Origin of the sequence: Janthinobacterium sp. UMAB-56 (assembly GCF_900095265.1) — a bacterium.
GTDB lineage: Bacteria > Pseudomonadota > Gammaproteobacteria > Burkholderiales > Burkholderiaceae_D > Janthinobacterium.
Genome location: NZ_LT607652.1, coordinates 495,762 through 553,432, shown reverse-complemented (window position 1 = coordinate 553,432; position 57,671 = coordinate 495,762). Strand labels below are relative to the sequence as shown.

The 57,671-nt window shown below is 62.3% G+C and carries 53 protein-coding genes (1 of these 53 only partly in view); 9 read left to right on the top strand and 44 right to left on the bottom strand.

What is annotated here, in order from left to right:
* From K0F85_RS05535 to K0F85_RS05520, 4 genes are all read right to left on the bottom strand, one after another.
* On the bottom strand, positions 1-2,948 hold the beginning of the coding sequence (locus tag K0F85_RS05535) for a YDG domain-containing protein (RefSeq protein WP_219114897.1). It extends 3,694 nt beyond the left edge of the window; 2,948 of the gene's 6,642 nt are visible here — the first part of the coding sequence; the start codon lies at positions 2,946-2,948; the stop codon falls past the left edge of the window.
* Between the two features lie 16 nt (positions 2,949-2,964).
* The gene (locus K0F85_RS05530) at positions 2,965-4,575 is read right to left on the bottom strand and encodes a ShlB/FhaC/HecB family hemolysin secretion/activation protein (RefSeq protein ID WP_219114896.1); all 1,611 of its coding nucleotides are present in this window, start codon (positions 4,573-4,575) and stop codon (positions 2,965-2,967) included.
* A gap of 209 nt (positions 4,576-4,784) precedes the next feature.
* On the bottom strand, positions 4,785-7,040 hold the full coding sequence (locus K0F85_RS05525) for a CHASE2 domain-containing protein (protein WP_257572543.1): 2,256 nt from the start codon (positions 7,038-7,040) through the stop codon (positions 4,785-4,787).
* Complete coding sequence (locus K0F85_RS05520; RefSeq protein ID WP_219114895.1) at positions 7,037-8,659, bottom strand: HD family phosphohydrolase; 1,623 nt, start codon at positions 8,657-8,659, stop codon at positions 7,037-7,039. Before K0F85_RS05520 ends, K0F85_RS05525 begins: the two co-directional genes overlap by 4 nt.
* Before the next feature lie 187 nt (positions 8,660-8,846).
* Here K0F85_RS05520 and K0F85_RS05515 point away from each other — a divergent pair, with 187 nt between their 5' ends.
* Positions 8,847-9,743 carry an MBL fold metallo-hydrolase gene (locus K0F85_RS05515; protein ID WP_219114894.1) on the top strand — a complete coding sequence of 299 codons (897 nt, stop codon included), beginning with the start codon at positions 8,847-8,849 and terminating at the stop codon, positions 9,741-9,743.
* A gap of 46 nt (positions 9,744-9,789) precedes the next feature.
* Here K0F85_RS05515 and K0F85_RS05510 read toward each other — a convergent pair whose 3' ends face one another.
* The 7 genes from K0F85_RS05510 to rpsF all read right to left on the bottom strand — a co-directional run bounded on the left by K0F85_RS05510 (position 9,790) and on the right by rpsF (position 14,598).
* Positions 9,790-10,800 carry an inorganic phosphate transporter gene (locus K0F85_RS05510; RefSeq protein WP_219114893.1) on the bottom strand — a complete coding sequence of 337 codons (1,011 nt, stop codon included), beginning with the start codon at positions 10,798-10,800 and terminating at the stop codon, positions 9,790-9,792.
* Between the two features lie 42 nt (positions 10,801-10,842).
* The gene (locus K0F85_RS05505) at positions 10,843-11,469 is read right to left on the bottom strand and encodes a DUF47 domain-containing protein (protein WP_010400015.1); all 627 of its coding nucleotides are present in this window, start codon (positions 11,467-11,469) and stop codon (positions 10,843-10,845) included.
* Between the two features lie 93 nt (positions 11,470-11,562).
* The gene (locus tag K0F85_RS05500; protein ID WP_034750488.1) at positions 11,563-12,948 is read right to left on the bottom strand and encodes a replicative DNA helicase; all 1,386 of its coding nucleotides are present in this window, start codon (positions 12,946-12,948) and stop codon (positions 11,563-11,565) included.
* 145 nt (positions 12,949-13,093) lie between these two features.
* Complete coding sequence (rplI, locus tag K0F85_RS05495) at positions 13,094-13,549, bottom strand: 50S ribosomal protein L9 (RefSeq protein ID WP_034783456.1); 456 nt, start codon at positions 13,547-13,549, stop codon at positions 13,094-13,096.
* Positions 13,550-13,576: 27 nt separating this feature from the next.
* Positions 13,577-13,867: a 30S ribosomal protein S18 gene (rpsR, locus tag K0F85_RS05490; RefSeq protein ID WP_010400024.1), complete on the bottom strand. Its 291-nt coding sequence runs from the start codon at positions 13,865-13,867 to the stop codon at positions 13,577-13,579.
* A gap of 15 nt (positions 13,868-13,882) precedes the next feature.
* Positions 13,883-14,191, bottom strand: a complete 309-nt coding sequence (priB, locus tag K0F85_RS05485; protein WP_102121956.1) for a primosomal replication protein N — start codon at positions 14,189-14,191, stop codon at positions 13,883-13,885.
* Positions 14,192-14,211: 20 nt separating this feature from the next.
* Positions 14,212-14,598 carry a 30S ribosomal protein S6 gene (gene rpsF / locus K0F85_RS05480; RefSeq protein ID WP_010400028.1) on the bottom strand — a complete coding sequence of 129 codons (387 nt, stop codon included), beginning with the start codon at positions 14,596-14,598 and terminating at the stop codon, positions 14,212-14,214.
* A 275-nt stretch (positions 14,599-14,873) separates the two neighbouring features.
* On the opposite strand from rpsF, the gene lexA reads away from it, so the two are divergent.
* Positions 14,874-15,521, top strand: coding sequence for a transcriptional repressor LexA (gene lexA, locus K0F85_RS05475; RefSeq protein WP_219115017.1), 648 nt, complete (start codon positions 14,874-14,876; stop codon positions 15,519-15,521).
* 66 nt (positions 15,522-15,587) lie between these two features.
* On the opposite strand, the gene K0F85_RS05470 is transcribed toward lexA, so the two are convergent.
* The 18 genes from K0F85_RS05470 to K0F85_RS05385 form a co-directional block, all read right to left on the bottom strand.
* The gene (locus tag K0F85_RS05470) at positions 15,588-16,829 is read right to left on the bottom strand and encodes a cystathionine gamma-synthase family protein (RefSeq protein ID WP_219114892.1); all 1,242 of its coding nucleotides are present in this window, start codon (positions 16,827-16,829) and stop codon (positions 15,588-15,590) included.
* Positions 16,830-16,872: 43 nt separating this feature from the next.
* Positions 16,873-18,396: an amidophosphoribosyltransferase gene (gene purF / locus K0F85_RS05465; RefSeq protein WP_152250138.1), complete on the bottom strand. Its 1,524-nt coding sequence runs from the start codon at positions 18,394-18,396 to the stop codon at positions 16,873-16,875.
* 38 nt (positions 18,397-18,434) lie between these two features.
* Positions 18,435-18,923 (bottom strand): CvpA family protein, encoded by a 489-nt coding sequence (locus K0F85_RS05460; protein WP_219114891.1) that lies wholly within the window; start codon positions 18,921-18,923, stop codon positions 18,435-18,437.
* 20 nt (positions 18,924-18,943) lie between these two features.
* Complete coding sequence (locus K0F85_RS05455; RefSeq protein ID WP_219114890.1) at positions 18,944-19,927, bottom strand: SPOR domain-containing protein; 984 nt, start codon at positions 19,925-19,927, stop codon at positions 18,944-18,946.
* A 24-nt stretch (positions 19,928-19,951) separates the two neighbouring features.
* The gene (gene folC, locus K0F85_RS05450; RefSeq protein WP_219114889.1) at positions 19,952-21,250 is read right to left on the bottom strand and encodes a bifunctional tetrahydrofolate synthase/dihydrofolate synthase; all 1,299 of its coding nucleotides are present in this window, start codon (positions 21,248-21,250) and stop codon (positions 19,952-19,954) included.
* A gap of 101 nt (positions 21,251-21,351) precedes the next feature.
* Entirely contained in the window at positions 21,352-22,224 is an 873-nt protein-coding gene (accD, locus tag K0F85_RS05445) for an acetyl-CoA carboxylase, carboxyltransferase subunit beta (RefSeq protein WP_219114888.1), read from the bottom strand.
* A gap of 197 nt (positions 22,225-22,421) precedes the next feature.
* Positions 22,422-23,219: a tryptophan synthase subunit alpha gene (gene trpA, locus K0F85_RS05440; RefSeq protein WP_219114887.1), complete on the bottom strand. Its 798-nt coding sequence runs from the start codon at positions 23,217-23,219 to the stop codon at positions 22,422-22,424.
* 85 nt (positions 23,220-23,304) lie between these two features.
* Entirely contained in the window at positions 23,305-24,555 is a 1,251-nt protein-coding gene (gene trpB / locus K0F85_RS05435) for a tryptophan synthase subunit beta (protein ID WP_219114886.1), read from the bottom strand.
* Positions 24,548-25,348 (bottom strand): phosphoribosylanthranilate isomerase, encoded by an 801-nt coding sequence (locus K0F85_RS05430; RefSeq protein ID WP_257572559.1) that lies wholly within the window; start codon positions 25,346-25,348, stop codon positions 24,548-24,550. Before K0F85_RS05430 ends, trpB begins: the two co-directional genes overlap by 8 nt.
* The gene (gene truA / locus K0F85_RS05425) at positions 25,266-26,096 is read right to left on the bottom strand and encodes a tRNA pseudouridine(38-40) synthase TruA (protein ID WP_219114884.1); all 831 of its coding nucleotides are present in this window, start codon (positions 26,094-26,096) and stop codon (positions 25,266-25,268) included. Before truA ends, K0F85_RS05430 begins: the two co-directional genes overlap by 83 nt.
* Before the next feature lie 146 nt (positions 26,097-26,242).
* A complete protein-coding gene (locus K0F85_RS05420) occupies positions 26,243-28,699 on the bottom strand; it encodes a FimV/HubP family polar landmark protein (RefSeq protein WP_257572541.1) in 2,457 nt (818 codons plus the stop codon).
* A gap of 244 nt (positions 28,700-28,943) precedes the next feature.
* Positions 28,944-30,071, bottom strand: a complete 1,128-nt coding sequence (gene asd / locus K0F85_RS05415) for an aspartate-semialdehyde dehydrogenase (protein WP_219114882.1) — start codon at positions 30,069-30,071, stop codon at positions 28,944-28,946.
* A gap of 45 nt (positions 30,072-30,116) precedes the next feature.
* Positions 30,117-31,187, bottom strand: a complete 1,071-nt coding sequence (gene leuB / locus K0F85_RS05410; protein WP_219114881.1) for a 3-isopropylmalate dehydrogenase — start codon at positions 31,185-31,187, stop codon at positions 30,117-30,119.
* A gap of 11 nt (positions 31,188-31,198) precedes the next feature.
* A complete protein-coding gene (leuD, locus tag K0F85_RS05405; protein WP_219114880.1) occupies positions 31,199-31,846 on the bottom strand; it encodes a 3-isopropylmalate dehydratase small subunit in 648 nt (215 codons plus the stop codon).
* A gap of 51 nt (positions 31,847-31,897) precedes the next feature.
* Positions 31,898-32,020: an entericidin A/B family lipoprotein gene (locus K0F85_RS05400; RefSeq protein ID WP_219114879.1), complete on the bottom strand. Its 123-nt coding sequence runs from the start codon at positions 32,018-32,020 to the stop codon at positions 31,898-31,900.
* Positions 32,021-32,088: 68 nt separating this feature from the next.
* Positions 32,089-33,492 carry a 3-isopropylmalate dehydratase large subunit gene (leuC, locus tag K0F85_RS05395; RefSeq protein WP_219114878.1) on the bottom strand — a complete coding sequence of 468 codons (1,404 nt, stop codon included), beginning with the start codon at positions 33,490-33,492 and terminating at the stop codon, positions 32,089-32,091.
* Between the two features lie 277 nt (positions 33,493-33,769).
* Positions 33,770-35,638, bottom strand: coding sequence for a chemotaxis protein CheA (locus K0F85_RS05390; protein ID WP_219114877.1), 1,869 nt, complete (start codon positions 35,636-35,638; stop codon positions 33,770-33,772).
* Entirely contained in the window at positions 35,638-36,501 is an 864-nt protein-coding gene (locus K0F85_RS05385; protein WP_219114876.1) for a protein phosphatase CheZ, read from the bottom strand. Before K0F85_RS05385 ends, K0F85_RS05390 begins: the two co-directional genes overlap by 1 nt.
* 467 nt (positions 36,502-36,968) lie before the next feature.
* On the opposite strand from K0F85_RS05385, the gene K0F85_RS05380 reads away from it, so the two are divergent.
* From K0F85_RS05380 to K0F85_RS05355, 6 genes are all read left to right on the top strand, one after another.
* A complete protein-coding gene (locus tag K0F85_RS05380) occupies positions 36,969-37,436 on the top strand; it encodes a universal stress protein (RefSeq protein ID WP_219114875.1) in 468 nt (155 codons plus the stop codon).
* Between the two features lie 152 nt (positions 37,437-37,588).
* The gene (locus K0F85_RS05375) at positions 37,589-38,233 is read left to right on the top strand and encodes a response regulator transcription factor (protein WP_219114874.1); all 645 of its coding nucleotides are present in this window, start codon (positions 37,589-37,591) and stop codon (positions 38,231-38,233) included.
* 336 nt (positions 38,234-38,569) lie between these two features.
* Complete coding sequence (locus K0F85_RS05370; RefSeq protein WP_219115016.1) at positions 38,570-39,376, top strand: Crp/Fnr family transcriptional regulator; 807 nt, start codon at positions 38,570-38,572, stop codon at positions 39,374-39,376.
* Positions 39,377-39,626: 250 nt separating this feature from the next.
* On the top strand, positions 39,627-39,824 hold the full coding sequence (gene hemP / locus K0F85_RS05365) for a hemin uptake protein HemP (protein ID WP_102298110.1): 198 nt from the start codon (positions 39,627-39,629) through the stop codon (positions 39,822-39,824).
* A gap of 85 nt (positions 39,825-39,909) precedes the next feature.
* The gene (locus tag K0F85_RS05360; RefSeq protein WP_219114873.1) at positions 39,910-40,236 is read left to right on the top strand and encodes a hypothetical protein; all 327 of its coding nucleotides are present in this window, start codon (positions 39,910-39,912) and stop codon (positions 40,234-40,236) included.
* Positions 40,237-40,271: 35 nt separating this feature from the next.
* Complete coding sequence (locus tag K0F85_RS05355; protein WP_219114872.1) at positions 40,272-41,498, top strand: DUF2325 domain-containing protein; 1,227 nt, start codon at positions 40,272-40,274, stop codon at positions 41,496-41,498.
* Between the two features lie 6 nt (positions 41,499-41,504).
* Here the strand turns inward: K0F85_RS05355 and K0F85_RS05350 are convergent, their stop codons facing one another.
* From K0F85_RS05350 to K0F85_RS05325, 6 genes are all read right to left on the bottom strand, one after another.
* A complete protein-coding gene (locus K0F85_RS05350) occupies positions 41,505-42,056 on the bottom strand; it encodes a glutathione peroxidase (RefSeq protein ID WP_219114871.1) in 552 nt (183 codons plus the stop codon).
* A gap of 69 nt (positions 42,057-42,125) precedes the next feature.
* Positions 42,126-43,490 (bottom strand): sulfite reductase subunit alpha, encoded by a 1,365-nt coding sequence (locus tag K0F85_RS05345; protein ID WP_219114870.1) that lies wholly within the window; start codon positions 43,488-43,490, stop codon positions 42,126-42,128.
* 12 nt (positions 43,491-43,502) lie between these two features.
* The gene (locus tag K0F85_RS05340) at positions 43,503-44,558 is read right to left on the bottom strand and encodes an FAD:protein FMN transferase (protein ID WP_219114869.1); all 1,056 of its coding nucleotides are present in this window, start codon (positions 44,556-44,558) and stop codon (positions 43,503-43,505) included.
* A 26-nt stretch (positions 44,559-44,584) separates the two neighbouring features.
* Positions 44,585-45,409, bottom strand: coding sequence for a DUF4198 domain-containing protein (locus K0F85_RS05335; protein ID WP_219114868.1), 825 nt, complete (start codon positions 45,407-45,409; stop codon positions 44,585-44,587).
* A 10-nt stretch (positions 45,410-45,419) separates the two neighbouring features.
* Positions 45,420-45,935, bottom strand: a complete 516-nt coding sequence (locus K0F85_RS05330) for a DUF2271 domain-containing protein (protein WP_219114867.1) — start codon at positions 45,933-45,935, stop codon at positions 45,420-45,422.
* 32 nt (positions 45,936-45,967) lie between these two features.
* Positions 45,968-46,621, bottom strand: coding sequence for a PepSY-associated TM helix domain-containing protein (locus tag K0F85_RS05325; protein WP_219114866.1), 654 nt, complete (start codon positions 46,619-46,621; stop codon positions 45,968-45,970).
* A gap of 268 nt (positions 46,622-46,889) precedes the next feature.
* On the opposite strand from K0F85_RS05325, the gene K0F85_RS05320 reads away from it, so the two are divergent.
* Positions 46,890-47,387: a pyridoxamine 5'-phosphate oxidase family protein gene (locus tag K0F85_RS05320; RefSeq protein ID WP_219114865.1), complete on the top strand. Its 498-nt coding sequence runs from the start codon at positions 46,890-46,892 to the stop codon at positions 47,385-47,387.
* Positions 47,388-47,487: 100 nt separating this feature from the next.
* Here K0F85_RS05320 and K0F85_RS05315 read toward each other — a convergent pair whose 3' ends face one another.
* The 9 genes from K0F85_RS05315 to K0F85_RS28610 all read right to left on the bottom strand — a co-directional run.
* A complete protein-coding gene (locus tag K0F85_RS05315; RefSeq protein ID WP_219114864.1) occupies positions 47,488-47,754 on the bottom strand; it encodes a hypothetical protein in 267 nt (88 codons plus the stop codon).
* 183 nt (positions 47,755-47,937) lie between these two features.
* Positions 47,938-48,309 carry a KGG domain-containing protein gene (locus K0F85_RS05310; protein ID WP_219114863.1) on the bottom strand — a complete coding sequence of 124 codons (372 nt, stop codon included), beginning with the start codon at positions 48,307-48,309 and terminating at the stop codon, positions 47,938-47,940.
* 298 nt (positions 48,310-48,607) lie between these two features.
* Positions 48,608-50,290, bottom strand: a complete 1,683-nt coding sequence (locus K0F85_RS05305) for an ATP-dependent DNA helicase RecQ (protein ID WP_257572540.1) — start codon at positions 50,288-50,290, stop codon at positions 48,608-48,610.
* 113 nt (positions 50,291-50,403) lie between these two features.
* Complete coding sequence (locus K0F85_RS05300) at positions 50,404-50,802, bottom strand: MAPEG family protein (RefSeq protein ID WP_219114862.1); 399 nt, start codon at positions 50,800-50,802, stop codon at positions 50,404-50,406.
* A 50-nt stretch (positions 50,803-50,852) separates the two neighbouring features.
* Complete coding sequence (locus K0F85_RS05295) at positions 50,853-54,236, bottom strand: PAS domain S-box protein (RefSeq protein WP_219114861.1); 3,384 nt, start codon at positions 54,234-54,236, stop codon at positions 50,853-50,855.
* The gene (locus tag K0F85_RS05290) at positions 54,233-55,357 is read right to left on the bottom strand and encodes a hybrid sensor histidine kinase/response regulator (RefSeq protein ID WP_219114860.1); all 1,125 of its coding nucleotides are present in this window, start codon (positions 55,355-55,357) and stop codon (positions 54,233-54,235) included. Before K0F85_RS05290 ends, K0F85_RS05295 begins: the two co-directional genes overlap by 4 nt.
* A gap of 116 nt (positions 55,358-55,473) precedes the next feature.
* Positions 55,474-56,082 carry a chemotaxis protein CheB gene (locus tag K0F85_RS05285; protein ID WP_219114859.1) on the bottom strand — a complete coding sequence of 203 codons (609 nt, stop codon included), beginning with the start codon at positions 56,080-56,082 and terminating at the stop codon, positions 55,474-55,476.
* A 1-nt stretch (position 56,083) separates the two neighbouring features.
* Positions 56,084-56,908: a protein-glutamate O-methyltransferase CheR gene (locus tag K0F85_RS05280; RefSeq protein ID WP_257572539.1), complete on the bottom strand. Its 825-nt coding sequence runs from the start codon at positions 56,906-56,908 to the stop codon at positions 56,084-56,086.
* A 139-nt stretch (positions 56,909-57,047) separates the two neighbouring features.
* Positions 57,048-57,671, bottom strand: a 624-nt coding sequence (locus K0F85_RS28610; protein WP_257572538.1) for an aldo/keto reductase, incomplete at its 5' end; no start/stop codon positions are given.

The following is a 57,671-nucleotide window of genomic DNA, read 5'->3' as shown; positions in this document are numbered from 1 at the left end:
AGGATAGCGTCGGCAGTGCCGGCACGGCCCACGGCGCCGGTGGCATAGGCATTATCGATGCTGCCGCCGTTCAGGCCGACCAGGCCGCCGATGCTGCGCGCGCCACTGACTTTGCCGGTGGCATAAGACTGGCTCAGCGTACCCTGGTTATGGCCGACCAGGCCGCCGATCATTTCGCGCGCGCCCGTCACCACGCCGGTGGCGTACGAAGTCGTGATGCTGGCGCCGGATGCATTCGATCCCGCCAGGCCGCCAATGGCGCCGCCGCCATCCGCATTCACGCCGGTCACGGTGCCGCTGCTGGCGGACAGCGTGATGGCGCCGCCGTTGCTGCCCACCAGGCCGCCGACATTGCGCTGGCCGCTGACGGCCATGGCGCTGTTCACGCCATCGATCGTGCCGCTGACGACATTGCCCGCCAGCGCGCCCACATTGGTCGTGCCCGTGACGCTGCCGCCGCTCAGGGTCAGCTTGCGCACGGTGCCGCCCTGCACCGTGCCAAACAGGCCTGCCGCCGAACCGGGCGCCAGGCTGCGGTCGATTTTCAGATTGCTGAGCGCAAAGCCGGCGCCATCGAAGACGCCGGAAAAACCGCTGCCGCTGCTGGCAATCGGTACAAAACCCTGACCATCGTTCCAGTTCACAGTGCCGCTGGCGTCGATATTGCCGGCCAGGCGATAGCTGTTGCCAAGGCCGAGGCTGGCGATGCCTTGCAAGCCATAGATATCGGCAAGCAGATACGGCGAAGTGACGCCGTCGCCGCCTGCCACGCGCAGGAAACTGGCGCCGCCGCCGATGGAAAAGCTTCTGGCGCTAAATCCTGGCAGGAGCGCCGCGTTTTGCACCCAGTTGCCGCCGTCCAGCACAAAGCTGCCATCGACCGTCACGGCGCCCGTGGCCGTGACGCTGGAACCGGAGTTAATGTGCAGGTCGCCCGCCGTGTTGAGCGCATCCGAGATATGGATGCCCCCCGTATTGCTGCCATCACCGATGGTCAGTTTCGATGCCGAGATGCCGGCCAGTTCTATCGCACTCAAACCCAGGGCCGTGCCCGGTTTGGTACCCAGGTCGATGCTGCGCGCGCTGCTCAGCGGCTTGATGATCACATTCGCGCCGCCCGCCGTGCCACCGACAGCGATGCCGCCGGCAAGAGTGATATTGTCGGCCTGCAGGGTCACCGTCTGGCCAGCGATGCCGCTGCCAGTGAGCTGATTGGCGCCGCCCGACAGGTTGATGCCGCCCTGCGTTTCATTTGCTCGCAGGGTCAGATTGCCGTTGCCGACATTGACGGCGGCGGCCCCCGCGACGCCGGCACCGGATAGCGAGATGTTGCCGCCGTTGCTGGTAATGGGCGCGTTCAGATTGACGTTAGATCCCGGGCCAACGTTGCTACCGCTGCTGGCATCGTTGGCCGACAGGGTCACATTGCCGCCCTTGGTGGTGATGGCAGCGTACACATTAATGGTTTCTCCCGCCGTCGCCGTCAAGCTGACGCCGGGTGTAACCATATTCACCGAACTGCTGAAATTGATACGATGCAGGGCCTGCAAGGTGACATCGCTGGTGGCACCGGAAATCGTATCGGCGCCTATGCTGGTGCTGCCCATCGTCGGCATGTCGCTGAACTGATCGACATTGGCCAGGTTGCCACTCGGCCCTTGTACCACGTCGATATCATAGGGATCGAGCAGCCAGTTGCCGCGCTTGCCATGCACCGCGCTGGTATTGACGCGGATACCGTCGACGGCCAGGGTATGCCCGGACGTTTCCACGAAACCGCCATCACCGCCCTGCGCGCCGCCGCGCGCGGAGAGGCTGCCGTACACCTGAGCCGATGCATCGCCCCAAACGATGATCTTGCCGCCATTGCCGCTGTCGATGGCATCGGCATTGACGCTGGCGTCCTTGCCAACCAGCACCTGGCGCGCGTTCTGCACGGCCGCGTTCTTGCCCTGGTAGTCGCCGCCCAGCAAGAGCGTGCCGCCACCGGTCGCGCCGCTGGCGTCGATCTTCGCATTGCCCAGCAAACCCACCTGCTGGCCCAGCACTTGAATCTCGCCGCCCTTGCCCGCGCCGCCCGTGGCGCTGGTGACGCTGCCCGCCTCGAGCAGCGCCTTGCCGCTGGCCTTGAGGACGATCTTGCCATGCTCGCCAACGACGGCGCTGTTCGCGTTGAGCACGCCGCGCTGGCTGACCAGTGCGCCGGCCATGCCGATGCTGCCGCCCTGGGCGATGATCTGGCCCAGGTTCAGGGCCTGGTCCGTTGGCGCCGAGACCAGCACGCGCAACTGCGGATTGCCGGGGTCGGCCAACTGCACGCTGCGCCCGGCCGCCAGGATCACTTCACCGTTCGGCGCCGCGATGATGCCCGTGTTTTCCACGTTCGGCGCGATCAAGAGCACTTGCCCACCCTTGCCAGCATGAATGGTGCCCGCATTGGCGACGCCGCCAGCCACGCTGCCTGCCGCAAACTGGCGCTTGCCGGCCAGGAAATCTGCATTCGACATGCCCAGGCTGGAAGCCACCAGCCCGTTCACGTCCACTTTTGCGCCCTGGCCGAAGACGATGCCGTTCGGGTTGATCAGGAAGACCTTGCCGTTTGATTCGAGCGCGCCGAGTATCTTGCTGGGGTCTTGTCCCGTGATGCGGTTGAGCACGGCGCTACTGCCGTTTTGCTGGATGAAGCGCGTGATTTCGCCCGCATGGATGGAAAAACTCTGCCAGTTGATGATGGTGTTGGGCGTGTTCGTGATCGAGAAGATGTTGCCCTGCTGATTGAACGTCGCCTGTCCATGGACCACCTGCGGCAAGGCGGGGTTGGCCTGCGCCGCGCCGAAGCAGCCTGCCAGCAGCAGTGCCAGCGCCGTGCGGCGCAGGGGCGGCGCAAGGGGGGACGAAAAGGCTGGCGTCAGGAGGAAAACGGCGGTGTGCTGGACGTGTTTGTGCATGGTGTTCATCCTGATACTAGTAGGCCAAGGCGAGGCGGAAATGCAGGCGCTTGGCGCCCCGCTGTCCCGTGTCGCCGCCATTGACGACATGGGCGTAATCGAGTTGCAGATTGGCGTAGCGGCTCAGCAGCAAACGCAGGCCGAGGCCGCCGCTGCTGATGCCTTGCGACGCGCTCTCGCCGGGCAGCCCGTGGTTGCGGCGCAGCCAGGCCGTGTCATAGAAAGCCAGCGCGCGACATTGGTAGCCGAGCGCCTGGCCGCACCCGTTCGGCGTGTACAGTTCCAGGTTCAGGTTGACGCCGCTATCATTGGCCACCTCGCGCTCGGCAAAGCCGCGCACGGACGCTGCGCCACCGGCGCCGAATTGCTCGCCCGGCACCAGCGCATCCGGTGTGGCTTGCGCATTGAGCAGCGCGCGCCATTGCCAGTCCCCGGCCAGCACGCGCCCCGTGCTGGCGCTCAGACGCAACACGTTGTAGGCCGCCTTGGCGTGCGCGCGCACGCGGTCGAAATCGACTTGCGCGCCGTGCTTGCCACCGGCTATGTTATGCGCAAAGGTGAGCGCCACGCTGGTCTCGCCGGTGGGCACAGTCCAGTTGCCGAGGTAGCTGACGCTGAGCGGATGCACGCTGACGTCGGCGCCCAGTTCCATGCCGAACAATTGCACGCTGTTGCGGTAAGCCTTGTAGTCGATGCCATACACGAGCTTGGGTTCGAAAGCGCCGCGGCGGCCAAAGTTCTGGTTGTAGCGGATGCCGGCCATGCTGCCCTGTCCACTCACGGCCAGGGCAAAAATGCCGGCCGAGACGCTGCCCGAATCGACGTTCGAATAGCTGGCGAAAAAATCCATCGAGTCGCCCAGCGCATACAGCGGCAAGTGGTAGCCGGCGCCATACACGCCCACCTTGTCCGGCTTTTCCAGGCTGCTCGTGTATTGCAGGCTGGCCACGTGGTCGCTGCCGAACAGGTTGGCATGCTGCAACACCACGCCCACATGCGTCTTGCCCGTTTGCGCATTGCCCGTATTGTCCACGTTGAGCATGGCTTTCCAGGGCTGTTCATCGGCCACCGTGACGATGGCGTCGATGGCGCCCCCCGGTTCGTCCGCTTGCAGGCGTACTTCGATCTTGCGCGCCGGGTTCTCATTGGCCAGCTTCAGGCTTTGCGACAGGGCCGGCAAGTTCGGCGTCTCGCCTTCGCGCAGCGACGGCAGTGTGCGCCGCACGTTGGCATCGTCAAAGTAGGCATTGCCGCTGATGACGACCTTGCCCAGTGGCGTTTGCAGCACGCTCAGGCGCACCACGCCATGCGCCAGTTCCTGCTCGGGCAATTGCACCTGCACGGCGCCGTAACCGCGCGCCCGGTAAGCCCCTTCCAGCGCCTCGACGGCGCGGGCAATGTCCGAAAAATCGCGCTGCGCTCCCGTATAAGGCGCCAGCAAGGCTTGCACCTGCGCATCCGTGAGCAGGCTATTGCCCTGGACGTCGAAACGGCGGATCTCGAAGCGCGGCACGCCGTCTTCCTGTGTGGCAGGAGCAGCTTCATCCATGGAAACGGCGGCGCCGGCGGCGCCGACAGCGAACAGCAGCGCGGAACCCGCAAGCAGGTGCACCAAACGATAGGTCATGTGAAGGATTTCTTATGTAACCGGACAAGCACGCGGCCCGCAGGCGCCAGCGTATCCGGCAATGGATAGAAGACAAATTTTAGACGGCTTTTACTTTCCAGTCAGAAATATCTAACATTTCTCCCTGATTTACATCGCGGCGCAGCAAACAGAGTGCCTGGCATACTGAAAATGGGCGCTTGCATGCATTTTCCGGCAGCATGGCAGACTCATTTACTCTGCAATACGGTCACGCCATCCCAGTCGTCGGGCGGCGGCAAGCTGCGATAGCGTTCCAGGCGTGCCGCGTACAGGCGGTACAGCCCATCGTCGGAAAAGTCCGCCTGCAAGCGGGCCAGCTGCGCGCCAGCCGCCGCCCAGTCGCGCGCGCGCAGCCGGGCCAGCACCGCGTGCCAGCGCTCCAGCTGCTCCAGTTCGGCGGCAGGGGCACCGGCCAGCAGGCAGCGCGGCTCGAAGACCGCCACCGCTTCCTGCTTGCCCACTACCCTGATCAGATCGAGTTCGCGGTATACAAAGTCCGGCGCGGCGGCGCGCGTGGCCTCGCCCACCACGATGTCCACGCCATATAGCTTGCTGGCCCCTTCCAGGCGCGCTGCCAGGTTGACGCTGTCGCCCATCACGGTATAGGCGCGGCGAATGCGCGAGCCCATGTCGCCCACATGCATGGCGCCCGTATTGATGCCAATGCCGATGCGCAGCGCCGGCCAGCCGCGCGCGCAAAACTGCTGGTTCAGCCGCGCCGCGCTTTGCTGCATCAGCAAGGCGCTGGCTACGGCGCGCCTGGCGTGGTCGGCAAAGGCGACGGGCGCGCCCCAGAACGCCATGACGGCGTCGCCAATGTATTTGTCCAGGGTGCCGCCATGGCTATCGCGGATATCTTCCGACATGGCCGTCAGGTATTCGTTGATGTATTCGCGCAGCGCGGCCGGCGCCAGTTGCTCGGAAATCGCCGTGAAACCGCGCACGTCGGCAAACAGCACCGTCAGTTCGCGGTTTTCGCCCTCCATGGTGTAGCGCTGCGGATCATCGGCCATCTCGGCCACCAGCTCCGGCGCCACGTATTCGCCGAAGCGGGCCACCAGCGCGCGTCCCTTGCGCACCTCGAAAAAATAACCCCATGCCAGGTTGACGATGAACAGCGCTGCGATCAACAGCAGCAGCACGGCGCCACCCAGCACCAGGTCGTGCACGGTGTACAGGTACAGATTGATGGCGATACTGGCCGCCAGCACCACCAGGGTGGTCAGCATCGCGCCGGCCGGCGGCAGCACGGCCAGGGCGCCCGCCAGCAGCAGGCCGGACAGCACGATCTGCAGCAGTTCGAACGCCAGCGCATAGTCGGGGCGTGCCTTGAAGCGCCCGTCGAGCATGGACTTGATCAGGTTGGCATGTACCTCCACCCCCGGATACTCGGCGCTCACGGGCGTGGCGCGGATATCGTTCAATCCGGGAGCCGTGGTACCCACCAGCACGATGACGCCCTTCAGCAGTGCCGGCGGCACCGTGCCGGCCAGCACGTCGGACGCCGACACGTAGCGGAAGGCGCCGCCATCGGGGCCGCCCGTGCCGCGGTACTGCACCGTGGTGCTCAAGGCTTCGCCGACAGGTATCGCCATCGCGCCGCGCGGCGTGAACAGCATGAGGTGTTCGAGGCCGCCGTTGGCCAGTTCGCGCGCCGACAGGGTATCGGCTGTGCCCGTGAAACGGGGGGCGATGGCGCGCGCCTGCAGGTAGACGGCAACGGTGGCCAGCGACAGCGACGGATAATAGCCGTCGCCGATGCGCGCAAGCAGGGTCGCGGAACGCACGACGCCATCGGCATCGGTCAGCGCCGTAAAGATGCCGGCGCCTTGCGCCGCCGCCTGCAGGGGCGCGATATTGGCTTCATAGCCGCGCGCCACGTAGGCCGTAACGCTGCGCCCGTTCAAATCGGCGACGCTGAAGGCGGGCTTGGGCAGCACACCCTTTTTTTGCCGCTCCGAGATGCTGTAACCCAGCACCACGGGCTGGCCGCGCATGGCGTCGGCAAACAGGCCGTCGTAGTCCATGGCCGGGCGCAGTTTTTCCAGCTGTGCCGGCAAGCCGGCCACGCCCGCCAGTTCGCCGCGCGCCAGGCCTTGCAGCACGGCGTAGCCGGAACTGGTGTCGGCTTCGGGAAACGAGATATCGAAGCCCAGCGCGGCGACGCCGTAATGGCTGGTGAGCTGGCGCACCAGGCGCGCCTGGACATCGCGGCTCCAGGGAAAGCGGCCCACGCGGGCCAGGCTTTGCTCATCGATGTCGACGATGACGATGCGACGGTCCAGCTGCGGCGCATCAAAGCGCATGCGCCAGTCGCCCAGCATGGCATCAAACCGCGCGATCGTGTCGCTGCCGGCCAGGCACAGCACGGCGGCTGCCACGCTCAGGAGTACACCCAGCAAAAAGCGCGCACCATGCTTGCGCAAGGCCAGCGACAGCTTCACGGGGTATAGCCCGGAATGGCCGCCTCGTCGACGGCATCGATCTGGCTCGGATGCAAATGCTTTTCAGCAAAGGTCATATAGACTTTGCTGCGGATGAAAACATCGAACAGCTCGGGGTCGATATGCCCGTTCAAGCTGAAATTGCCGAGGATGCGCAAGGATTCGGACAGCGATTTGCCCTTCTTGTAGGGGCGGTCGCGCGCCGTCAGTGCCTCGAAAATGTCGGCGATGGCCATCAGCCGCGCCGGCACCGACATCTGCTCTTTCGTCAGCCCGCGCGGATAGCCCTTGCCATCCATGCGCTCGTGGTGTCCGCCCGCATATTCGGGCACCTTCTGCAGGTGCTTGGGCCACGGCAGCGCTTCGAGCATGCGGATCGAGACACTGATATGGTTGTTGACGATGGCCCGCTCGGCTACCGTCAGGGTGCCGGCGCGGATGGTCAGGTTTTCCGTCTCGTCGGCGTCGAGAAAATCGCGTAATTCGCCATCAGCGGCGCGCCAGCGGCGCCCGGCAATCTGCTGCACGCGCTGCTGGTCGGCCTGCGCCATGCTTTCGCCGCCGATATTCACCTTGCGGATGAAGTCGCGCTCCTCGCGCAGGGCGGCCTGCTCCAGTTCCAGCGCGCGGGCAATGGCCTGCTTTTGCTGCGGCTGCGCCGCCTGCTGGCGCAGGGCCGCGATCTCGGCGTCGCGCAGCAGCACTTCATAGCGCGTGTCGATCAGGGCGATGCGATCAAAAATGGTTTCCAGCTTGGTGGCCTTGTCGACCACATGCACGGGCGTGGTGATCTTGCCGCAGTCGTGCAGCAGGCCGGCCAGCCACAGCTGCTTGCGCTCGTTGTCGCTAAGCCGGAAATCGGCCAGCGGCCCACTGTCCGTCGCATGCGCGGCGTCGGCCAGCAGCATTGTCAGCTCGGGCACGAACTGGCAATGCCGGCCCGTGTAGGGCGACTTTTCATCGATGCCGATATTGATCAGGGTAACGAGCGATTCGAGCAGCTCTTCCAGTTGCGCTATGAGTAATTGATTCGTCAGCGCCACGCCCGCCTGCGCGGCCAGCGCCTCGATAAAACGCTGGTCGGTGGAGGAAAAGGCGCGTACCTGGCCCGTCTCGCCATCCTTGGCATTGACCAGCTGCAGCACGCCGATCAACTCGCCCTCGTGGTCGCTCATGGGCACTGTCAGGATCGATTGCGTATGGTAGCCGTGGTGGCGGTCAAACTCGCGCATGCCGGAAAAATTGAAGCCCTCGTCGCGGTAGACGTCGGCGATATTCACGCTGCGCCGCATGTTCGCCGCATACGCCGCCACCGACGCCAGGTTCGGCTGGCCCGCGCCATCGAACAGGCTTACGCCAGGCAAGCCCATGTCCGCCCCCTGCGCAATGCCCAGGCTGTCATTGACGCTGATGTCGAACGCCAGTTGGCGGCCCTCGGCCACGGGCCGGTACAGGGTAGCGCCATCGGCGCCGCTCATGCTTTTTGCCAGCAGCACGATGCGCTGCAACAAGGCGCCGATATCGTGCCCTTCGCCCCCCAGACCATGGCCGAGCGCGACACTGAGTTCGGTCAATTGCTCCAGTCTGTGGGCGATTTTCTCAGGGTGCAACTGAGGCATGTTGGTGGCAATCAGGTAAGGAAAAGGAAGTCGGCAAGCGCCAGTGTAACGGTCACCCTGCGCACTGTACATTACTTAGTTACAACAAAATGAAATAACTTGCCGTATCGCAACATCCATAAATGTTGCCGCCAACCTCATTAATTAGAATAGAATCAACAATAATTACACCGTAACAAGGTACTGAATGAAATTCACGTTCAGGGGCGTGCGCGGCTCCATCCCCTCTCCCGGCCCGCGCACGGCGCGCTATGGCGGCAACACCACGTGCATCGAAGTGCGCACTGACGACGATAGCCTGATCATTCTCGATGCGGGCAGCGGCATCTTCTCGCTGGCGCAGCAATTGCCACCGGGAGAGCCTGTCGACGCGCACGTCTTCATCACGCACAGCCACTGGGACCACATCCACGGCCTGCCCATGTTTTCGCCTCTGTTCGTGGCCGGCAACCGCATGCGCCTGCACGGCGCCCACGATGCGGCCGCCGGACGCGGTATCGAGCACGTGATGGCGGTGCAGCTGCAAAACAGCTATTTCCCGGTCAGCGAAGCGGCCATGGCGGCCTGCATCGAGTACCGCACGCTGGCGCCCGGCGAAGCCGTCGAGGCGGGTGGCGCACACGTGCGCGGTGTAGAAATGAACCACCCTGTCGTCAACCTCGGCTACCGCATCGACTGCGGCGGCGCCGCACTGTTTTTCAGTGGCGACCATGAACCGTTCTACAACCTGCATCCGCCCGGCCATGCCGAGCATGCGGCTTGCGCGGCGCGCAATGCGCAGCGCCAGGCCACCATCGACGCATTGATCGCCGGCGTCGATGCGCTGATCATGGATTGCTCGTACACGCGCGAGGAATACCCGGGCAAGCAAGGCTGGGGCCACGGCACCTTCGACGCCGCCTTCGACCTGGCACTGCGCTGCGGCGCGCGGCGCCTGTACTGCACCCACCACGAACCGACCCGCAGCGACGCGCAGCTCGAAGCCGTGTTTGCCGACGTGATGGGCCGCTATGCGAGCCGCCTGGACGGCTTGCAGGTGTTCCTCGCCTACGAGGGACTCACGGTGGAACTGGCCGGCGCATAAAAAAAGGGAGCCGCAAGGCTCCCTTTTTACTGGCGTTGACTATCCATCACATTATATGGTGGCCTATCCACCAGGCGATTGCCGCCACGAAAGCGGATGCCGGAATCGTGAAGATCCAGGCCCAGACGATATTGCCCGCGACACCCCAGCGCACGGCCGACATTTTTTGTGCCGAGCCGACGCCGACGATGGCGCCAGTGATGGTATGCGTGGTCGACACAGGGATACCCAGCGCCGTCGAGACGAACAGGGTGATCGCGCCGCCCGTTTCGGCGCAGAAGCCGCCGACCGGTTTGAGCTTGGTGATCTTCTGCCCCATGGTCTTGACGATGCGCCAGCCGCCGAACAAGGTGCCGAAGCTGATGGCTGTGTAGCACGAGATGATGACCCACAGCGGCGGCATCTCGTCGGCCGCGCTCGAATAGCCGGCGGCGATGAGCAGCATCCAGATGATGCCGATGGTCTTTTGCGCATCATTGCCGCCATGGCCCAGACTGTAGGCGGCAGCCGATGCCAGTTGCAAACGGCGGAACCACTTGTCGACCTTGCGCGGCGTGGAACGCACAAAAATCCACGACACGAGCAGCATCATGATCGAGCCGAACACAAAGCCCAGCACGGGTGCGATCACGATGAAGGCCACGGTTTTCCACAGGCCGGCCGCGACCAGCGCACCCGTGCCCGACTTGGCCACGGCGGCGCCCACCAGGCCGCCGATCAGCGCGTGCGAGGAGGACGAAGGAATACCGTAATACCAGGTAAATAAATTCCAGAAGATGGCGCCCATCAGTGCGCCGAAGACCACGTACTGGTCGATCACTGTCGGGTCTATGGTGCCCTTGCCCACCGTGGCGGCCACGGTCAGTTGGTGGAACACGAAGATGGCGACGAAGTTGAACGTGGCGGCCATGGCAACCGCAGTCTGCGGTTTCAATACCCCCGTCGAGACCACTGTGGCGATCGCGTTGGCGGCATCATGGAAGCCGTTCATGAAGTCAAACAGCAGCGCGAGGACGATCAACAGGCCTAGCACGTAGATGCTGATTTGTATGGTCATTGTAGTTTCTTTTCTGATTCTGGTTCAGGACAGGCCCAACGCTTACGCGTTTTCGACGATGATGCCTTCGATAATATTGGACACATCTTCGCAACGGTCGGTCACGGTTTCCAGAATTTCGTAGATCGCTTTCAGCTTGATCAGGTTGCGCACATCCGGTTCGTCGCGGAACAGTTTGGACATGGCGGCGCGCATCACGTGGTCGGCATCCGATTCCAGGCGGTCGATTTCTTCGCAGATGGCGACGATCTTGCGCGAATTATCCATGTTGTGCAGCATGGCGACGGCGTCGCGCACTTTTTCGGTACAGGCCAGCACCAGTTCGGCCAGGCGCTTGGCTTCCGGCGTGACGGCTTTCAGGTCATACAGCGAGACGGTTTGCGCCGCATCTTCCAGCAGGTCGAGGATGTCGTCCTGGCGCGTGATCAGCTGATGGATGTCGTCACGGTCGATCGGCGTGATGAAGGTCTTGTGCAGCATTTCCACGGTGGCGTAAGTGACTTTGTCCGCCTGCTTCTCGATGCTTTCGATCGCATGCACGCGGTTTTCCAGGTCGTCGAAATTGGTCATCAGGCCGAGCATCTCTTTAGCGCCCTTGACGCACAGTTCCGCGTGCTGGTTAAACAATTCAAAAAACTTGCCCTCAGTGGGCATCAAGCGTCCAAACATGTCATTCTCCGTTAAGCATTGAGTCGTGTTATTTACTACAGAAAGCCGCCCCGTATGAGGGGGCGGCCATTGGAATATCAGTGCTGATGAGTCTTAGTCGCCCTGGTAAAGCGCCAGGCCACCACTGTAATTGCCAAATTTGGTGTACTGCCCCATGAAGGTGAGGCGGATGCTGCCGATTGGACCGTTACGTTGTTTGCCGATGATGATTTCCGCCGTGCCCTTGTCGGGCGAGTCGGGGTTATACACTTCGTCACGGTAAATGAACAGGATCACGTCGGCATCCTGCTCGATAGCGCCCGATTCGCGCAAGTCCGACATGACTGGACGCTTGTTCGGACGTTGTTCCAGCGAGCGGTTCAGCTGGGACAGGGCGATCACGGGACAACCGAGTTCTTTCGCCAGGCCTTTCAAGCCCCGTGAAATCTCGGAAATCTCGGTAGCGCGGTTGTCACCCGGCGTATTGGCCGACATCAGCTGCAAGTAATCGACGATGATCAGGCCCAGCTTGCCGCACTGACGCGACAAACGGCGCGAGCGGGCGCGCAATTCGATGGAATTCAGGGCCGGCGTTTCATCGATGTACAACTGCGCGTCGTTCATCTTTTGAATCGCATTCGTCAGACGCGGCCAGTCTTCGTCGTTCAGGCGGCCTGTGCGCAGGCGATGCTGGTCGAGCTGCCCGACGGAGCCGAGCATACGCATGGCCAGCTGGGCGCCGCCCATCTCCATCGAGAACACGGCCACGGGCAAGCCGCTGTCGATGGCCACGTTTTCACCGATGTTGACGGAAAACGCCGTCTTGCCCATCGAAGGACGTCCCGCCACGATCACCAGGTCGCCCGGCTGCAGACCGGAGGTCATGCGGTCGAGATCGATGAAACCGGTGGGCACGCCCGTGATTTCACTCTGGTTGTCGCGGCTGTACAGTTCGTCGATGCGCTCGACTACTTGCGTCAGCAGGGGCTGGATGGCGGTCCAGCCCTGGGCGCCGCGTGCGCCTTCTTCCGCGATGGCGAAAATCTTCGACTCGGCCTCGTCAAGCATCTGCTTGACTTCCTTGCCCTGCGGGCTGAAGGCCGTGCCAGAGATATCGTCGGCGACGGTGATGAGTTTACGCAGCACGCCGCGGTCGCGCACGATCTCGGCGTAGCGCCGGATGTTCGCGGCCGATGGCGTGTTCTGCGCCATGGCGTTCAGGTAAGCGAGTCCGCCCACATCATCGGCCTTGCCGAGCTGGGTCAGGGTTTCAAAAACAGTAATGACATCGGCTGGCTTGGAAGCGTTAACCATCTTGACGATTTGCTCGAAGATGATGCGATGGTCATAGCGATAGAAATCCTCCGCATGCATGAAGTCGGCGATGCGGTCATACGCTGCATTGTCGCGCAGCAGACCACCGATGACGGATTGTTCTGCTTCGATCGAATGCGGCGGAATACGGAGGGAATCCAGTTGCGGATCAGAGGGGGCGTTCATGGCGCGAATTATACCCGCTTCGGCGTGCTGGCAAAAATAAAGGGCTGAAATTGAGCGAAAAAAAGGCCACAAAAAAGCCGGGCGAACCCGGCTTTTCATCGTGCTTGACAGCACGGTAGCGCTTGCGGGCCAGGCCCGCAGACGATTACGCGTTCGCGTCTGGAACGACAGCGATAACGACTTCCACGACCACGTCGGTGTGCAGAGCAACCGAAACGTTGTGCTCGCCAACGATCTTCAGCGGGCCGGTAGGCATGCGGATTTGTGCTTTTTCAACAGCAAAACCTTGCTTGGTCAGCGCTTCAGCGATGTCGAAGTTGGTGACGGAACCGAACAGACGGCCATCAACACCAGCTTTTTGAGCAACTTGAACGGTCAGACCGCTCAGTTTTTCGCCCTGGGCTTGCGATGCGGCCAGTTTGGCGGCAGCAGCTTTTTCCAGTTCGGCGCGCTTGACTTCGAATTCAGCCACAGCGGTTGCCGTAGCACGACGTGCCAGGCGTTGCGGGATCAGGAAGTTACGTGCGTAACCGTCTTTGACTTTGACGACTTCGCCGAGGTTACCGACGTTAACAACTTTTTCTAACAGAATGATTTGCATAGTTCTTCTCCAGGAATATCTGACCGATTAAGCGTGGTGCAGATCGGTGTATGGCAGCAGCGCGAGGAAGCGAGCGCGCTTGATTGCGGTGTCGACTTGGCGCTGGTAGTGCGCTTTGGTACCGGTCAGGCGTGCTGGCATGATCTTGCCGTTTTCTTGGACGAAGTCTTTCAGCGTGTCGACGTCTTTGTAGTCGACTTGCTCAACGTGAGCTGCGGTGAAGCGGCAGAACTTCTTGCGTTTGAACAACGGATTTTGCTGTTTGCGTTTTTCTTTAAGCTTGAGCTTATTTTTGTCGAACTTTTTACCGAATGCCATGTCAGGCTCCTGTATCTAAAATGCGCTAGTCAAAGTGACTGCACTAAAATCAATGATGTGAAACACCAAACTCTTGCTGTTGCGGCTCTTTCTTGCCAGGAAACCCGTGAACTGATAGACCCCGCCCAAGCTTGCCTGACTGAACCGGCCTGAGATTTCGCCAGCGGCTAGCGCGGCAACATCAAACTCGGTCAAACGGGCAATCCCTGCTTCCATCTGCTGCGAACTGTGTTGCAATACTGCATTCACAATCGGCAGCCCTGCCGGGGTATAACGCAATATTTCGCGTTCGGCAATGATGGCGGTGACTTGTAACTGGTTCAGCGCACGATCCTGGTCAAGAATTAAGCTGCTGCGGCTGGAGCGGCTGCTGGTGCTTCGGTGCGGTGGCTTTTGGCCGCGTCTTCACGTTGTACCGATTTCATCATCGGCGAAGGAGCTGTTTCAGCTTTCTTCATTTTAACGGTCAGGTGACGCAACACGGCATCATTGAATTTGAATGCTGTTTCCAACTCGACCAGGGTCTCGTTGTCGCATTCGATGTTCAGGCAGATGTAGTGTGCTTTAGGCAGCTTTTGGATCGAGTAAGCCATTTGACGGCGGCCCCAATCTTCCACGCGGTGAACCGAACCGCCGCGGGTGGTTACGCTGGCTTTGTAGCGTTCGATCATCGCGGGCACTTGCTCGCTTTGGTCCGGATGGACGATAAAGACTATTTCATAATGACGCATGCAAACTCCTTCAGGTCGGATTGATAATCGCCCACCCCGGCGTCAAGACGGGTGTGGGAAGGTCAGCCGAAGATTATAACCGCCTTTTGCAAAGGTTTCAATCATTCCTTCCACCAGCAGCCGAAAAGCCCGTGCGCCACCGGGCTTTCCGGCCATGGACGACTATTTCTCGGGAAATTCGCCTAAAACATGGAAATCCCCTTGCATAGTGGGCGATACTGTACAAAAATACAGACTGTTCATATAGACAGCATTTTAGTATGCACCCACCGCTCATGATCAAGCTGACAGCACGACAAGAACAAATTCTGAACCTGATCAAGGACGCGATTGAAAACACGGGCTTTCCTCCCACCCGTGCCGAAATCGCCAATGAACTGGGTTTCAAATCGGCCAATGCGGCCGAAGAGCACTTGCAGGCCCTGGCGCGCAAGGGCGCGATCGAGATTTCACCTGGCACCTCGCGCGGCATCCGCCTGATCGGTGCGGCGGCGAGTGCGGCAGCCGAAGCCCTCGCATCGAAGGTACCGGCAGCGCTGCTGATGTCACTGCCCCTGATCGGCAGAGTGGCGGCCGGCTCGCCCATTCTGGCGCAGGAAAACCTGGAAGCGAGCTACAACGTCGACCCGGCCCTGTTTTCGGCCAAGCCGGACTTCCTGCTGAAGGTGCGCGGCTGGTCCATGCGCGACGCCGGCATCATGGATGGCGATTTATTGGCAGTCAAGAAAGTCGACAGCGCCAAGAATGGCCAGATCGTCGTGGCCCGCATCGGCGACGAAGTCACCGTCAAGCGCTACAAGAAAACGGGCTCCGTCATCGAACTGCTGCCGGAAAACCCCGACTTCAAGGTCATTACCGTGTCGCCGGAAGATGAGTTCGCACTGGAAGGCCTGGCAGTCGGACTGATGCGCAGCTGGCATTAAACCACTGTCCGTAAAAAAGGGCCGCAACAGCATGACTGTTGCGGCCCTTTTCATTTATCCGGCTACCTACGCATCGAGTGCCTGGCGGAAATCATCAAGCAGATCAAGCTCATCCTCGATGCCGACCGACACGCGAATCAGGGACTCGGCGATGCCCATGCTGGCGCGGCGTTCGGCACCCATCTCGTAAAAGATTGTGTGGGCGACGGGAATGACCAGGGTGCGCGTGTCGCCGAGGTTGCTCGCCGGAATGGCAAGGTCGAGACGATTCAGGAAATCGAAGCAGTCGATGCCGTCCTTCAACTCAAAGCTGAACAGCGAGCCATAGCTGCGGAACAGCTCCGTCGCCAGCGCGTGCTGCGGGTGCGACGCCAGGCCCGGATAATGCACGGCAGCGACGCGCGGGTCGGCGGCAAGCATGGTGGCCAGCGCCAGGGCATTCGAGCAGGTGCGGTCCATGCGCAAGGCCATGGTTTCCGCGCCGACGGCGATATGGTGCGCCGCTTCCGGGCCCAGCGAGGCGCCAAAGTCGCGCAAGGCCTTGGCGCGGATTTGCGCGATGCCCCACTGCGCCGGCGCCGCCTTTTTATAATTATCGAAAATGTTCGGGTACTGCGTCCAGTCGAACACGCCCGTATCCGTCAGGCTGCCGCCCAGGGCATTGCCGTGGCCGCCAATGGATTTCGTCAGTGCATTGACCACCAGGCCCGCGCCCACGGCTTTCGGGCGGAACAGGTAGGGCGTCGTCATCGTGTTGTCGACGATGTACAGGATGCCCTTCTCGCGGCACAAGTCACCAATTTTTTTCAGGTCGGCGATCTGCGTGCGCGGATTGGCGATGGTTTCCACGAAGACGATGCGCGTGGCCGGCGTGATGGCGGCCGCCACGTTGGCGACAAGCGTGGCGTCGACAAACGACACGGCGATGCCCTGCCCCGTCACCGTTTGCCACAGGCTGTTGGTGTTGCCAAACAAAAAGGCCGACGAAACCACATGATCGCCCGCGCGCAGCAAGGATTGCACGACGGCGCCGATGGCGCCCATGCCGGTGGCGAAACACAGGGTTGCCACGCCGTCTTCCATCTTGTTGACCTTGTCTTCCAGCGCGGACACGGTCGGATTGCCCTGGCGGCCATAGCGGAAACCCGCTTCCTTGCCCTGGAATACGGAAGCGAGCTGGCGCGCGTCAGCATAGCCAAAGGCAACGGAGGTGTGCACGGGCTTGTGCAGCGAGCCATGCTCGATGCCCTTGCGGCGGTCGTTATGCAGGATGGTGGTGGTAAAGCCGTAGTTTTTTTTATCGTTCATGATCGCGGAGAAAAAAAAGCCCGGCGCAGGCCGGGCAGGTTACTTATGCTTCCGTTGTCGCCAGGTTCAGGTTCAGCTGGGAACGCGGCGTATCTTCGGGCGCTGCCGCCTTCGGATGGTGGCGCGCATATTCCAGGCGGTCCAGGTATTCCTGCGACACGTCGCCCGTCACGTACACGCCATCGAAGCACGAGGCCTCGAAGTTCGTCAGGGCCGGGTTGACGTCGGCGATCGCCTGCTTCAGCGCGCCGATATCCTGGTACACCAGGTAGTCGGCCGTGATTTCGCGGCACACTTCTTCCGTCGTGCGGCCGTAGGCGATCAGCTCGTCGCGCGTCGGCATGTCGATGCCATACACGTTCGGGTAGATGACCGGCGGCGCGGCCGAGGCGAAGATGACTTTCGTCGCGCCCGCTTCGCGCGCCATCTGCACGATTTCACGGCTGGTGGTGCCGCGCACGATGGAATCGTCGACCAGCAAGACGACCTTGTCCTTGAATTCGGAGGGAATCGCGTTGAGCTTCTGGCGCACGGACTTCTTGCGCGCCGCCTGGCCCGGCATGATGAAGGTGCGGCCGATGTAGCGGTTCTTGATGAAGCCTTCGCGGTATTCGATGTTCAGCGCCATGGCCAGCTGGATGGCGGCAGGACGCGAGGAATCGGGAATCGGCATGACCACGTCGATATGTACGCCTGGCAACTCGGCGCGGATCTTCTCGGCCAGATACTCGCCCATTTTCAGGCGCGTGGCATACACGGAGGCGCCGTCGATGACGGAGTCGGGTCGGGCCAGGTAGACGAACTCGAACACGCACGGGTTCAGGCTGGCATTGTCGGCGCACTGGGCGCTGTGCAATTGCTTGTCTGCATCGATGAAGACGGCTTCGCCGGGACCGATGTCGCGCACGAAGCGGAAGCCCATGCCTTCCAGTGCCACGGATTCGGAGGCGATCAGGTATTCAGGCCCCTGCTCCGTTTCATTGATGCCCAGGCACAGCGGACGGATGCCGTGCGGGTCGCGGAAAGCCAGCAGACCCACGCCGGCGATTTGCGCCACGGCGGCATACCCGCCCTTGACGCGGCGGTTCAGCACGGTAACGGCCTTGAAGATGGCTTCCGGGTCGAGGTTCAGGCCCGTCGTCGCTTCCTGGATTTCATGCGCCAGCACGTTGAGCAGCACTTCCGAATCGGAATCGGTATTGATATGGCGGCGGTCGTTCTTGAACATTTCCTGTTTCAACTGTTCCCAGTTGGTCAGGTTGCCATTGTGCGCCAGGGTAATGCCGAACGGCGCATTCACATAGAACGGTTGTGCTTCCTCTTCGCTCGACGAACCGGCCGTAGGGTAACGGCAATGGCCGATGCCCGTCGTGCCTTGCAGCGAACGCATGTTGCGCGTACGGAAGACGTCACGCACGAGACCATTGGCCTTGTGCATGGAAAACATACTGCTGTGATTGGTCGCAATCCCTGCCGCGTCCTGACCGCGATGTTGCAGGAGCAACAATGCATCATAGAGCAATTGATTGACAGGTTGATGGGAAACGACGCCGACGATGCCACACATGGTGTGCTCCTAAACTGTGCTACTGATTTTAAAAAAATTCAAAATTTCACATGCTGCGCGTAAGCGGCAGGCAGATAAGGCTTGATGGCGCGCGCGCCTTGCTCCGCGAGCGGGCTGAGCAGCGCGTTTTTCCAGAACGGCTGCTGCGGTATGGAAGTCATGCCGCACAAGATGACGGCGGTCAGCACGATGACAAGGCCGCGCGCCACGCCGAACAGGCTGCCCAGCGTGCGATCGGCCAGGCTCAAGCCCGTCACCTTGACCAGGGCGTCGACCGTCATGGAGAGCAATCCCATCAAGATGCGCACGCCGATGAACACCACCACGAAGGCCAGCAACAAACGGACGGCTTCGCCCGGCACGACTTCCGGCAGGAATTTCGCCACGGTGGCGCCATAAGCGTTGGCAATGACGAAAGCCACGATCCAGCTGACCAGGGACAGTATTTCCTTGACCAGGCCGCGCATCATACTGATCAGCACGGAAGTCACCAGCACGAACAACACCAGGTAATCGAAGATTGTCACGCGCGTTCAGCCTTGCAACATCACGCCGGCACCAGGCTGCCGCCCAGACCCAGCTTTTGCAGCTTGGCGCGGGTCTTTTCGGCGTCTTCGCGGCTGCCAAACGGGCCAACCCGTACACGGATGCGCTCGCCCGCAGGGCTGGCGACTTTCTGCGTGTACGACTTGATGCCCGCTTCGCGCAACTTGTCCTGCAATTCATCGACCTTGTCCTGCGTCGCCAGCGCCGCCACCTGCACCACGAACTTGCCGCTGCCGGCATCGTGCGCTTTCTCTTGCGGCTTCACCATCGGCTTGCCTTCCAGGATAGCCAGCGCGCGCGCGGCATCGTCGGCCGCTTGCGCCGGTTTGGCAGGCTTGGCCTCAGGCTTGGTTTCCACTTTGACTTCATGCTTGGACTCAGGCTTAGACTCGGACTTGGGCTCGTGTTTCGGCTCGACCTTGGGCTCGGGCCTGGTTTCGTGCTTCGGCTCCGGCTTGGTCTCGACCTTGAGCGGCTTGGGTTCGGGCTTGGGCTCGGGCTTCGGTTCCACATAACTCGGCTTGAGCGGTGCAGGCTGAGCCGCAGCCAGCACCGGTGCCGGCGTGGGCTTGGCCGCGGGCGGCAGCGGAGCGTCGACGATTTCCTCGGACTGGTCCAGGCCATTCGATGCAGCCTGGGTCGGGACGGCCGGCACGGGCGCAGGCACGGCGGCCTTTTCCTTCGACGGAATGTCGATGGCGATATCGTTGAACGGTGCTTTCGGCTCGGAATCGAGCAGCATCGGCAAGCCGACAGCGACGCCCAGGGCCAGGGCGATGGCCCCGACCAGGCGACGGCGTGCGCGCTTTTTTTCAGGCAAGACCGGATCCGGCGCTTCCTTGCCGCCACGGCGCGATCCGCCGCCGCCGGCGGTATTGGCGGCGCGCTTGCGGGTCGGCGACTGTGCTTCGCCAGGGACATAAAAGCCGCTGTCTTCGCCAGAGGTTTCTTGCTTGTTTTTAAACAGTTTCGAGAACAAGCCCATGCGTGATTTTCAGTCGAGTGCGTTTCAGTGAAGTGAGGATTTTTTGGCCTTCATCACGCCGGCAACGGTGAGGAAAGAACCAAAGACCACAATTCTATCATTCTCACCGGCCCGGCTCATTGCATTTGCAAAAGCTTGTGCCGGATCATCGAAAATAGACACAGTATGCTCGCTGCTGTCGGGCTTATCTTCCAGCATGATCTGCACCTTGGCTGCCAGCTCGGAAGCCGTGGCCGCGCGCGGCGAAGGCAGGCCCGTCAGGCACCAGTGGTCGACATGTTCGCCCATCGCGGCCAGCACGCCATCGATATCCTTGTCCTGCATGGAACCGAACACGGCATAGGTGTAAGGGTGGTAGCCCATATTGCCCAGATTCTGGTTCAGCGCCGAAGCTGCATGGGGATTGTGCGCCACGTCGAGAATCACGCTGGGGCGCCCAGGCAAGACCTGGAAGCGGCCCGGCAGCTCTACCGTCACCAGCCCCGTGCGCACTTCCTGCGCGCCCACGGGCAGTGTCAATTTCAGTACTTCCAGCGCCGCCAGCACGGCCGTCGCATTGAGGATCTGGTTGGCGCCGCGCAAGCTTGGATACGCGAGCGAATTGCGGCGCTGCTCGCGCCCGCCATAGTTCCACTGCTGCTTGTCGCCCGAATAATTGAAGTCGCGGCCCATCAGCCACAGATCGGCGCCGATGGCTTCAGCATGCTCGATCAAGGACTGTGGCGGCACCGGGTCGCTGCAGATGGCGGCCTTGCCCGGACGGAAGATGCCCGCCTTTTCAAAGCCGATCGCTTCGCGCGTGTCGCCCAGGTAATCCGTGTGGTCGATGTCGACGCTGGTGACGATGGCCACGTCGGCATCGATCACGTTGACGGCGTCCAGACGCCCCCCCAGGCCCACTTCCAGGATGGCCACGTCCAGCTTGGCTTGCGACAGCAAATGCAGGATCGCCAGGGTGGTGAATTCGAAATACGTCAGCGGCGTGTCGCCACGCACGGCTTCGACGGCATGGAAGCTGGCGACGATTTGCGCGTCGCTGGCCATCTCGCCCAGCACGCGGGCGCGCTCATTGAAGTCGAGAAAGTGCGGCTTGATGTACAGCCCTACTTTGTAGCCGGCACGCAACAACACGGATTCCAGCATGGCGCAGGTGGAACCCTTGCCATTCGTGCCCGCCACCATGATCACGGGGCAAGTAAAAGCCAGTTGCATGCGCGCCTTGACGGCTTGCACGCGGTCCAGGCCCATGTTGATCTGGGTTTCCGAATGGCGGGTTTCCAGCATGGCGAGCCATTCCGGCAATGTGGTGGGGAGCTTGTGCATGGGAGACTTCTTGATGAGGAGACAGTGCGCGAGGCGCGCAAACGGTGTGGCGTGGCAACCGGGCGGGTCCGCTGGACACCGCCCGGCCTGTTACTTTGGCATTACGCCAAGACTTCGACGGCCTGGTTTTGCAACAAGGCCAGCAAACGGGCGATTTCTTCGCGCATCTTGCGGCGGTCGACGATCATGTCGACGGCGCCCTTGGTAACGAGGAACTCGGCGCGCTGGAAGCCTTCCGGCAGTTTTTCGCGCACGGTGTTTTCAATCACGCGCGGGCCGGCAAAACCGATCAGCGCTTTCGGCTCAGCGATCACCACATCGCCCATGAAGGCGAACGAGGCGGACACGCCGCCCATGGTCGGGTCGGTCAGCACGCTGATGAAGGGCAGTTTCTTTTCCGACAGCTTGGTCAGCATGGCAGTGGTCTTGGCCATCTGCATCAGCGACAGCAAGCCTTCCTGCATGCGCGCGCCACCGGTGGCGGTGATGCAAATGAACGGCACTTTCTGTTCCAGCGCGATCTGCGCGCCGCGCACGAAGCGCTCGCCCACGACGGAGCCCATGGAGCCGCCCATGAATTCGAATTCGAAGCACGCCACGACCACTGGCAGGCTCATGATGGCGCCGCCCATGACGACCATCGCATCCGTCTCGCCAGTCGCTTCCATGGCGGACTTCAGGCGGTCCGGGTATTTCTTGCTATCCTTGAATCTCAAGGTATCGACAGGCAGGATTTCCTGGCCGATTTCATAGCGACCACCCGCGTCGAGCAGGCTGTCGAGACGTTCACGCGCGCGGATGCGCATGTGGTGATCGCATTTCGGGCACACGTGCAGATTCGATTCCAGGTCCGTACGGTACAGCACGGCTTCGCACGACGGACACTTGACCCACAGGCCTTCCGGCATGGTCTTGCGCGCGGCAGCATCAGAACGCTGGATGCGCGGTGGCAGCAGTTTTTCCAACCAACTCATATTTTCTCCTTGGGCCCTTGTAGGGGTAACGTCGGTGGACGCCCCCGGCAGACGGTAAACGGCGACGCCCCGCAGGGCGCCATCAAAAATTTTATCTATTGCACAATAACAGGAAAATCAGTGGCCGAAGTGTAGCCGTTTATCGCCGGACTGTCGAACTTTGCTGCCAGCCGAGCTTGCGTAAACAATAAGCTTGCTCAGGCATCCAGTGCGGCGCGGATACCTGCCGTAAAGCTGCGCACGGCATCGACGGCACCACCTTCGGGGGCATTTTCTATCTCCTGGATGATACGGCTGCCGATCACGACGGCATCGGCCACCTCGGCAACGGCCTTGGCCGTGGCGCCATCGCGGATGCCGAAGCCCACGCCGATGGGTAATTTTACATGCTGACGGATGGCCGCGAGGCGCTCCGCCACCTGTTGCGTATCAATGTTGCCCGCGCCCGTGACGCCCTTCAGCGACACATAGTAGCTGAAGCCGCCGCCGACCTTGGCCACTTGCGCGATGCGCTCTTTGGTCGAGGTGGGCGACAGCAGGAAAATCAGGTCGAGGCCTGCGGCGCGCATGGCGGCGGCGAATTCCTCGCATTCTTCGGGCGGATAATCGACGACGATGGCGCCATCGACGCCGGCCGCTTGCGCTGCCTCAATAAACGCGGCGCTGCCGATGCGCTCGATGGGATTCGCATAGCCCATCAGCACGACGGGTGTCGTCTGGTTCCTGGCACGGAACTGGTGCACATAGCCAAACACATCGTGGATGCCGACATTGAATTTCAAGGCCCGCTCGCAAGCGCGCTGGATGACGGGGCCTTCGGCCATGGGGTCGGAAAACGGCACGCCCAGTTCCAGCACGTCGGCACCGCCTTCGACGAGCGCGTGCATCAGGGGCACGGTAGCGTCGGGGCCGGGGTCGCCAGCGGTGATAAAGGTGACCAGGCCGGTCTTGTTGTTGGATTTTAAATTGGCAAAGGTAGTGGCGATACGGGACATGGCATGCTTTCGTGTTATCGGTGAAAAATGTCGGGTTACGCGTTCGCGCCAACCCGACCTGCGCAACATGGGGATGGTCAGTGACTTAACTGAAATTCAATCCCATACGCTCCGCCACCGTATGCATGTCCTTGTCGCCACGGCCCGACAGGTTGGCCAGCACGATCTGGTCTTTCGGCAAGGTGGCCGCCAGCTTGGCCGCGTAGGCCAGCGCGTGCGACGATTCCAGGGCCGGAATGATGCCTTCGATATGGCAACAGTCGTGGAAGGCTTGCAAGGCCTCGTCATCCGTGATGGAGACGTATTGCGCGCGGCCCAAGTCTTTCAGCCACGCATGTTCCGGTCCCACGCCCGGATAGTCGAGGCCGGCCGAGACGGAATGCGTCTCGATGATCTGGCCATTCTCATCCTGCAGCAGATAGGTGCGGTTGCCATGCAGCACGCCCGGGAAGCCCGCCGCCAGCGAAGCCGAGTGCTTGCCCGTATCCAATCCTTCGCCGGCCGCTTCCACGCCGATCAGTTTGACATCCTTCTGGTCGATATACGGGTAAAAAATGCCCATAGCGTTCGAGCCGCCGCCGATGCAAGCCAGCACGTAGTCCGGCTGGCGGCCCGTCATTTCCGGCATCTGCACCAGGCATTCCTCGCCGATGACGGACTGGAAGTCGCGCACCATCATGGGGTAAGGATGGGGGCCGGCCACGGTGCCGATGATATAAAAGGTGTTTTCGATGTTGGTGACCCAGTCGCGCATGGCTTCGTTCAGCGCATCTTTCAAGGTCTTGGAGCCCGATTCCACGGGCACGACGGTGGCGCCCAGCAATTTCATGCGGTACACGTTCTGCGCCTGGCGCTTGACGTCTTCGCTGCCCATGTAGACCACGCATTCGAGGCCGAAGCGGGCGCAGATCGTGGCGGTGGCCACGCCGTGCTGGCCGGCACCCGTCTCGGCGATGATGCGCGGCTTGCCCATGCGCTTGGCCAGCAAGGCCTGGCCGATCACGTTATTGATCTTGTGCGCGCCCGTGTGGTTCAAGTCTTCGCGCTTGAAATAGATTTGCGCGCCGCCGGCCATTTCGGACCAGCGCTTGGCGTGGTAGATGGGCGATGGACGGCCGACGAAGTGTTTCAACTCGTAGCGGAATTCTTCCAGGAACTCCGGATCAACGCTGTAGCGGGCGTAGGCTTCCTTCAGTTCGGCCAGCGCATGCGTGAGCGTTTCGGCAACAAACGCGCCGCCATACGGGCCGAAGTGGCCGCGCGGGTCAGGGAATGGGTAATCGGTGGCGTGAAATAATGCGGCGGCTGCGCCGGGCGTGGTAGTGTGGTCATTCATGGTGGTTTCCTCTGGCAATGATGGCATCGGCATCCTGCACCGCGGCGATAAACGCGCGGACTCGGGATGCGTCCTTGATACCCTTGGACGCTTCGACACCACTGCTGATGTCGACGGCGTAAGGGCGCACGCGCACCACTGCGTCAGTCGCGTTTTGTACGCTCAAGCCACCACTTAAAACGACCCGAGGCGCGAGTTCTTCTGGAATGAGGGACCAATCGAATACCTTTCCTGCACCGCCGTAAGCATCCACATAGGTGTCCAACAAGAGGCTGGAGAACAAGGGACTGGCGGCGCGATAGCGCTGTTCGTATTCTAGCAAATCTTCCGAGGTGGTGTCGGGTTTGACGCGGAACACTTGCGTAAACGGCGTATGCACGGCACCGGCCAGCGCGGCGCTGTGTTCGGGCGTCTCGTCACCATGAAATTGCAGCAGCGACAAGGGCGCCACGGCCCGGGTCGCCCGCACCTCGTCCAGCGTGGCATTGACGAACAGGCCCACCGTTGTCACGTAGGGCGGCATGGTGGCGATCAGGGCAGCTGCCTGCTCGGGCGTCACGTAGCGGGGACTTTTCGGATAAAACACGAAGCCGATGGCGTCGGCGCCCGCCGCCACGACGGCCTGGATGTCTTCGGCGCGGGTCAGGCCGCAGATCTTGATGCGTGTGCGTGGCATGTTATTCCTTGAGGTTATTGCTTGATGCGAAACGTCAGAACCAGGGCAAGGCGCTGCTGCTGTCTTGCGGTAACGCCCATTTCGGATCGTAATCGATCTGCGCCAGATACAGGCCATCCGGCATGAAGGTGGGCGCCGCCGCGTGGCGATCTTTACTTTCAAGCAAGTGCCCCAGCCAGTCCGGCTTTTCACGCCCCGTGCCGATATACACTAGCGAGCCGACCAGGTTGCGCACCATGTGGTGCAGAAAAGCATTCGCCGTAATGGTGAAGATGACGCAATCGCCGCGCCGTTCGATGCGGATGTCGTGCATGAGTTTGACGGGCGACTTGGCCTGGCACTGCGCCGCGCGGAAGGCCGTGAAGTCATGCCAGCCCAGCAAGGGCTGCACGGCCTGGCGCATCAGCTCCACGTCCAGCGGACGGAAAAAGAAACCGGCGCGCCCTTCCACCAGCGGCGAACGGGTGGCGTTGTTGTACAACACATAATGATAGGTGCGCGCGCGGGCGCTGAAGCGGGCGTGGAAAAAATCGTTGACGGTGGGGTCGCCGGCCAGCTCTTTGGCCCAGCGCACGGCGATGGATTTCGGCAGGAAGGCGTTGACGCCGCGCACCCACGCGTGCACGTCGCGGTTCAATGCCGTATCGAAGTGCACGACTTGCTCGAGCGCATGCACACCCGTATCCGTGCGGCCGGCGCAGGTCGTGGCCAGGCGCACGCGGGCAAACTGCTCCAGCGCGTTTTCCAGCTGGTCCTGCACCGTCTGCCCATCTTCCTGTTTCTGGTATCCATGCCAGGCCGTGCCGTCGTACTGCAGGCCGAGGACGATACGCTTCAATGGCGTTGCTGTCGTAATATTTTGCATCGAAGCATTATACCGGCGCAAAGGCGGCCTCGCCTTCCGGCCACACAAGCGCCTGAGACGGCGTTCAGGGCAAGGCGCGCGGTCGAAGACAGTACGAATAGTACGGCGAGACCGTGCAACGCAGCCATGGACGTCGTATCAGGTGCTTAGCTCAGCAGCGCACGCATGGTATTCGCCTTGGCGACCTGTTCGGCACTACCGCCCTTGATGACCTCATCGATCAGCTCGCGCGCGCCTTCTTTGTCTCCGATTTCCTGGTAAGCGATCGCCAAGTCCAGCTTGGTATCCATTTCCATATGGATGGCCGACAACGGGTCGTCCACGCCCACGCTGGCCGTCTTGCCGTCGTTGAGGTCCAGATCGATGCCGGACAGGTCGAATTCTTGCGCCGGCGGAGTGGCTTCCGGCAAGGCGGCTGGCGTTTGCGCGTCGTCAAACAGGCTGTCGAGGGATGGCTCGGCCGCCGCGACGGGTGCGGCAGCTGGCGCCACGGGCTCGTCGAGGTCGAAATGGGCCAAGTCCACGTCTTTCAAGGGGTCAGGCAAGGGCGTTAAACCTGCGCCCACACCATTCACGGGACCGGCTGGCGGCTCCAGGTCCAGGCCGAAATCCATGCTGGCGTCGTAGTGCGCATCCTGCGTGGTGGCCTGCGGCTTGCTGTCCGGCCCCGGCATGACGATGGGATCGCTGGTGGATACGGGCTCGAAATCGAGGCTGTCGAGGTCAAAATCGAGGGGATCGCGCGCATCGCGGACGGGAACAGTGGCCGGCTCGGCCGGCGCCAGGTCGGCCAGCGGCGTCGCCGGTTCGTCAGGCAAATCCATGCTCTGGCCCTGCAAGTCGTCGCCGGCAGCCTTGCTCAGGCTGACAACGGCATCATCTTCCGTATCGCCATACAGGGGATTGGTGGGATCGAGCGCCAGGCCCAGCGCAGCGGCCTGCGGCCACTCTTCGCCCTGGCCCCGCGTCAGGCTGTACAGCTCGCTGGCCTGATCTTCAAACGCGCGCGCGTCGTTGCGGGCCGAATAGATTTCCAGCAGCTTCAGGCGCGCCGCATGGCGTTCAGGATGGATGCGCAAGGCTTCCTTGAGAATATCTTCGGCCTGGCCATCGCGGCCGTAGGCGATATACACGTCGGCTTCGGCGACCGGGTCCGTTTCATTCGCATCGAGCATGCTGGCGCCAGCAGCGGCCACGCCGGCAGCAGCGGCGCCCGTGCCGAACAGGTGGTTGCTCGCTTCGGATTGCTGGTCTTCCGGTGCCAGGCCGGCCGGCGGCGCCAGCGGCGCTTCCGGCTCGAACACGGGGGCGATGTCTGCTGCGGGCGGCGGCGTTTCCTTGCGCCGGCGCGCGATCACCAGTGCAGCCACGGCTGCCAGCAGCGCGGCCAGGCCGATGCCGATGGCTCCCAGGTGGTCGTTGATCTTGTCGGTAATGGTCGGTTCCAGCGGCGATGGCTTTCTCACCAGCGGCACCGGTTTCGCTTTCGGTGCCGCCGGCTGAAGTACGGGCGGCTGGGCGTCGGCCGGTGCGCTGGCAGCGGACTCGGCCGTTTTGGCGGGCGCAGGAGCACTCTTGTCGGCCATGGCCTTGTTCTTCACCGCCATCAACTTTTCCAGGTCGCTGACGTTCTTTTCCAGCTCTTTCACGCGGGCAGCCGCTTCATCGACCTGTTTTGCCTTGGCGATCTTGTCTTCCTCGCTGGCGACAGTGCTCTTGCCGGCCGACTTGGCCGTCGGCTCCGCCTTCGACAGTTTCAGCTTGTCTTGCGACTCACTCACGGCCGTCGGCTTTTCCTGCACGCGGGTAGGCCCGATCTTGCCGGCCGTGCTTTGCGTCGCTTGCGCGGCCTTGGTCGGCTTGCTTTGCGACACCTGGCCTGCCAGCTTGTTGCGGTAGGCTTCAAAATCGATGGCGTGCGCCGTCACGATGCCCTTCGCTTCAGCCGCGCCGATAGCGCGCACGGTGTCGGCACCCGGCACGGCCAGGATGCGCCCGGCCTGCATGCGGTTCATGTTCTCGCCCATGAAGGCATCGGGATTGGCGCGATACAGGGCCACAAGCATCATGTCGAGCGAGACGCCCGATGGTTTCAGTTCGCTGGCGATGCGGCTCAGGGTATCGCCTGTCCTGACCTTGTATTCGCCCGCCACCTTTTTCGGCGCGGGCGGCGTATCGGCAGCGGCGGCGGCCGGCTTGGCCTTGCCCGGCTCGACTGGCGCCGTCACTTGCGCGCCGCGCGTCTGGCGCGCTTCCGGCGTGTCGAGCACGAACGCATATTCGCGCACCTGGCGACCGCTCTTGCTGCTCAGTTCCAGCAGCAGGTCGACCATGGGTTCGGCCACCGCTTGCGCCGAGCTGATGCGGATGAAGGGCTTGCCGTTGCGGTTTTCCACGGCAAACGTCAGCGCGTTCAGGGCGGGATTGAATTCCACGTTGGCCTGGCGGTAGGCGTCAGGCGGCGCCAGCTTGGCCAGCAGGCTGGCTGCCTCGCCTGGCTTGACGGCCGATAATTCGACCTCGGCGCGCAGCGGCTGGCCGGCGGCGGACAGCACCGTGATCTTGCCCAGCTCGGCTGCGGATGCCGCCGGTGACAATAACACCGCGCAGGCGACAGCGCTGCTGAGTGTTTTAATGGCAAGGGAGGCGACCCGGGGACGAGTGTGTACAGGCATAGTTGGCGGCATCTTAGTTGACATGGGAAAACAGTTACTTTTCCAGAGGTATCAACATATCATCATGCCCAGAGCTATGCAAGCTCCGCATGGTTGCGCCTTGACGGGCTCAGGACGAAAAAAAAGCCGGGGAAACAGCCCCGGCTTGGTCTTGCTCAGCAATTTATTGCCATTACGCGTCCAGCAGGATGCGCAGCATGCGGCGCAGCGGCTCGGCCGCGCCCCACAGCAACTGGTCGCCCACGGTGAACGCGGACAGGTATTCGCCCCCCATGCTCATCTTGCGCACGCGGCCGACAGGGATCGTCAGGCTGCCCGTCACGGCTGCCGGCGACAGGTCACGCACGGACGCTTCGCGCGTGTTCGGGACCAGCTTGACCCACTGATTATTGCTGGCGATGATGTCGTTGATTTCATCGAGCGGCACGTCTTTTTTCAGCTTGATGGTCAGGGCTTGCGAATGGCAGCGCATGGCGCCGATGCGCACGCACAGGCCGTCGACAGGAATTTCCTGGGTGCCAAAGTCGATGCCGCGGCCCAGGATCTTGTTCGTTTCCGCGCCCGCCTTCCACTCTTCCTTCGACTGGCCGTTACCCAGGTCCTTGTCGATCCACGGGATCAGGTTGCCGGCCAGCGGCGCGCCGAATTGCTTGATTTCATCGGGGGAATAGCCGTGCTGGGTGGCCAGCACCTGACGGTCGATTTCCAGGATGGCGGAAGCGGGGTTGTCCAGCAGCGCCTTGACGGAGCCGTTGATGGTGCCAAATTGCGTCAGCAGTTCGCGCATGTGCTGCGCGCCGCCGCCCGATGCCGCCTGGTAGGTCATCGACGTCATCCAGTCGATCAGGTCGTGCTGGAACAGGCCGCCCAGGCCCATCATCATGCACGATACGGTGCAATTGCCGCCGATGTAATTCTTGACGCCTTTGCCCAGCGCATCCTTGATGACGTGCAGGTTGACCGGGTCGAGCACGATGACGGCGTCTTTTTCCATGCGCAAGGTCGAAGCCGCATCGATCCAGTAGCCGTTCCAGCCCGCCGCGCGCAATGGCGGGAAGACAGCGCTCGTGTAGTCGCCGCCCTGGCAGGAAATGATGATGTCGCACTTGGACAGTTCGGCGATATTGTTGGCATCCTTGAGGATGGTTTCATTCTTCGCCATGGCCGGCGCCGCGCCGCCCGTGTTCGAGGTCGTGAAAAATACCGGTTCGATGTGGGCGAAATCGCCCTCTTCCTGCATGCGTTGCATCAAGACCGAACCGACCATACCGCGCCAACCTACCAAGCCAACTAATTTCATTACCATTCCTCAAAATGAGACGGCGACTGCCGTCATTAGACTATTTTATCCCAGTGCTTTTACAACTGCATCACCCATGGCCTCGGTACCGACCAAAGTCGTGCCCGCTTCGTGGATGTCGGCCGTGCGCAAGCCCTGCGCCAGCACTTTCTTCACGGCTGCCTCGATGCGGTTTGCCTGCTCTTCGCGGTTGAGCGAATAACGCAACATCATGGCGGCCGACAAAATCGTCGCCAGCGGATTGGCGATACCCTTGCCGGCGATATCGGGCGCCGAACCGTGCGATGGCTCGTACAAGCCCTTGTTGTTGGCATCAAGCGAGGCGGACGGCAACATGCCGATCGAACCCGTCAGCATCGCGGCCGCGTCCGACAAGATGTCGCCAAACATGTTGCCGGTCACCATGACGTCGAATTTCTTCGGCGCCCGCACCAGTTGCATGGCCGCGTTGTCGACATACATATGGTCGAGCGCCACGTCCGGGTATTCCTTGTGCACGTCGATGACGATGTCTTTCCAGAACTGGAAGGTTTCCAGCACGTTCGCCTTGTCCACGCTGGTCAGGCGCTTGTCGCGCTTTTGCGCGGCCTGGAAAGCCACGTGGGCGATGCGGCGGATTTCGCCTTCCGCATAACGCATGGTGTCAAAACCTTCGCGCTGGCCCTTGAACGGACCGTCCGGGCACTCGCGCACGCCGCGCGGCTGGCCGAAATAAATGTCACCCGTCAATTCGCGGATGATCAGAATATCCAGGCCGGCCACCACTTCCGGCTTCAGGGTCGAGGCGCCCGCCAGTTCCGGGTACAGAATGGCCGGACGCAGGTTGGCGAACAGGCCCAGGTTCTTGCGCAAGCCCAAAATCGCCTGTTCCGGGCGGAACTGGCGCTCCAAGTTGTCGTACTGGTAGTCGCCGACGGCGCCGAACAGCACGGCATCGGCCGCCTTGGCCAGCGCCAAAGTGCCTTCCGGCAAAGGGTGGCCGTGGGCCGCATAGCCGGCGCCGCCCACGGGTGCCGTTTCCAGTTCGAACGATTCGCCCAGCACTTGCAAGACCTTGACGGCTTGCGCGACGATTTCAGGACCGATGCCGTCACCGGGTAAGATTGCAATTTTCATGGATTTAATCTTTAAATTACGTTCGCCAACCATGGCTGATTAGTCAAATGCCGTTCTTCGAAGGCGCGGATATCGTCGGCATGGCGCAGGGTCAGGCCGATATCGTCGAGGCCATTCATCAGGCAATATTTGCGGAAGGCGTCGATCTCGAACGGGTACGAGACGCTGCCATTGCTGGTGCGCACGCATTGCTGTTCCAGGTCCACCACCAGCTTGTAGCCGGGGAAGGCCTTGACTTCATTGAACAGGTGCTCGACCTGGGCCTCCGACAGCACGATGGGCAGCAAGCCGTTCTTGTAGCAATTGTTGAAGAAGATGTCGGCAAACGATGGCGCGATGATGGCACGGAAGCCATATTGATCGAGTGCCCATGGCGCGTGCTCGCGCGAGGAACCGCAGCCGAAGTTCTTGCGCGTCAGCAAGATTGAGGCGCCCTGGTAGCGCTGCTCGTTGAGCACGAAATCGGGGTTCAGCGGGCGGCGGCTATTGTCCTGGCCCGGTTCGCCATGGTCGAGGTAACGCCATTCGTCGAACAGGTTGGGGCCGAAACCGCTGCGGTGGATCGATTTCAGGAATTGCTTCGGGATAATCGCGTCGGTGTCGACGTTGGCGCGGTCCAGCGGTGCCACCAGGCCTTCATAAATCGTAAATTTATCCATGCTGTTTCTACTCGGTAGGACGCGCGGCGCAGGGCGCCGCCACGTCACGGTTTATTTTCCGCCGGCGCCAGTGACGACCTGGCCGACTTTCTGCACATCGCGGCCAATGCCGGAGACGGTGTTGCAGCCGGACAGGATGACGGAGGCGATGAGGAGGGCGAAGAGTTTTTTCATGATGCGTTCTCGATAAGAAATTTGGGACTGGAAGCGCTAGTGTACGCCAGCGGCGCCAGTGCCCGCCTTCATCGCAATCCCCGCACGTCGACAAAGTGGCCGGCGATGCCCGCCGCCGCCGCCATCGCAGGCGACACCAGGTGGGTACGTCCGCCCTGCCCCTGCCGACCTTCGAAGTTGCGGTTCGAGGTCGAGGCGCAGCGTTCTCCCGGTTCCAGGCGGTCAGCATTCATGGCCAGGCACATGGAGCAGCCCGGCTCGCGCCATTCAAAGCCCGCGTCCTTGAAGATGCGGTCCAGACCCTCGCGTTCGGCCTGGTCCTTGACGAGGCCGGAGCCGGGCACTACCAGCGCCAGGGTGACGTTGGAGGCACGGTACTTGCCGCGCACCACGGCGGCGGCCGCGCGCAAGTCTTCGATGCGCGAATTGGTGCAGGAACCGATGAAGACTTTGTCGATGCGGATGTCTTCGATGGCGGTATTGGGCTTGAGGTTCATGTAGACCAGCGCCTTTTCCATCGCGTCGCGCTTGACGCTGTCTTTTTCCTGGTCAGGGTCAGGCACGCGGCCATCGACGCCGGTCACCATCTCGGGCGAGGTGCCCCAGGTCACTTGCGGCACAATCTCTTGCGCGTTGAGAGTGACCACCAGGTCGAAGCGGGCGCCCGGGTCCGAATGCAGGGTGCGCCAATACGCCACGGCGCGCTCCCAGTGCGGACCGGCTGGCGAAAACGGACGGCCCTTGACGTAATTGATGGTGGTGTCGTCCACGCCGATGATGCCGGCGCGCGCGCCCGCCTCGATGGCCATGTTGCACACCGTCATGCGCCCTTCCATCGACAGGGCGCGGATGGCCGCGCCACCGAACTCGATACAGTAGCCGGTGCCGCCAGCCGTGCCGATCTTGCCGATGATGGCCAGCACGATATCCTTCGCCGTCACGCCGGCCGGCAAGGCGCCGTCGACTTGCACCAGCATGGATTTGGATTTCTTTTGCAGCAAGGTCTGCGTGGCCAGCACGTGTTCCACTTCGGACGTGCCGATGCCGTGCGCCAGCGCGCCGAAGGCGCCGTGCGTGGACGTGTGCGAATCGCCGCAGACGACCGTCATGCCGGGCAGGGTCGCGCCCTGTTCAGGGCCGATCACATGCACGATACCCTGGCGCTTGTCGTTCATGTTGAAGTAGGTCAAGCCGTAGTGCTTGGCGTTCTTGTCCAGGGTTTCCACCTGCAGGCGCGAAACCGGGTCGGCTATGCCGTCGACGCGGCTGGTGGTGGGCACGTTATGGTCGGCCACGGCCAGGTTGGCGGAAATGCGCCACGGCTGGCGGCCAGCCACGCTGAGACCGTCGAAGGCTTGCGGGCTGGTGACTTCGTGCAGCAAGTGCCGGTCGATATACAGAATTGTCGTGCCATCATCTTCGGCCCGAACAACGTGGGATTCCCAGAGTTTGTCGTAAAGCGTCTTCATCATGATTTATGCGGCGTTGCCACAGCCTGTTTAAGTGATCTGTCGTACTGATCGAAGGGATCGGCAATGATTATGCCATATATTGTGCAATGCAGAAGCAAAAGCCGCCCCAGCGTGGGATGGGCGATACAAAATTCGGCCCACCTTGCGGATATGGATAAAAAATTGCTGATACGAAAATCCGCCAAAATGCCGGCGGGGCGAATAAAAATCGAAAAAAGCCGAAAAAAAAGCCCGCTGCGCAAGGTCTGCAGCGGGCTTGGTGTGGGTGCCGGTGTTTCTAGGCAGCCATGCGCACGCTTCCCCTGCAACCATCCATCAGGAAAGATAGGCCCACAACTAGCACCAGCTCGCCTTCGGCCGAGCGGGCGGTACCGGTAATGCCTTCCACGGTGATGGCCGTCATCGGCTTGATCACCAGGTCGGCCGTGCCATCGACGGCTTCCACGGCGAGAATGTACGGCTGTGGCGCAGCGACAACAATGCCCACGCGCTCGCTGCACGATTCGTAGCCCAGGGCGCCGGCCAGCGAACGCACGGGCAATGGACGGCCCTGGTCTTTCAGCACGGGCGCGCCGCCCACTTCCATGAAGGTTTCCGGCAATTCGACGACGCGCTGCACCACCGCCATCGGCAGCGCCAGCGCGGCGCCCGAGGTCGATACCAGCATGGTCGGCACGATGGACAGTTCGATCGGCAGGCGGATGGCGAACTTGGTGCCCTTGCCCAGCATGGATTCGATGTGGATGGCGCCGCGGTTTTTCTCCACGGCCGTTTTCACCACGTCCATGCCCACGCCGCGCCCGGAGACGCTGGAGGCCACTTCCTTGGTCGAGAAGCCCGGTAGGAACACCAGCTGGAAGCATTCGTCGTTGCTCAACTGCGCGTTTTCGCTGATCAAGCCCTTTTGCTGGGCCTTGCTGCGCAGGAAGGCCGGGTCCATGCCCTTGCCGTCATCTTGCAGCACGATCATGACACTGTTGGCTTCCTGCCAGGCTTTCAGCGAAATAAACGATTTGGCGGGCTTGCCGGCTGCCAGGCGCGCTTCCGGCGATTCGACGCCATGGTCGAGCGAGTTGCGCAGCATGTGCACGAGCGGATCGTACAGACTGTCGACCACGACGCGGTCGACTTCCGTCTCCGCGCCTTCGATGGTCAGCTCGACATCCTTGCCCAGGTCTTTCGCCAGTTCGCGCACCAGGCGCGGGAATTTCTGGAACAAACGACCCACGGGCTGCATGCGCGTGGCCAGAGTAGCCCGCTGCAGTTCCGTCGAGTAGCGCGAAGCGCGTTCCAGGGTTTCCGCCAGGGTCGCCATCAAGGTGGCGGCCTGGCCTTCGAATTTGAATTGCAGCAAGCGCTCGAGCAGCACGGCAGCCTGGTTGGCGGCCTGCACGGATTCGCCGGCCACTTCCAGCAGCGCGTCGAGCTTGACGGCGTCGACGCGGATGCTGTCTTCCTTGACGGGCGCGGCATGACGCACTTCCGGACGCTCTTCGCGCCGTTCGGCGCCATCCCATGCCTTGGCGGCCGGTTTGGCGGCAGTAGCGGCAGTAGCGGCAGCGGCAGGCGCTGCGGCCACGGCGGCAGGGGCAGCGGCGACCACCGGAGCAGCAGCGAGCTGGCTGCCGGCCGGCACGACGGCGTTATACATGGCTTCCCAATCCAGGCCATCGGCACTGGAAGTGGAAACGGCAGCGGCTGGCGCCGCCACAACGACTTCGGCAACCACCACGGCGGCGGCTGGCGCAGGCGCGTCCATGCCCTTGCCTTCGATGGCGTTCGTCAGGATGTGTTCCAGCTCCTCCGGCATGGCCGGCAAGCTTTCCGGCGCGGCGCCATTGGCCAGTTCCGTCAGCTGGTCGGCCACGAATCCGGACGCTTGCAGCGCCGCCTCGATGGCGATCGGGGTCACGGGCGCGGCGCCCGTGCGCAAGGCATCGAACAGGTTTTCCGTCAGATGGCAGGCCGCCACCAGCGCAGGCAGGCCCATGAAGCCGGCGCCACCCTTGATGGTGTGGAAGGAACGAAACACGGCATTCAGTGTTTCCTTGTTGTCAGGATCACGCTCGAGGCGCAATAAGTGCTCTTCAACATTAACCGCAAGATCCATCGCCTCAACGACGAAATCCTTGAGCATATCGTCCATTAGAATCCCAAATCCGCAAGAAGGTCGTCTACATTATCCTGGTCCAGCGCCACCGACGGCACGGACGGGCCCTGCATCAGCGGCACCGGTTTTTGCGCCAGTTTCTCGCGCACTTCAGCCGGCGCGTTGTCGCGCAGCAGCTGCGCCAGCTCATGCTCCACCGTCTTGGTGATATTGACCACTTTCTTGATCAGCTGACCCGTGATGTCCTGGAAGTCCTGCGCCATCATGATTTCCAGCAAGCGCGCTTTTTCCGCTTCCGTTGCCTCGGCAACGGCTTGCGCGAACTGGCGCGAGTCGCCGGCCAGGGCCTTGAATTCTTCCAGGCTCAGCTTGCCGTCGAACAGGGCCGTCCAGCGGCTGTCCATGTCCTTGGCTTTCTTCGACAACACATCTTGCGCCGGCATGCCTTCGTCGAGCGTGTTCAAGACCTTGTTGGCGGCCTGCTCCGTCAAGGTGGCGACATATTCCAGGCGGTCCTGGGCATCGACGATCTGCGACGACGCTTCCGTCAGCGCCTTGTCGTAGCCCAGTTCGCGCAGCGAATCATGCAGCAGGCGCACGATGCCGCCCAGGCGCTCGAACATCGGCTTGTCGGACTGGTCGACCGGATCGGCCGCCTCACCCGGCGCGCCTGCGCTTGCCGTCGGTAACGCTTCCGGCGCGGCTGGCGCGTCGGCCACTGGCGGCGCAACAGCGGCCGGCACGGCGGCGCTAGCCGACACGGAGTCGAACAGCGCGTCAAAATCGTCATCCGCGATCACGGCTGCGGGCTCTGCTGCAGGTGCGGGCTTGGGAGCGGCCGCACTTTGCGCAGATACTTCATCGAATAATGCATCGAAATCATCAGCGGCGTTGGTCATATCCCTGCTTCTCCATAATTTGTCAAAATTCCGCCTGAACTGTGCGTTTTACAGACTGATACCCACAATTTCTCGATTAAGATGATTTGAGGCAATACCGCTGCGATGGTGCGAGTGTAGCAGGGCGCCGCCCTGTTGGTAAATCTCAAAACGCGCTTCCTGGTGCAAAGCAGGCCCACAAGAGCTTTTCCCCCAGGAAATAAGTGTTCCTGCCGTTGTATTTTGAAATACTACCATTGGCGTGGGTGCAAGACGACGCAACGCACAAGAAATACTGCTCGCGGGCGCCTGTGCAACAGCGCTCCACGGATATCGTTGCAACTAAAACACGATCTTTCTGCCAATGTTGTCTATACTGAAGGTGCAATAGTATTGATAATTATCAAGTCTTTACATGAATACAATACTGCCGCCACGTCTACAATATGAGGCGTTAGGCGCGCTGAGTCACCGCCAAAGGACCTGCCATGTATAAGAAAATTCTGATCGCCACGGACGGCTCCACCGTCTCCAACCTGACGGCCTGCGCCGGCGTTGCCTTTGCCGAACAGATGCACGCCGACATCCTTGCCGTGTACGTGGCACCCGAGTACCAGTACCCGGTGTATATCGAAATCATTCCACCAAGCTATCCCAGCGAAGAGGAATACCGCATCGCCATGCGCAAGGCGGGCGCCGACCACTGGCAACCCATCCTCGACGCGGCGGCCAAGCGAGGCTTGCAAGCGACGGGCCTGACGGCCTTTTCCGACAGCCCGGCCCTGAAAATCGTGGAGGTGGCGCAATTACAGCAATGCGACCTGATTTTCATGGGCTCGCATGGCCGCAGCGGCTGGGGACAGTTGCTGCTGGGCAGCGTGACCAACAAGGTACTCTCGCACTCGACATTGCCCGTGCTCGTGCATAGGCTGATCAAGGAACCCCCATCGAAATAAGGGCTCGCATGGCCACGGGGCCGCCGTGGCCGGCACGCCAAAAAAAGCCACTTTGCGGCCGCTTCAGTTAATATGGCAACGTTTCTCGTTTTTTAACATTTGAGTGTCCGGTGACGGACACCGCAGATTACACGCCGCCAGATTGCCCGCCTATGATACGTATTGTGATTGCCGACGACCACACCATCATGCGTGAAGGATTGAAGCGCATCCTTGACGGCGCGCCGGATATCGACATCGTGGGGGAAGCCATCGACGGCTTTGAAGTACTCAACCGCGTGCGCCAGGGCGGCTTCGACCTGCTGCTGCTCGACCTGTCTATGCCGGGCCGCAGCGGCGTCGACCTGATCCGGCAAATCCGCAGCGAGGCGCCCAAGCTGTCCATCCTGATCCTCACCATGCACGAGGAAGAGCAATATGCGGTGCGCGCCATCCGCGCCGGCGCGCAAGGCTATCTGACCAAGGAAAGCGCGGGCACCCAGCTCGTGGGCGCCATCCACAAGGTGGCGTCGGGACGTCCCTACATCAGTGCCGAGGTGGCAGAGCAGCTCGTGCTCAACATCATGATGCCGAATGAAAGCTTGCTGCACAAACAGTTGTCGGACCGCGAATTCGAAGTCTTTTCCCTGCTCGTGGCAGGCAAGTCGATCACGGAAATTGCCAACAATTTGCACCTGAGCGTGAAAACCGTGAGTACGCACAAGACGCGCATCATGCAAAAGATGGGCATGAGTTCGCTGTCGGAAATGGTCCAGTATGCCGTAGCGCACCGCCTGCTATCCCCCTTCAAGACCTGATTCCAGCGACGCGCGCCCGCACGCCAGCTGTAGGAACAATCCTACTTCGCCTACCACAGCTCCTACTCCCATATTCAGCCACTGCTGATATTAATTGCACACGATTGTTGGCATACTGAAACCAGTCATCAAGTTGCTGGGAAGTTATTTCATCACACAGCAAGTCTTCAGCGAATTGAGCATTGCTTGCCGGGACGCGTGCCGATTCTTACGTGCCCGCGCCCTGTGCACCCCGTCTGTCAACTCTGAACTACCTGTCACCAGGAGATGAACATGCTGTCCACGCAAACGCCTGAAACCCGCGCAGCCTCACCAGCGCTGGCCCCCTCCTCTCCGATGGAAGCGGGGCGCCAGCGCCAGGGGCGGCTATGGTCGAACCTGAAAGAGGTGTGCGATCTGCTGCATATCTCCAGCGCCTGCACCATTGCCGCCGACGAATTGCTGTTCCAGCACGTGCAATTCAAGACGGGCCAGCGCGTGCACACCATCGGCCAAGCCTTCGACACCCTGTACATCGTCAATTCGGGCTTCCTGAAAACCGTACTCATCGACGAATTCGGCAATGAGCAGGTGCTCAGCTTTCCCATGAAAGGCGACATGCTGGGCGTCGATGGCATCCACTCGCGCCACTATTCTTCGGAAGCGGTGGCCCTGTCCGACTGCGACCTGATCCTGCTGCCATTCAAGAAACTCACGGCGCTGGGCAGAGTCCACCTGGAACTGGAAAATGTCATGTATGGCGTGATGAGCCGCGAACTGGTGCGCGAGCAAGCCATGATCGGCATGCTGGGCGCCCTCAGCGCCGAAGCCCGCGTGGCGCGCTTCCTCGTCTCGCTGGCCGACCGCTTCGCGCAGATGGGTTACTCGAGCAAGCTGTTCAACCTGCGCATGACACGCCATGAAATCGGCAGCTACCTGGGCCTGACCCTGGAAACGGTCAGCCGCACCCTGTCCGCCTTCAATGAAATCGGTCTGATCACGGTCGACCAGCGCACCATCGGCATCAAGGATGCGGACGCCCTGAAAACCCTGCGCCGCCTGCCGCCCTCGCGCTCGCGCGCCAAGCAGCTGGCCGCCGCCAAGCTCAAGGCAGATACCACTGCGGCCGCCAACGCCTCGGCGCAATTGCTGGCCACCCTATAACGCCATCCCGATTTCTTCAAGCTTGGCACAGGCTTGACCCGGCCAAGGCGCACACCGCCTTGCCGGGTCTTTTTTGCTGCCGTCCCCTTACACGCCGCGCCAGTGGCCGCATTTGCGCAGCAAGCTCTTCCGCGTTGCCATCCCAGCGTAAAAAAGCGCCGATTGCGCACAAATAAGTCTTGCTTTTCGGGCCACCTTCAACAATAATGCAAATACGAATCATTCTCAACTGAGACAAAGAAAGCCCAACATGCAAAGCTCAAAACCAGCCTTGATCCAGGATGCCGCCAGCGCCCACGTCCGCCCTCCCGTCAGCATGGCCCAGCCGGCGCGCCGCATCACCAGCGAAGCGCTGCTGCAGCAGGGACGCGAAGTGGAGATTGAGCACAGCGGCAAGATCTATCGCCTGCGCGTCACCCAATTGAACAAGCTGATCCTGACTGCCTGAAGCAGCACGGCAGCCAGACACCACACTCGCCAGCCAGTCGCGCTCCGTGCGCGCAGCCAGCCAAACCACGGCTCAGGAGTGTTTGATGGCGAACGACCGACCTTCCCCGATGTTTCCTTCCCCGCAAGGCCAACAGCCAGAATTGCTGCTGTCAGCCGTGCTGCACCTGATGTCGCACTACCATGCTGGCAGTCCCTGCGAGAAACTGGCGGGTGTCATCGAACGCCATCTGCAAGTGCTATCGAACTCGCCCGGCCTGGGCCCCGTGCTGCAGGCGACCTGCCAGCAACTGTCGCAGCAATGGGCCGCCCTGGTAGCGCTGCACCGGCCCGCGCCGCCCAGGACTACCGTGTTTGAGCGCCTGTCAGGCATGCTGAGCGCCAAGCGCCCTGCCTCACCCCTGCCGCAATAATTTCTCTTCAACACCGCCCCCAACAGGATATCGCCATGTGTGACAAAGACCAGTCCCTGCCCGTCATCAGCAACTGTTCCAGCGGCGAGGCCGAAACGGCCGCGCTCGCTTCGCGCCGCCGGCGCCTGTGGGAACTGTCGCATACCTGCCATTGCCCCCTGGTCGGCGTCGGTTTGCCACTGGGATACCTGCGCAAGCTGGTGGGCAAGATGACGGGCGGGCGCGTGCTGGCCGACGACTACGAAGTGCACGTGGGCGCCGTGACGGAATGCGGTGCGCGCAACCGCCTGTCCGAAGCGCTGCAAAAGGAACTCGAACGCCGCTACGCCCCCGTGATCCTGCGCTTTCGCGGCGCCAAGAGCACCGAGCAGGTAGCGCAACTGTGGCGCACGGCCGTCGCCAACGGCGACGTGTCGGGCGCCTTCTGGGCCGGCCTGACGCACCCGCGCTGCGACGCCGAACTGGAAGAGCAAATGTGCCGCGACTTGCACATGATCCAGCACCAGGCCGGCGCCTGCGTGCGCGCCGACATGGGGAAATTTACAGCCTTGCAGGAAGAAAATGCGCGCCTGGCGCACGAACTGACCAAGCTGCAACAGCGCAGCCAGGCTGCATTGATGGAAAAAACGGGGGAACTGGAACGCCAGGAAGCCGTGCTGCTGCGCGCGCGTGCCGAGGCCATCGGCAAAAATAGCGTGATCGACGGCTTGCGCGCGGAACTGGCGCAATTGCAGGCGGCCATCCCGGCGCTGGACTCGCGCACGCGCCTGGTCGAGCGCCTGGCGCAAATGGATGAGCGCGAAAAAGAATTGCGCCAGCAAATCGCAGAATTGAAACAGGCCCAGCCGCGCCCAACCGCCGTCGCACCGCCACCGGCGCCCAAGCTGGAAGTACCGACCGGCGGCAAGCTGAAAATGCCGATCCGCCTGGTCGATCAAAGCGTGCTGTGCGTGGGAGGACGCAGCGGCAATGTCGCCACCTACCGCGCCCTGATCGAGCGGGTCGGCGCACAGTTCGCCCACCACGACGGCGGCCTGGAAGACAATGCCAACCTGCTCGATTCGAGCCTGGCGGCGGCCGACCTGGTCATTTGCCAGACGGGCTGCATCAGCCACAGCGCCTATTGGCGCGTCAAGGATTACTGCAAGCGCACGGGCAAGCGCTGCGTCTTCATCGACAACCCCAGCATCTCCAGCCTGGCGCGCGGCTTGCAGGAAGTGAGCGGCGATATGGAACCGGCCGCGCTGGACGCCTCCCAGTAAGACCGCCTAGGCCTGCAACTCGCGCGCGATGGCCTCGCGCAGGATGGCATCATCGACCGTGGTATCGGGCGCGAACCGCCCCACCACCTTGCCCTCCTTGCTGATCAAAAACTTCTCGAAATTCCACAGCACGTCGGAAGGCTGCTCCTGCGTGATGCCGTAGCCGGCCAGCTTGGCGCGGAAATCGCTGCCAGGCTTTTCCTGCGCACGCGGCTGCGCTTGCACCAGGCGCTGGTACAGCGGATGCTGGCCCGGGCCCTTGACGACGATTTTTTCAAACAGGGGAAACTGCACGCCGAAAGTACCGCGGCAAAAGTCCGCGATCTCGGCATTGCTGCCCGGCTCCTGCGCACCGAATTCATTCGCGGGAAAGCCGGCCACCACCAGGCCCTCGGCCTGCTTGTCGGCGTAGAGTTTTTCCAGACCCTCGTACTGCGGAGTCAAGCCGCAGGCGGAGGCGACATTGACCACCAGCACGACCTTGCCGCGATAGGCGTCCAGGCTACTGGGCTCGCCATTGATGCGGCGCAGGGGAATGTCGTAAATGCTGTCGCTCATGCTGTCTCTCCTCGGCTGAACCTATCATGATAGCCGCCCGCGCGCAAGGGCGCTGGCGATGGGAAAAACTCAGTAGACGTCGCGCCGGTAGCGCCCTGCAGCCGCCAGCGCGTCGAGCGCGGAACGGCCCAGCATGTCTTGCAGGGCCTGGTCGACCCCGCCCGCCATGCCGGCCAGGCTGCCGCAGATGTAGATGGCCGCACCCTGCTCCAGCCACAGCCTGACTTCGTCGGCATTGCCGCGCAGGCGGTCCTGCACGTACATCCGCTCAGCCTGGTCGCGCGAAAATGCCAGGTCCAGGCGAGGCAAGTCGCCGCTGGCGTGCCACTGTTCAATTTCTTCGCGATAAAGGAAATCGTGGGCCGCATTGCGCTCGCCAAAGATCAGCCAGTTGCGCCGCTGCCCTGCCAGCACGCGGCTCTTCAGGTGGCCGCGCAGGCCGGCGATGCCGCTGCCGTTGCCGATCAGAATCAAAGGACGCCGGGCATTGTCTTCCAGGCGGAATCGCCGGTGCTGGCGCAAGCGCAGCTGCACCACCTCGCCCACGGCCGCCTGCGCCGTCAGCCAGCCAGAGGCCAGTCCCAGACTGCCATCGGGATGCATCTGCTGGCGCACCAGCAAGTGCACGCCACCGTCGTGCGGGATCGAGGCGATCGAATATTCGCGCGGCTGCGCAGGGTCAAGCGGTGCGGCCACCTGCACCAGGTCGCCCGACTGCCAATCCGGCAAGGTACCCGCCACGGGCGCCAGTTCCACGTGATAGATGGCGCCGCCGGCGCTGCCCGGATTGAGCAACTGCCGGTGCGTCAGGCGCCAGTCGCCAAAAGCGGGCGCGCTCCAGTCGGGCGCGTCGCTGGTACCGGCCAAATGGCTCAAGTGCTGGAACCATTGCTCGATGGCGGCGCTGGCGCTACGGTCGACTTCGATGCGCTCAAACAGACGCGAAGCGCCCTGCGCGGCCAGCCAGGCATCCAGCGCGCGGCCGAAGCCACAAAACTGACCATAGCTGCGGTCGCCCAGGGCCAGCACGGCGTAATGCAATTGTGGCAGCGCCAGCCCGCCCGTCATCAGGCGCCCCATGAAAGCAGCCGCGTTGTCGGGTGCATCGCCTTCGCCATAGGTGCTGACCAACAACAAGGCCCGTTCGGCTTGTTGCAGATCATTGGCCGTGAGTTCGGCCAGCGCGCACAGGCGCACAGGAATGCCGGCCAGTTGCAGGCTGCGCGCCGTTTGCGTGGCCAGTTCCTCTGCATTGCCCGTCTGGCTCGCATACGCCACCAGCCAGGCGGGGCTGTCGGCCAGCGCCGCCCTGGCGGCGTCGGACGCGCGGCGCCTGGCGCGCGCGCGCAGCCAGGGCGCCATGCATACGCCGGCATAACTGAGGGACAGGACGGCCAGCAAGGCCAGCCGCGTCGTATCGTGCGTAAAAATCATGGCGTTAATCGTTCATTCGTCGAGCATGGCCAGCATGTGGCTGCTCAGCGTTTCGTGGTAGCCATCGCCGTCACGCTGCAGAAAGCGCGCGGCCAGGCCCTGCTCTTCGGCCAGCGCCATGCCGGCATCCAAGCCCAGTACGGTCAGGGCCGTCGACCAGGCATCGGCCGCCATGCATTGCTCATGCACGACGGTGACGGAAGCGAGTTGATTGGCGATCGGCATGCCGCTGCGCGGATCAATGGTGTGTGAAAAACGAACTGTGCCGTCCTGGAAGAAGCGCCGATAGTCGCCAGAGGTCGCCACGGACAGGCCGTGCAGCGCCAGCAGCATTTCCGGCGGATGCTGTGCATTATCGGCATTATCGGCATTATCGGCATTATCGGCGCCATCGACCTGTTCCAGCAGCACCCACCACGGCTGGCCGTCGGGCTTGCTGCCAGCGCCGCGCAGCTCGCCGCCCACTTCGACCAGGTAATGATGGATGCCCTGGCTATCCAGGTAGCGGGCCAGGCGGTCCACGCCATAGCCCTTGGCCACGGCAGACAAATCGAGCTGCAAGCCACCCGGCTGGCGCATGCGGCGGGCCGGCAAGTCCAGTTCCAGGCGGCGGCGCTGGCGCTGCGCCAGCAGCAAGGCCACGGTATCGTCTTTCGGCGGCAGGAAGCCCGGCTCATCGTAACGGTGGCGGGGGCCGAAGCCCCACAGATTGACGAGGGCGCCGGCGCACGGGTCGTACGCGCCGCCGGACGCTTGCGATACGTGCATGGCAAAACCCAGCACCTCGCAAAAGGCGGCAGGCAGACTGTGCCAGCTGCCGGGCTCGGCCCGGTTGTAGCGGCCCAGGTCAGACTCGTCGTCCCAGTGGCTCATCTGCGCCACGACCAGGTCCAGTTGCTGCTGCAAGCCCTGCTGCAAGTCGGCGCTGCCCGCGCGTCCCGGCATGGCGGACTCGAGCAAGCGCACCGACCAGCTGCTACCCATCGTCAGGCCGCGCAGATCCCGGATCGCGGCGCCGGACGGCGCGAGCTGATCGGAAATATGCTGCGGCAGCAGGACCCGGCGCATCGGTGCTCTGGCGAAAATGCCGCCGCTTACTGCGGCAGTACTTCCACGGTGGCAGCGTACGTCATGCGGCGCTCCGGCATGACCGGCGGCTGGCCGGGCACGGCCGGTGCGGCCGCTGGCCAGGTGCTGCTCAGGTAATACATGCCGGCCGCCGGGATGGTGAATGTAATTTCGCCCTTGGCATCGGTGCTCTGGCGAATTTCACCGAGCACGCCACGGTAGCGCACGCCGCCTGGCACCAGGCTGAACGCCTGGTTCGCTGCCGGCTTGCCGTCGATCAAGAAACGCCACGTGGCTTTCTCGCCAGCACGCAAGTCGTTCGGATGCGTCACCGGCACGAATTCCAGGCCCACGCCTGTCGGCTTGAACACTTCCATGCTGGTTTCGCCATTGCTGAAGAAGGTTTCCAGTCGCGCTGCCGTGCGCGTGATTTTCAGCTCTTGTGCATCGGCCGGCACGTCCTTCTTGAAGGTTTCCTCGTTGCCGCGAAAACGCTTCTGCTCGCCATTGAGCTTGTAGCTGCCCATCACGTTTTGCGACACGATGGCCGCCTTGTAGGTGCCCGGTTTTTCCATCTTGACGTCGAAGACGCTGCGCAGACGGCCCGTGACCGTGTTCGCCGGCGTGACTTTCGCGCCATCCGGACCGATCACTTGCAGCGCGTCCAGGCGCAGCGGCTGGTGGTCGATCTCGAACAGGCCATCGGAGACGGCCGCGTCCACCGTCACCCAGGCGTCCTTGCTTTCCACCATCGTGCTCGATGGCACCATCCAGCCGCGGTGGGCGTGGGCATTCATGGCCAGGCCGGCCAGGGCCAGCGCGATCAAAGGCTTATTGAGTTGCTTGAACATGATGTGCGCCTTATGGTTTGAGTTGGACGACGACGTTACCGAGTTCTTCCTTGCCTTTGGCAGACACGGACTGGGCCGATTTCAGCGGCCACTGGAACGGCACGCGCACCAGTTCGCGTCCGCCCGCTTCGCGCGCCGCTTCCACCACTACCTGGTATTCGCCGGCCGGCAGCTTGTCGAGCAAGGCCTTGGCGCCGGGGAAAGTCAGGGTATGTTCGCCAGGCGCACGCGTGGCGCCACTGACGCCGTCAACGGGCATGGTCAGGTCGCGGCCGCTCTTGCGCCACCATTGACGCATATCCTTCAGCCACTTCTCGCCTGCCTTGTCCTTCTTTTTCACGTCATACAACACCGTCAGGTTGCCGACGACCTTTTGATCGGCCGTTTCCAGCCACGCCGCCACGTAGGGACGGTGGTATTCCGCCACGTTCAGTTGCGGAATTTCAAGCTTGAGGGCCAGGTCGGCCGCCATTGCCGAGGTGCCGATCAGGGGAAGGCCAAGCGCCAGGGAGTAGCGTAATTTCATGGTGTGCCTGTAAAAAGGAAAAATAAAAACGATCAGTGGATAAACAGCAAGGCGATCGCGCACGGTATCAAGATACCGAGGCCAACCATCGGCCAGGTGAACGGCCGGTTGGCCGCGTGGAACTTCAAAATCAATAAACCCGTCAGGCAAAACACGATGCAGGCGCCAGCAAAAATATCGATGAACCAGTTCCAGGCCACGCCCGTGTTGCGGCCCTTGTGCACATCGTTGAGCCAGGATACCCAGCCCCGGTCCGTCAACTCGTATTCGGCGGCGCCGTCTTCCAGGCCGATACGCACCCAGGCGTCGCCGCCCGCCTTGGGCAGTGGCAAATACACTTCGTCGACGCTCCATTCGGCGGGACGCCCGCCCGCATTGAGCGACCATTTCTGCCTGAGCCAGGTCTCGGCGGCGGCTGGCATGGGCGCGTTGGCGCCATCATGTCCGGCGGCATACGCGGCCAGTTCTGTGAGCAAAGGGGCCGGCAGTTGTGCCTTTTGCCGCGTGATTGACGGCTTGGCTTCGATCTGGCTGGCGTGGTTCAGGGTGATGCCGGTGATGGCAAACAAAAACATGCCCAGCAGGCAAAGCGCCGAGCTGATCCAGTGCCATTGATGCAAGTTCTTCAGCCAGACGGCGCGGCTGGCATTGTTCCTGGCCTGGTCTGCGGTGCCCACCTTAGCCATCAAGGACTCCCGGCAAGGAGCGGGCCCGGTGGCGCAACAAGTCAGTGTGCTTCATTCCCATCCTTCAATCAAAGTTCATGCCCATCAATGCAAACAAATGATAATGATTATCATTTATTAAGTCAATACATGGGGCACCCCGTCTGGCGGGCGTTTTGTAACAGCTTTGAAACATGCACAAGGCCGGCCGCTACGTAAGCTGCCGTACAGAGCCGCAGGCGAGCTGCGCCTATGCTGTTGTTCAGGACAACCAACAAGGGAGCACCCCATGCAAGCGTATTCCAGCGAACAACTGGCCGACATCGCGGCCAGGATCAAGGACATCAAATTCGGCATGCTGACCACGAGCGACGACATGCGCACCCTCACCAGCCGGCCGTTGACACAGCAGCAGGTCGATAGCGATGGGCAGATCTGGTTCTTTGTCTCGGACGAGGCGGCCTACACGCGCGACTTGCTGAACAATCCGCAAGTCAACGTCAGTTTTGCTGATACGGGCGACAGCCTGTATGTGTCCGTTTGCGGCCACGCGCAATTACTGAAGGACCGCGCCAAGGCGGAGCAATTGTGGAATCCGCTGATGAAAGCCTGGTTCCCGGGCGGACTCGACGATCCGAAGCTGTCGCTGATCAAAGTGACGATCCAGTCAGCCGAGTATTGGGATAGCAGCGCCAGCAAGATGATGCAATTCTATGCAATGGCCAAGGCCGCCATCACGGGGGACGCGCCCAAGGATCTGGGCGAACACGGGCGAGTCGACCTGTAGCAGAGTCGCAAATTACCCAGGAGTGCGCCGGCAAGCAGCCGGCGTGCGCGCACACGCCTTGCGGCTGCTACTGCGGCGATCATCAGACAGGAAGGAAAGTTCAGACGCCCGTACTGCCTGTGGTGTCTGGCGCATCGTCGGCACTCTGCCGGCTCTGCCCGGCAGAGCCGGACTGGTGATGGGGCAAGCGGTCGGCCCGACGCACTTCGCCGATGGAAAACAGATCATCGCCGATATCGAGACCCTGCTCGCTATCGACCAGCACAAAGTTCTCGGCCGAATTGGCCGTACTTTGCTTGCTACCTGCCGTGGATGCCGTGCCGCCCTGGCGATTGCCGCTCTGCGGCGTGGTGGAGTTGCCCATCATCTTCTCCCTGCTCGTGAGTGCGATTTGAGTGCGTTGACTGCGCGTTGGCCGTGACCAGCGCAGCTATTTCATCATAGTCCATGCCTGCTGCATTGCATCAAAATTTTGCGATAGCCCAAATAAGGTGGTCTGAACCAGCGACGTGCCTGCCTGCCGCTGGCCATGATCACTTGCTACTGCCCGCTACGGCTTGTTGCGCGAACCGGAGCTGGAACCCGAACCGCCGCTTTGCTTGTTGCCACTATCGCGGTTGCTCTCCTGCTTGGTGCTGGCATTGTCACGCGAACCACTGGCGCCAGCGGCACTTTGACGGTTGCCATCATTCTTGTGGCTTTGGCTGCCTGCACGGCGCGCCTCTTCCGACGTGAATTCATGGGCCGTACCCTTTTCATGCGCGGCGCGTCCGCCTTCGCTGGCGATTTCGCGCTGCTGGGCAGGGTCCATGGAAGCGAAGCCGCGCTTTCGGGTATCGCTTTGCTTGTTACCGCTGCCGGCACCACTGCTGGCGCCACTGGTTTTACTACCTTGCTGTTTATTGTCGCTCGATGTGGCCATGATGATCTCCTTGATCAATAAAATCGAAACAATGCAAACCATGCAATCCCTCCCCCTCGCATGGCAGGGGAACAGTCATCTTAGTGCGCGCATGGGATACAAGAAATAGGAGGATGGCAAGAGCGCATGTAGGATGAGTCCCGCCTACGGTGGCGCAGTTACTTTTAGTTTCACACCAAAAGTACCAAATACTCAGCAGTTAGGCGGAAACGGGGAACGCGCCGCGTCCGCCGGCACCTGGCCGGGTGCGGAGCTGCCCGGATGATGGCAGAACGACAAATTGCCTGCCTGCTGCGGCTCACGCGGGGACGACAAATTCCGCCATGAAGGTACGCGTGGTGTCTTCCGGAAAGGCTATGGTGACCTGCTCGCCGGCCACCGACAGCACGGTGCCGATCTGGAATCGGGGCACGCGCACGCGGCTGCCGACGGCGATCCGGGACGCTGGGGCTGGGGTTTGTGCTTGGGCGGATGCGGGCGGCAACTCGTCCAGGGAGATGGGCGCGGCCAGCGCGGGCGGCGACTGGCAATTGTCGCAAGTGCAACAGCGTTCGAAATCACCGGCATCGCCAAAATAATCGAGCAGCAACTTCCAGCGGCACAGGCCACTTTGCGCATAGGCCACCATCTGCTCGAGCGCCTGTTTGTCGCGCTCCTGCTTGTCGACATAGATTTGCGCCAGTTGCACATAAGAGGGCGAGCTGGCCAAGGGCGCTTTCAGGCTGTAGCCCAGCCGGCGGTTCTGGCGCAGCAGCTTGCCGTCTTTCAACAGTTTCACACCTACCTTCAAGTGACCTTCGGAAAATTCGGGCAGGCTGGACGCCAGCGCAGCGAACGCAAACTTGGCTGGCAAGCCTTGTGCCGCAACGACGATGGCAGCCAAATCGTCGGCCGTGGGATAGTGCTTCGCCAGAAAGAATTGCTGCACCCGCTTGTCTTGCTGAAAATACAGCAAGGTGCAATCGGCGGGCAAGCCGTCGCGCCCCGCCCGGCCCGATTCCTGGTAGTACGCTTCCAGGTTGGCCGGCACCTGCAAGTGGATCACGAAGCGCGTGTCGGGCTTGTCGATGCCCATGCCGAAGGCATTGGTGGCGACCATGATGCGGCGTTCGCCGTTCATGAACAATTCCTGCTTGTGCTTGCGTTCACGCGCCGCCAGCTTGCCGTGGTAACACGTGACGCTCTCGCCCAATTCTGCCAGCCGCGCCGCCAGGTCCTCGACGGCCTTGACGGTGGCCGCATACACGATGCCCACGCCGGATGTCTCGCGCAGCAGGCGCAAGACGGTATCCTGTTTTTCTCCGGCATTCGTGACCTGGATCACACGGTAGCGCAAATTGGCCCGGTAGATGCCGGTATTGATGACCTGCAGTTTGCGCGCTTCGAGCTGCGTGGCGATATCGGCAATCACTTCCTCGGTGGCCGTGGCCGTCAGCGCCAGCACGGGCGGACGGCCCAGCGCGCGCAGGGCGGCCGCTATTTCCAGGTAGGCAGGACGGAAGTCGTGGCCCCAGTGGGAAATGCAATGGGCTTCATCGATAACGACCAGGCTGGGCGGCGCGCTGGCCAGCAGCGACAGGAAGGCGGCGCTGGCAAGGCGTTCCGGCGTACAAAAGATGATGAGCCTGCCTCCCTGGCTGATGCGGGCGACGGCCTCCTCCTCTTCCGCGCGCGACAGGCTGCTGTTGAGCTGCACGGCCGTGATGCCCAGTTCGTGCAGCTTTTCCAGCTGGTCCTGCATCAGCGAGATCAGCGGCGACACCACCAGGGTCGCGCCCGCGAACAGGGCGGCGGGCAGCTGGTAACACAGCGACTTGCCGCTGCCGGTGGGCATGATGGCCAGGGTGTCGCGCCCGGACAGCACGCTGTCGATGACTTCCTGCTGGCCCATGCGCAACCGCGCCACGCCAAAGACCGTGCGCAGCAGGCGCTGGATAGGCTTGCCGGACTTGCCGGATTGCTTCGCTGCACTGCTCATCATTGCCGTCCCAAAAGTAACACTGCGCTGCCGGCGCCCATGCGCCTCGATGCAGCTACTTTACGGTCGGGCCTGACGCTCCGCCATAGGACGGGCGCCACAGCTGGCGTAGGAATTCAGGAAGCAAACAGGATGGCCCAGTACAGCATGAGCAAGCCGGCAATCGACACGCACCAGACGAGCGTGCGCACGACGGGTACGCCAAACGCGTACAGGGGCAGGTAGAGCACGCGCGCGGCCAGATACAGGGCGGCGCCATACAGGGTCAGCGCGCTTTCCTGCGCCGTCACGTGGGCGATCAGCACGGCAGCGGCGAACAGTGGCAGGGTTTCGAACAGGTTCGCCTGAGCCCGCTGCAAGCGGCCCGTGATCTTGCCCACGGGCGGGCCTTCACCGTCGCGCGCACTCACGTTATAGGCCGTGCCTGTCTCGCGCGTGCGAAACAGCGCTGGCAGCAGAATTTGCAGCAGCGCCAGCACCAAAGTACAGGCCAGCATCGTCAATTCAGGAGTCATTCATTCGCCTCTTCAGGGTGAGACAGGCAAGCCGTGCCGGCGCTTGCCCGTCAGGGTTGGTCTAGTGCGGCTTGTAACTCCATCAAATCATAGGGCTTGCGCAAGACGCTGGCGGAGAAGCCCAGTTCATCCATCGATTCCTTGCCATAACCGGTGGAAAAGATAATGCGCATGTCCGGTTTCTCTCGCAGCACCATGCGCGCCAGCGCGATGCCAGACATGCCGGGCAGACTGACGTCCGTAAACAAGAGATCGAAGTCTTGCTCGTTGAGCAATTCCCACGCCGCCTCGCCATCGGACACGCCGCTAACCGTATGGCCCAGCATGCCCACCAGTTCGCACACCATCAGCTGCGAATCGAGATTGTCTTCCACCACGAGTATCTTCATGGATGTCGGCATGTCCCCTTGCGGTAGCAAAGCATGGCCCGTCAAGTCCAGCCCCGGCGTGCCGCCGCCCTGCACGCTGGCCGCCGTGCTGCCGGCCACCGGCGCGCCGGACCGTTCAAACTGGCGCGCACGCATTTGCTGCTGGCGGTTGGCCAGCACATGGCGCAGCTTGCGTGCCAGCTCCTCGCGCCGATACGGCTTGCTGAGCAATTCCACCCCCGCGTCGAGCCTGCCCTCGTGCACGATGACATCCTGCGCATAGCCCGACGTAAACAAGACGGCTATATCGGGCTGCAACTCGCGCGCCTGGCGCGCCATCTCCGTGCTGCTGACGGGACCGGGCATGATCACGTCCGTAAACAGCAAGTCGATCTGCGCGCCGCTGTGCAGCACGGCCAGCGCGCTTTCGCCATCTTCGGCCTTGAGCACCGTGTAACCGAGCGCGCCGAGCATGTCGACCACGGTGGTGCGCACGCCCACGTCGTCTTCCACCACCAGCACCGTTTCCGTGCCGCCCGTGACGACGCCGCTCAATTCCAGTTCATCGTCCGCTTCGGCCATCAGGGAACGGGGTAAATAGATTTTGACTCCCGTGCCCACGCCAGGTTCACTGTAAATGCGGATATGGCCACGGCTTTGCGTGACAAAGCCATACGCCATCGACAAGCCCAGGCCCGTGCCCGCGCCTTCCGGCTTGGTGGTAAAGAACGGCTCGAAGGCGCGCTGCAGCACGGGGCCGCTCATGCCACGCCCCGTATCGGTCACCGACAGCATCACGTACTGGCCCGCCGGCACGTCGACCAACTTATGCACATACTGCTCGTCGAGCACGACATTGCCCAGCTCGATGGTCAGCTTGCCCACGCCATCCATGGCGTCGCGCGCATTGATGGCCAGGTTGAGGATGACGTTCTCGATCTGGCTGCGGTCAACCAGGGTATTCCACAGCCCGCCGCCGCCCACCAGCACGATGTCGATCGCTTCGCCCAGGGCGCGCCGCAGCAGCGCATCCATGTTGCGCACCACGCGCGCCAGGTCGGCCACCACGGGTTTCAACGGTTGGCGCCGCGCAAACGCCAGCAGGTGCGACGACAGTTTGGCACCCCGTTCGACGGCGGCAATCGCCGTGTCCAGGCGCTGGCGCATCAAGCCATCCGTGCCCGTCAGGTGCTGCAGCAAATGCAGATTGCCGGAGATGATTTGCAGCACGTTATTGAAGTCGTGCGCAATGCCGCCCGTCAGCTGGCCCACGGCTTCCATCTTTTGCGCCTGGCGCAAGGCGTCTTCGGCCTTGGTGCGCTCGCTCACTTCCTGTTCGACCCGGTGTTCTAGCGTTTCGTTCAATTCATGCAGCGCCTTTTCCACGCGGCGCCGAGCCGTGATGTCCGTCTTGACGGCGATCAGGGAACGCGTATGCCCCTTTTCATCGACCAGGCGAGTGACATTGCTCGACACCCACACTTGCGAGCCATCGGGCTTCAGGTAGCGCTTTTCCAGCGAAAACGACTCGCCCGTTTCCACCAGGCGATGGAACAGCACGCTGTTGCCAGGCACGTCCGCCGGGTGCATGATGTCATTCATGTTTAGGCTCAGCAGCTCTTCGGCCGAGCGGCCAAGCATGCCGCACAGGGCGCCGTTGACGCGCTGGAAACGGCCATCGAGGCCCAGCTCGGACAAGCCCACGGCAGCCTGGCCGAAAATGGCCGCCATGCGCTCCTGGCTGGCGTTGAGTTCATCCTTGATCTGGCGCCGCTCCGTCACGTCGAACGACACGCCCACGTAGCGGCGCTGGCCAGGTACGCGGCCGGCCACCACCTCGCCCTGGCGCGCGATCCAGCGCAGCGCGCCATCGGCAGGCCGGCGGATGCGGTATTCCACATATTCGAGAGGATTTTGCGCCAGATCAAGCTTGCTGGGCCCCACCTTCGTCAAGTCCCGTTCATCGACCAGGCTGACCAGCAACTGCTGCGTGACCTCTTCCTCGTCGGCAATGCCCCACAGGTGGCGGAAGGTGGGCGACACCAGCATCGCGCCCGTCTCGGGGAACCATTCGAAGGTGCCGATGCCACCCGCCTGCTGGGCCAGGCGCAGCCGCTCCTCGCCTTCCATGCGTTCGGTGACATCGACGCCCTCGACGAGTATACCCGTGACCACGCCATCGTCATCCTTGATAGGCTGGTAGACGAAGTCGATCTGGCGCTGGCCCGTCCGCCCGTCCGCCGTCTGCAAATCGACGGTCATCTGGCGCCCCTCGAAAGGTTCGCCCGTGCGGTAGACCTGGTCGAGCAGTTCGATGAAACCCTGCGCCTTGACTTCGGGCAAGGCCACTTCGACTGTCTTGCCCAGTAAATCGCGGTGGCCCACCAGGCGCAGATAATGCTCATTCGCCAATTCAAACACGTGCTGCGGCCCGCGCAGCAGGGCCATGAAGCTCGGTGCCTGCTGGAACAGGGCCCGCAGCAGCGCGCGCTCCTCGCCCAGGCGGCGGTTGGCCGCGCGCAGGGCCTCGCTTTCGGCCTGCAAGGTAGTGTTCAGTTCGCCCAGCTCGGCCGTGGCCAGCTTCAGCTGGCGCCCCTCTTCCATGCGCGCTGTCAATTCGAGCGCCGTGCACAGCACGCCGTCCACCTGGCCGTCAGCGCCACGCACGGGCGTGTAAAACAAGTCAAAACAGACATCCGCGCGCTGTCCGTCGCGCAACAGCGGCAGGTTGCACTCGCGGTGCACCTGCGTCTCGCCGCGCAATCCCGCTTCGAGGATGCGCGCATTCCAGTCCCATATTTCGGGCCAGACGGCCGGCACCGTACCGCCCAGCGCCGCCGGATGGCGCGCCCCGGCGATCGGAATGTAGTCGTCGTTGTAAATCATCACGTGCTGCGGCCCCCACATCAGCACCATCGCCATCGGCGAATTGAGCACGATGTCGACGCTGGTGCGCAAATGGGCAGGCCAGCCATCGAGGGCGCCCAGGCTGGTGGCGGACCAGTCGCGCTGGCGCACCAGCTCGCCCATGCTGCCGCCGCCGCGCGGCCAGGCTGGCGCGCTCATGTCGCCATCTCCGCTTGCACGCGCACCTGGCATTGGCGCGGGATACGCACGGTCGCCAGCGTGCCATGCGCGGCCGTCGAACTGAGCTCGACCGTGCCGCCATGGGCCTTGACGAACATATTCACCGTGTACAGGCCCAGCCCCAGGCCCTGCCCCATCCTGCGCTTCTCGCCGGCCTGCCGGAACGGCTCGAACAAGGTCGGCAACACGGCGGCGGGGATGACGCCACGATTGGCGATGCGCAATTCAATGCTGTCGGCGTCGCGTCCGTCGACGACCAGCTGCACCGGCGTGCCCGCCTCGCCATGCGTGAGGGCATTGCATAGCAGATTCGAGATGACTTGCGACAGCAAGCCCGCATCGCATTGCCCGTGCAGCTCGCCGACGCTGCTGAGCTCGACATGCGCGGCCTGGCCGGCCGTCTCGCATTCCTCGACGATGGCGCGCGCCAGCGCCAGGTAATCGTGCGTACTGCTGCGCAACTCCATCGTGCCGGAACGGATGCGCGCCAAGTCAAGCAACTGGTCGACCATGCGCGCCATGCGCTTGGCGCTGCTTTCGATGCGCTGCGCCGTGACGATCACCTTCGGGTGCTCGCTCATCATCGGTAACAGCATGGCGCCATTCATCACCACCGACAAGGGCGTGCGCAAGTCGTGGCCCAGCACGGCAGTGAACAGTTCATTGAGGTGCAGCGCATGCTTGAGTTCGTCAAGCTGGGCCGACAATTCGCGTTTCTGCTGGAACAACTGGACCAGCACCGCCACCTTGCTTTGCAAGGCTTTCACGTCGATAGGCTTGTACAGGAAGTCGACGGCGCCCGCTTCGTAGCCGCGGAAACTGTAGCTCGGTTCGCGCGACGCGGCCGTGAGGAAAATCAGGGGAATGCTGCGCGTGCGCTCGCTGCCGCGTATCAGCTCGGCCAATTCAAAACCGTCCATCTGCGGCATTTGCACGTCGATCAGGGCCAGTGCCACTTCATGCGTCAACAGCAATTCCAGTGCCTGGGCGCCAGAGCTTGCCTTGAGGATGACGATACCGGGCCGTGCCAGCACGGCTTCGGCGGCGACCAGGTTTTGCGCGATGTCGTCAACGACGAGGATATGGATAGGGGCGGTCACGGAATCATCTTCAGGCATCGCAACGGCAAGACGCCATCGTGTTTCGATATTGATATAAACATTGTTTCAATTCTCACATATATTACACGCACTGCTGCACTCTCACTCAGTTGTACTCAGTTGTGTTCGCCATCGCCGAGCAAGGCCAGGCTGGCGGCCATCTGCGGCAAGTTGAGCACGCGGTCGGCACCGGCCCGCTTGAGCGCGGCGGCCGGCATGATGCCACAACTGGCGCCCTGCGGGTCTTGCACCCAGGCACTGCCGCCCAACTGCCGCACGCGCGCCAGCCCCGCCGCGCCGTCGGCCGAGGCGCCTGTCAGGATGATGGCCAGCATCGCGCGGCGGTAAGCGTACGCTGCCGTTTCCAGCAGGACATCGATGGACGGGCGCGAAAAATACACGGGCGCTTCCTGCGACAGGGAAAAACAGCCATCGGGTTCGACTTGCAGGTGGTAGTCAGGTGGCGCGAAATACACGACGCCGGCTTGCAGCGGTTCCTTGTCCTGTGCTTCACGCAAGGGTAGCTGGCAACGCTGCGCATACAGCTGCGGCAACTGGCTCGAGCGGCCCGGCGCCAGGTGCAGCACCACCACCACGCTTGCGCGGCAGTTGGCGGGCAAGGCGCGCAGCACTATGCCCAGCGCCTCCACGCCGCCGGCCGAGGCGCCGATGGCGATCAGGCGCAGGCCGGCCGGGGGTGGCGCCACCACGCAGGTCGGCAGCATGTCAGGCACGCTGGAAGATGCGTTCAGCAGGGCTCAGCTCGTTGAAGCTGGCACAGTGGCGGCTGAAATGCAGGCTTTCCTTCATGCCCAATCCCAGGAAACCCCGGTTCACCAGCGCTTCGTGAAACAGGCCCAGGCTGCGGTCTTGCAAGTCTTTATTGAAGTAAATCATGACGTTACGGCAGGAAACCATGTGCACCTCCGAAAACACGCTGTCCGTCGCCAGGCTATGGTCGGCGAAGACGAACTGGCGCCGCAGGCGGCGCTCAAAGATGGCGCCCTTGTAGGCGGCCGTGTAATAGTCGGACAAGGAGCGCTTGCCGCCCGCCAGCTGGTAATTCTCGCTGAACTGGGCGATGCGCTCGATCGGATAGATGCCCGCTTCGGCGGCGGCCAGCGCTTCGACGTTAATATCGGTCGCGTAAATCATGCTGCGTTCGAGCAAGCCTTCTTCTTCCAGCAAGATGGCCAGCGACCACACCTCTTCGCCGCTGCTGCAGCCGGCCACCCATATCTTGATGGAGGGATAGGTGTGCAGGATGGGCACGACTTTTTCGCGCAAGGCGCGGAAATACGCGGGATCACGGAACATCTCGCTCACTTGCACCGTAAAAAACTGCAACATCTGCGCGAACATGGCCGGCTCGTGCAAGATACGGTCCTGCAATTGCGACAGGCTGGCGCAGCCGAAGCGCTCCATGGCCTGGCGCATGCGCCGGCGCAAGGATGCCACGGAATAATCGCGGAAATCGTGCTGATACCGCAGCAGTATTCCCTCAAGCAATAACTTCAGTTCTATATCGAAAATATCGTCATCTAACAACATCCACCTCATCGGATACCTGACCGTTGAACACGGTGCAAGGCACACCGCGCAGTCACTGCCAAATGCTAGCAGATCGCTGGCGATTATCCCGCAGAGAAAGTGTCAGTTAGGTACGCTGGCGTACACTCGCGCATCTTTTTCAGGCATCCACGCCCTTCATGCCCTCCTGTGTATAGCGCGCACCCGCCGCCATGCCCAAGGGAAACGCGGCATTCATCGCCGCCAGTTCGGCCCCGTCCAGCCGCACGGCCAGCGCGCCGAGGTTGTCGTGCAGGTAGGCGATGCGCTTGGTGCCGGGAATGGGGATGATATCGTCCCCTTGCGCCAGCAGCCAGGCCAGCGCCAGCTGGGCTGGCGTGCAGCCTTTTGCGTACGCGAGGTCCCTGACCTGCGCGACGATGGCCTGGTTGCGCGCCAGGTTCTCGGCGGCAAAGCGGGGATTGAACTGGCGGAAATCTCCCGCTTCAAGGCTGTCCGCACCGGCAATGGCGCCCGTCAGGAATCCGCGACCCAGCGGACTGTAGGCAAAGAAACTGGCACCCACGTCGCGGCAGGCTGCCAGCACGCCCTGCTCCGGTTCGCGTGTCCACAGCGAGTATTCGCTCTGCACGGCGGCCACGGGGCAGAGCGCCGCCGCGCGCCGCAAGGTGGCGGCGCTCACTTCGCACAGGCCCACGGCGCGGATCTTGCCTTCTTGCAGCAGTTGCGCCAGCGCCCCCATCGACTCTTCCAGAGGCGTATCGAGGTTCAAGCGGTGCAGGTA

Bases quoted from the DNA above. Each gene is read 5' to 3' on its own strand.
- K0F85_RS05530 (WP_219114896.1), bottom strand. From the start codon at position 4,575: ATGACCTATCGTTTGGTGCACCTGCTTGCGGGTTCCGCGCTGCTGTTC.
- K0F85_RS05520 (WP_219114895.1), bottom strand. From the start codon at position 8,659: ATGCCTCAGTTGCACCCTGAGAAAATCGCCCACAGACTGGAGCAATTG.
- K0F85_RS05515 (WP_219114894.1), top strand. From the start codon at position 8,847: ATGAAATTCACGTTCAGGGGCGTGCGCGGCTCCATCCCCTCTCCCGGC.
- K0F85_RS05510 (WP_219114893.1), bottom strand. From the start codon at position 10,800: ATGACCATACAAATCAGCATCTACGTGCTAGGCCTGTTGATCGTCCTC.
- K0F85_RS05505 (WP_010400015.1), bottom strand. From the start codon at position 11,469: ATGTTTGGACGCTTGATGCCCACTGAGGGCAAGTTTTTTGAATTGTTT.
- K0F85_RS05500 (WP_034750488.1), bottom strand. From the start codon at position 12,948: ATGAACGCCCCCTCTGATCCGCAACTGGATTCCCTCCGTATTCCGCCG.
- rplI (WP_034783456.1), bottom strand. From the start codon at position 13,549: ATGCAAATCATTCTGTTAGAAAAAGTTGTTAACGTCGGTAACCTCGGC.
- rpsR (WP_010400024.1), bottom strand. From the start codon at position 13,867: ATGGCATTCGGTAAAAAGTTCGACAAAAATAAGCTCAAGCTTAAAGAA.
- rpsF (WP_010400028.1), bottom strand. From the start codon at position 14,598: ATGCGTCATTATGAAATAGTCTTTATCGTCCATCCGGACCAAAGCGAG.
- lexA (WP_219115017.1), top strand. From the start codon at position 14,874: ATGATCAAGCTGACAGCACGACAAGAACAAATTCTGAACCTGATCAAG.
- K0F85_RS05470 (WP_219114892.1), bottom strand. From the start codon at position 16,829: ATGAACGATAAAAAAAACTACGGCTTTACCACCACCATCCTGCATAAC.
- purF (WP_152250138.1), bottom strand. From the start codon at position 18,396: ATGTGTGGCATCGTCGGCGTCGTTTCCCATCAACCTGTCAATCAATTG.
- K0F85_RS05455 (WP_219114890.1), bottom strand. From the start codon at position 19,927: ATGGGCTTGTTCTCGAAACTGTTTAAAAACAAGCAAGAAACCTCTGGC.
- folC (WP_219114889.1), bottom strand. From the start codon at position 21,250: ATGCACAAGCTCCCCACCACATTGCCGGAATGGCTCGCCATGCTGGAA.
- accD (WP_219114888.1), bottom strand. From the start codon at position 22,224: ATGAGTTGGTTGGAAAAACTGCTGCCACCGCGCATCCAGCGTTCTGAT.
- trpA (WP_219114887.1), bottom strand. From the start codon at position 23,219: ATGTCCCGTATCGCCACTACCTTTGCCAATTTAAAATCCAACAACAAG.
- trpB (WP_219114886.1), bottom strand. From the start codon at position 24,555: ATGAATGACCACACTACCACGCCCGGCGCAGCCGCCGCATTATTTCAC.
- K0F85_RS05430 (WP_257572559.1), bottom strand. From the start codon at position 25,348: ATGGCCTGTATCTGGCGCAGATCGATTACGATCCGAAATGGGCGTTAC.
- truA (WP_219114884.1), bottom strand. From the start codon at position 26,096: ATGCAAAATATTACGACAGCAACGCCATTGAAGCGTATCGTCCTCGGC.
- asd (WP_219114882.1), bottom strand. From the start codon at position 30,071: ATGAAATTAGTTGGCTTGGTAGGTTGGCGCGGTATGGTCGGTTCGGTC.
- leuB (WP_219114881.1), bottom strand. From the start codon at position 31,187: ATGAAAATTGCAATCTTACCCGGTGACGGCATCGGTCCTGAAATCGTC.
- leuD (WP_219114880.1), bottom strand. From the start codon at position 31,846: ATGGATAAATTTACGATTTATGAAGGCCTGGTGGCACCGCTGGACCGC.
- K0F85_RS05400 (WP_219114879.1), bottom strand. From the start codon at position 32,020: ATGAAAAAACTCTTCGCCCTCCTCATCGCCTCCGTCATCCTGTCCGGC.
- leuC (WP_219114878.1), bottom strand. From the start codon at position 33,492: ATGATGAAGACGCTTTACGACAAACTCTGGGAATCCCACGTTGTTCGG.
- K0F85_RS05390 (WP_219114877.1), bottom strand. From the start codon at position 35,638: ATGGACGATATGCTCAAGGATTTCGTCGTTGAGGCGATGGATCTTGCG.
- K0F85_RS05385 (WP_219114876.1), bottom strand. From the start codon at position 36,501: ATGACCAACGCCGCTGATGATTTCGATGCATTATTCGATGAAGTATCT.
- K0F85_RS05380 (WP_219114875.1), top strand. From the start codon at position 36,969: ATGTATAAGAAAATTCTGATCGCCACGGACGGCTCCACCGTCTCCAAC.
- K0F85_RS05375 (WP_219114874.1), top strand. From the start codon at position 37,589: ATGATACGTATTGTGATTGCCGACGACCACACCATCATGCGTGAAGGA.
- K0F85_RS05370 (WP_219115016.1), top strand. From the start codon at position 38,570: ATGGAAGCGGGGCGCCAGCGCCAGGGGCGGCTATGGTCGAACCTGAAA.
- hemP (WP_102298110.1), top strand. From the start codon at position 39,627: ATGCAAAGCTCAAAACCAGCCTTGATCCAGGATGCCGCCAGCGCCCAC.
- K0F85_RS05360 (WP_219114873.1), top strand. From the start codon at position 39,910: ATGGCGAACGACCGACCTTCCCCGATGTTTCCTTCCCCGCAAGGCCAA.
- K0F85_RS05355 (WP_219114872.1), top strand. From the start codon at position 40,272: ATGTGTGACAAAGACCAGTCCCTGCCCGTCATCAGCAACTGTTCCAGC.
- K0F85_RS05350 (WP_219114871.1), bottom strand. From the start codon at position 42,056: ATGAGCGACAGCATTTACGACATTCCCCTGCGCCGCATCAATGGCGAG.
- K0F85_RS05345 (WP_219114870.1), bottom strand. From the start codon at position 43,490: ATGATTTTTACGCACGATACGACGCGGCTGGCCTTGCTGGCCGTCCTG.
- K0F85_RS05340 (WP_219114869.1), bottom strand. From the start codon at position 44,558: ATGCGCCGGGTCCTGCTGCCGCAGCATATTTCCGATCAGCTCGCGCCG.
- K0F85_RS05335 (WP_219114868.1), bottom strand. From the start codon at position 45,409: ATGTTCAAGCAACTCAATAAGCCTTTGATCGCGCTGGCCCTGGCCGGC.
- K0F85_RS05330 (WP_219114867.1), bottom strand. From the start codon at position 45,935: ATGAAATTACGCTACTCCCTGGCGCTTGGCCTTCCCCTGATCGGCACC.
- K0F85_RS05325 (WP_219114866.1), bottom strand. From the start codon at position 46,621: ATGGCTAAGGTGGGCACCGCAGACCAGGCCAGGAACAATGCCAGCCGC.
- K0F85_RS05320 (WP_219114865.1), top strand. From the start codon at position 46,890: ATGCAAGCGTATTCCAGCGAACAACTGGCCGACATCGCGGCCAGGATC.
- K0F85_RS05315 (WP_219114864.1), bottom strand. From the start codon at position 47,754: ATGATGGGCAACTCCACCACGCCGCAGAGCGGCAATCGCCAGGGCGGC.
- K0F85_RS05310 (WP_219114863.1), bottom strand. From the start codon at position 48,309: ATGGCCACATCGAGCGACAATAAACAGCAAGGTAGTAAAACCAGTGGC.
- K0F85_RS05305 (WP_257572540.1), bottom strand. From the start codon at position 50,290: ATGATGAGCAGTGCAGCGAAGCAATCCGGCAAGTCCGGCAAGCCTATC.
- K0F85_RS05300 (WP_219114862.1), bottom strand. From the start codon at position 50,802: ATGACTCCTGAATTGACGATGCTGGCCTGTACTTTGGTGCTGGCGCTG.
- K0F85_RS05295 (WP_219114861.1), bottom strand. From the start codon at position 54,236: ATGAGCGCGCCAGCCTGGCCGCGCGGCGGCGGCAGCATGGGCGAGCTG.
- K0F85_RS05285 (WP_219114859.1), bottom strand. From the start codon at position 56,082: ATGCTGCCGACCTGCGTGGTGGCGCCACCCCCGGCCGGCCTGCGCCTG.
- K0F85_RS05280 (WP_257572539.1), bottom strand. From the start codon at position 56,908: ATGTTGTTAGATGACGATATTTTCGATATAGAACTGAAGTTATTGCTT.